The sequence below is a fragment of the Hoeflea phototrophica DFL-43 genome (assembly GCF_000154705.2).
Classification (GTDB): domain Bacteria; phylum Pseudomonadota; class Alphaproteobacteria; order Rhizobiales; family Rhizobiaceae; genus Hoeflea; species Hoeflea phototrophica.
Genome location: NZ_CM002917.1, coordinates 1,207,362 through 1,265,032, shown reverse-complemented (window position 1 = coordinate 1,265,032; position 57,671 = coordinate 1,207,362). Strand labels below are relative to the sequence as shown.

Annotated in this window: 49 protein-coding genes and 1 pseudogene (2 of these 50 cut by a window edge); 28 read left to right on the top strand and 22 right to left on the bottom strand. The window is 61.1% G+C overall.

The window, feature by feature from the left end; genetic code table 11:
- Window positions 1-3,098: the 5' end (the start) of a cadherin domain-containing protein gene (locus HPDFL43_RS05880; protein ID WP_040449093.1), read on the bottom strand. The gene continues 7,243 nt to the left of window position 1, outside the view; the window shows 3,098 of its 10,341 coding nt (coding positions 1-3,098); its start codon is at window positions 3,096-3,098; the stop codon falls past the left edge of the window.
- Between the two features lie 773 nt (window positions 3,099-3,871).
- A complete protein-coding gene (locus HPDFL43_RS05875) occupies window positions 3,872-4,906 on the bottom strand; it encodes a TolC family protein (RefSeq protein ID WP_040449092.1) in 1,035 nt (344 codons plus the stop codon).
- Between the two features lie 974 nt (window positions 4,907-5,880).
- Between HPDFL43_RS05875 and HPDFL43_RS05870 the strand changes: the two genes are divergently transcribed.
- The 7 genes from HPDFL43_RS05870 to pncA are packed head-to-tail and all read left to right on the top strand — an operon-like array spanning window position 5,881 to window position 13,675.
- Complete coding sequence (locus tag HPDFL43_RS05870) at window positions 5,881-6,720, top strand: FAD binding domain-containing protein (RefSeq protein ID WP_007196360.1); 840 nt, start codon at window positions 5,881-5,883, stop codon at window positions 6,718-6,720.
- Between the two features lie 4 nt (window positions 6,721-6,724).
- The gene (locus tag HPDFL43_RS05865) at window positions 6,725-9,463 is read left to right on the top strand and encodes a molybdopterin-dependent oxidoreductase (RefSeq protein WP_007196359.1); all 2,739 of its coding nucleotides are present in this window, start codon (window positions 6,725-6,727) and stop codon (window positions 9,461-9,463) included.
- Complete coding sequence (locus tag HPDFL43_RS05860) at window positions 9,460-10,950, top strand: hypothetical protein (RefSeq protein ID WP_007196358.1); 1,491 nt, start codon at window positions 9,460-9,462, stop codon at window positions 10,948-10,950. Before HPDFL43_RS05865 ends, HPDFL43_RS05860 begins: the two co-directional genes overlap by 4 nt.
- A 6-nt stretch (window positions 10,951-10,956) precedes the next feature.
- Window positions 10,957-11,820: a UPF0280 family protein gene (locus HPDFL43_RS05855; RefSeq protein WP_040449744.1), complete on the top strand. Its 864-nt coding sequence runs from the start codon at window positions 10,957-10,959 to the stop codon at window positions 11,818-11,820.
- Entirely contained in the window at window positions 11,813-12,394 is a 582-nt protein-coding gene (locus HPDFL43_RS05850) for an amino acid synthesis family protein (protein WP_007196356.1), read from the top strand. Before HPDFL43_RS05855 ends, HPDFL43_RS05850 begins: the two co-directional genes overlap by 8 nt.
- Window positions 12,391-12,975, top strand: a complete 585-nt coding sequence (locus HPDFL43_RS05845) for an amino acid synthesis family protein (protein ID WP_007196355.1) — start codon at window positions 12,391-12,393, stop codon at window positions 12,973-12,975. The genes HPDFL43_RS05850 and HPDFL43_RS05845 overlap by 4 nt, the downstream gene beginning before the upstream one ends.
- 52 nt (window positions 12,976-13,027) lie before the next feature.
- The gene (gene pncA, locus HPDFL43_RS05840) at window positions 13,028-13,675 is read left to right on the top strand and encodes a bifunctional nicotinamidase/pyrazinamidase (protein ID WP_007196354.1); all 648 of its coding nucleotides are present in this window, start codon (window positions 13,028-13,030) and stop codon (window positions 13,673-13,675) included.
- A 121-nt stretch (window positions 13,676-13,796) separates the two neighbouring features.
- Here the strand turns inward: pncA and HPDFL43_RS21285 are convergent, their stop codons facing one another.
- Complete coding sequence (locus HPDFL43_RS21285; RefSeq protein WP_007196353.1) at window positions 13,797-14,588, bottom strand: copper chaperone PCu(A)C domain-containing protein; 792 nt, start codon at window positions 14,586-14,588, stop codon at window positions 13,797-13,799.
- A gap of 65 nt (window positions 14,589-14,653) precedes the next feature.
- Here HPDFL43_RS21285 and HPDFL43_RS05830 point away from each other — a divergent pair, with 65 nt between their 5' ends.
- From HPDFL43_RS05830 to HPDFL43_RS05800, 7 genes are all read left to right on the top strand, one after another.
- On the top strand, window positions 14,654-16,081 hold the full coding sequence (locus tag HPDFL43_RS05830) for a hypothetical protein (RefSeq protein ID WP_007196352.1): 1,428 nt from the start codon (window positions 14,654-14,656) through the stop codon (window positions 16,079-16,081).
- A 70-nt stretch (window positions 16,082-16,151) separates the two neighbouring features.
- The gene (locus HPDFL43_RS05825; protein ID WP_007196351.1) at window positions 16,152-17,456 is read left to right on the top strand and encodes an ABC transporter substrate-binding protein; all 1,305 of its coding nucleotides are present in this window, start codon (window positions 16,152-16,154) and stop codon (window positions 17,454-17,456) included.
- Window positions 17,457-17,520: 64 nt separating this feature from the next.
- Window positions 17,521-18,438 carry a branched-chain amino acid ABC transporter permease gene (locus HPDFL43_RS05820; protein ID WP_007196350.1) on the top strand — a complete coding sequence of 306 codons (918 nt, stop codon included), beginning with the start codon at window positions 17,521-17,523 and terminating at the stop codon, window positions 18,436-18,438.
- Between the two features lie 4 nt (window positions 18,439-18,442).
- Window positions 18,443-19,387 carry a branched-chain amino acid ABC transporter permease gene (locus tag HPDFL43_RS05815; RefSeq protein ID WP_007196349.1) on the top strand — a complete coding sequence of 315 codons (945 nt, stop codon included), beginning with the start codon at window positions 18,443-18,445 and terminating at the stop codon, window positions 19,385-19,387.
- Window positions 19,375-20,109 (top strand): ABC transporter ATP-binding protein, encoded by a 735-nt coding sequence (locus tag HPDFL43_RS05810; RefSeq protein ID WP_007196348.1) that lies wholly within the window; start codon window positions 19,375-19,377, stop codon window positions 20,107-20,109. The genes HPDFL43_RS05815 and HPDFL43_RS05810 overlap by 13 nt, the downstream gene beginning before the upstream one ends.
- A complete protein-coding gene (locus HPDFL43_RS05805) occupies window positions 20,096-20,791 on the top strand; it encodes an ABC transporter ATP-binding protein (RefSeq protein WP_007196347.1) in 696 nt (231 codons plus the stop codon). The genes HPDFL43_RS05810 and HPDFL43_RS05805 overlap by 14 nt, the downstream gene beginning before the upstream one ends.
- A gap of 239 nt (window positions 20,792-21,030) precedes the next feature.
- Window positions 21,031-21,849, top strand: coding sequence for a ferredoxin--NADP reductase (locus HPDFL43_RS05800; protein WP_007196346.1), 819 nt, complete (start codon window positions 21,031-21,033; stop codon window positions 21,847-21,849).
- Between the two features lie 99 nt (window positions 21,850-21,948).
- Here HPDFL43_RS05800 and HPDFL43_RS21885 read toward each other — a convergent pair whose 3' ends face one another.
- Window positions 21,949-22,395 (bottom strand): MarR family winged helix-turn-helix transcriptional regulator, encoded by a 447-nt coding sequence (locus tag HPDFL43_RS21885; protein ID WP_040449736.1) that lies wholly within the window; start codon window positions 22,393-22,395, stop codon window positions 21,949-21,951.
- 196 nt (window positions 22,396-22,591) lie between these two features.
- Between HPDFL43_RS21885 and HPDFL43_RS05790 the strand changes: the two genes are divergently transcribed.
- Window positions 22,592-23,773, top strand: coding sequence for an amidohydrolase family protein (locus tag HPDFL43_RS05790; protein WP_007196344.1), 1,182 nt, complete (start codon window positions 22,592-22,594; stop codon window positions 23,771-23,773).
- A 181-nt stretch (window positions 23,774-23,954) separates the two neighbouring features.
- On the opposite strand, the gene HPDFL43_RS05785 is transcribed toward HPDFL43_RS05790, so the two are convergent.
- Window positions 23,955-24,677: a GntR family transcriptional regulator gene (locus tag HPDFL43_RS05785; protein ID WP_007196343.1), complete on the bottom strand. Its 723-nt coding sequence runs from the start codon at window positions 24,675-24,677 to the stop codon at window positions 23,955-23,957.
- A gap of 171 nt (window positions 24,678-24,848) precedes the next feature.
- On the opposite strand from HPDFL43_RS05785, the gene dctP reads away from it, so the two are divergent.
- The 5 genes from dctP to HPDFL43_RS05760 all read left to right on the top strand — a co-directional run bounded on the left by dctP (window position 24,849) and on the right by HPDFL43_RS05760 (window position 29,688).
- Window positions 24,849-25,865 carry a TRAP transporter substrate-binding protein DctP gene (dctP, locus tag HPDFL43_RS05780; RefSeq protein ID WP_007196342.1) on the top strand — a complete coding sequence of 339 codons (1,017 nt, stop codon included), beginning with the start codon at window positions 24,849-24,851 and terminating at the stop codon, window positions 25,863-25,865.
- Window positions 25,866-25,950: 85 nt separating this feature from the next.
- Window positions 25,951-26,514: a TRAP transporter small permease gene (locus tag HPDFL43_RS05775; RefSeq protein ID WP_007196341.1), complete on the top strand. Its 564-nt coding sequence runs from the start codon at window positions 25,951-25,953 to the stop codon at window positions 26,512-26,514.
- Window positions 26,511-27,806, top strand: a complete 1,296-nt coding sequence (locus tag HPDFL43_RS05770) for a TRAP transporter large permease (RefSeq protein ID WP_040449091.1) — start codon at window positions 26,511-26,513, stop codon at window positions 27,804-27,806. The genes HPDFL43_RS05775 and HPDFL43_RS05770 overlap by 4 nt, the downstream gene beginning before the upstream one ends.
- 36 nt (window positions 27,807-27,842) lie before the next feature.
- Complete coding sequence (locus HPDFL43_RS05765) at window positions 27,843-28,772, top strand: dihydrodipicolinate synthase family protein (RefSeq protein WP_040449090.1); 930 nt, start codon at window positions 27,843-27,845, stop codon at window positions 28,770-28,772.
- 76 nt (window positions 28,773-28,848) lie between these two features.
- Window positions 28,849-29,688: a shikimate dehydrogenase family protein gene (locus tag HPDFL43_RS05760; RefSeq protein WP_040449089.1), complete on the top strand. Its 840-nt coding sequence runs from the start codon at window positions 28,849-28,851 to the stop codon at window positions 29,686-29,688.
- Window positions 29,689-29,762: 74 nt separating this feature from the next.
- Here HPDFL43_RS05760 and HPDFL43_RS05755 read toward each other — a convergent pair whose 3' ends face one another.
- Window positions 29,763-30,656 carry a LysR family transcriptional regulator gene (locus HPDFL43_RS05755; RefSeq protein WP_007196337.1) on the bottom strand — a complete coding sequence of 298 codons (894 nt, stop codon included), beginning with the start codon at window positions 30,654-30,656 and terminating at the stop codon, window positions 29,763-29,765.
- Window positions 30,657-30,850: 194 nt separating this feature from the next.
- Here HPDFL43_RS05755 and cuyA point away from each other — a divergent pair, with 194 nt between their 5' ends.
- From cuyA to HPDFL43_RS05730, 5 genes are all read left to right on the top strand, one after another.
- On the top strand, window positions 30,851-31,864 hold the full coding sequence (cuyA, locus tag HPDFL43_RS05750; RefSeq protein WP_210165646.1) for a D-cysteate sulfo-lyase: 1,014 nt from the start codon (window positions 30,851-30,853) through the stop codon (window positions 31,862-31,864).
- A 30-nt stretch (window positions 31,865-31,894) separates the two neighbouring features.
- On the top strand, window positions 31,895-32,854 hold the full coding sequence (locus tag HPDFL43_RS05745) for an ABC transporter substrate-binding protein (RefSeq protein ID WP_007196335.1): 960 nt from the start codon (window positions 31,895-31,897) through the stop codon (window positions 32,852-32,854).
- 90 nt (window positions 32,855-32,944) lie between these two features.
- Window positions 32,945-34,000: a quaternary amine ABC transporter ATP-binding protein gene (locus tag HPDFL43_RS05740; protein ID WP_007196334.1), complete on the top strand. Its 1,056-nt coding sequence runs from the start codon at window positions 32,945-32,947 to the stop codon at window positions 33,998-34,000.
- A complete protein-coding gene (locus HPDFL43_RS05735) occupies window positions 33,997-35,538 on the top strand; it encodes an ABC transporter permease (protein ID WP_007196333.1) in 1,542 nt (513 codons plus the stop codon). Before HPDFL43_RS05740 ends, HPDFL43_RS05735 begins: the two co-directional genes overlap by 4 nt.
- A complete protein-coding gene (locus HPDFL43_RS05730; RefSeq protein WP_007196332.1) occupies window positions 35,535-36,257 on the top strand; it encodes an alpha/beta fold hydrolase in 723 nt (240 codons plus the stop codon). Before HPDFL43_RS05735 ends, HPDFL43_RS05730 begins: the two co-directional genes overlap by 4 nt.
- Window positions 36,258-36,337: 80 nt before the next feature.
- Here the strand turns inward: HPDFL43_RS05730 and HPDFL43_RS05725 are convergent.
- Window positions 36,338-37,204: pseudogene (locus tag HPDFL43_RS05725) on the bottom strand (aldehyde dehydrogenase family protein); the annotation flags it as partial.
- A 303-nt stretch (window positions 37,205-37,507) separates the two neighbouring features.
- Between HPDFL43_RS05725 and HPDFL43_RS05720 the strand changes: the two are divergent.
- The gene (locus tag HPDFL43_RS05720) at window positions 37,508-38,986 is read left to right on the top strand and encodes an NAD-dependent succinate-semialdehyde dehydrogenase (protein WP_040449088.1); all 1,479 of its coding nucleotides are present in this window, start codon (window positions 37,508-37,510) and stop codon (window positions 38,984-38,986) included.
- Between the two features lie 124 nt (window positions 38,987-39,110).
- Here HPDFL43_RS05720 and HPDFL43_RS05715 read toward each other — a convergent pair whose 3' ends face one another.
- From HPDFL43_RS05715 to hutI, 7 genes are all read right to left on the bottom strand, one after another.
- Window positions 39,111-40,661, bottom strand: a complete 1,551-nt coding sequence (locus HPDFL43_RS05715) for a TRAP transporter large permease (RefSeq protein WP_007196328.1) — start codon at window positions 40,659-40,661, stop codon at window positions 39,111-39,113.
- Complete coding sequence (locus HPDFL43_RS05710) at window positions 40,658-41,170, bottom strand: TRAP transporter small permease subunit (protein WP_007196327.1); 513 nt, start codon at window positions 41,168-41,170, stop codon at window positions 40,658-40,660. Before HPDFL43_RS05710 ends, HPDFL43_RS05715 begins: the two co-directional genes overlap by 4 nt.
- A 67-nt stretch (window positions 41,171-41,237) precedes the next feature.
- On the bottom strand, window positions 41,238-42,323 hold the full coding sequence (locus HPDFL43_RS05705; RefSeq protein ID WP_007196326.1) for a TRAP transporter substrate-binding protein: 1,086 nt from the start codon (window positions 42,321-42,323) through the stop codon (window positions 41,238-41,240).
- Between the two features lie 37 nt (window positions 42,324-42,360).
- Window positions 42,361-44,043 carry a urocanate hydratase gene (hutU, locus tag HPDFL43_RS05700; RefSeq protein ID WP_007196325.1) on the bottom strand — a complete coding sequence of 561 codons (1,683 nt, stop codon included), beginning with the start codon at window positions 44,041-44,043 and terminating at the stop codon, window positions 42,361-42,363.
- Complete coding sequence (gene hutG / locus HPDFL43_RS05695) at window positions 44,040-44,840, bottom strand: N-formylglutamate deformylase (protein WP_007196324.1); 801 nt, start codon at window positions 44,838-44,840, stop codon at window positions 44,040-44,042. Before hutG ends, hutU begins: the two co-directional genes overlap by 4 nt.
- Window positions 44,837-46,378: a histidine ammonia-lyase gene (gene hutH / locus HPDFL43_RS05690; RefSeq protein WP_007196323.1), complete on the bottom strand. Its 1,542-nt coding sequence runs from the start codon at window positions 46,376-46,378 to the stop codon at window positions 44,837-44,839. The genes hutG and hutH overlap by 4 nt, the downstream gene beginning before the upstream one ends.
- Window positions 46,375-47,568 carry an imidazolonepropionase gene (hutI, locus tag HPDFL43_RS05685; protein WP_040449729.1) on the bottom strand — a complete coding sequence of 398 codons (1,194 nt, stop codon included), beginning with the start codon at window positions 47,566-47,568 and terminating at the stop codon, window positions 46,375-46,377. The genes hutH and hutI overlap by 4 nt, the downstream gene beginning before the upstream one ends.
- Window positions 47,569-47,642: 74 nt before the next feature.
- On the opposite strand from hutI, the gene HPDFL43_RS05680 reads away from it, so the two are divergent.
- A complete protein-coding gene (locus HPDFL43_RS05680; RefSeq protein ID WP_007196321.1) occupies window positions 47,643-49,007 on the top strand; it encodes a formimidoylglutamate deiminase in 1,365 nt (454 codons plus the stop codon).
- Entirely contained in the window at window positions 49,004-49,705 is a 702-nt protein-coding gene (locus tag HPDFL43_RS05675) for a histidine utilization transcriptional repressor HutC (protein WP_040449087.1), read from the top strand. Before HPDFL43_RS05680 ends, HPDFL43_RS05675 begins: the two co-directional genes overlap by 4 nt.
- A gap of 15 nt (window positions 49,706-49,720) precedes the next feature.
- On the opposite strand, the gene HPDFL43_RS05670 is transcribed toward HPDFL43_RS05675, so the two are convergent.
- The 8 genes in view from HPDFL43_RS05670 to bcoG are tightly spaced (at most 22 nt apart) and all read right to left on the bottom strand, a layout consistent with a single transcriptional unit that may run on beyond the window.
- Entirely contained in the window at window positions 49,721-50,503 is a 783-nt protein-coding gene (locus HPDFL43_RS05670) for a carnitinyl-CoA dehydratase (protein WP_007196319.1), read from the bottom strand.
- On the bottom strand, window positions 50,500-51,468 hold the full coding sequence (locus HPDFL43_RS21280) for a MaoC family dehydratase (RefSeq protein ID WP_052093161.1): 969 nt from the start codon (window positions 51,466-51,468) through the stop codon (window positions 50,500-50,502). Before HPDFL43_RS21280 ends, HPDFL43_RS05670 begins: the two co-directional genes overlap by 4 nt.
- A 5-nt stretch (window positions 51,469-51,473) precedes the next feature.
- Complete coding sequence (locus HPDFL43_RS05655; protein WP_007196317.1) at window positions 51,474-53,564, bottom strand: acetate--CoA ligase family protein; 2,091 nt, start codon at window positions 53,562-53,564, stop codon at window positions 51,474-51,476.
- A 6-nt stretch (window positions 53,565-53,570) separates the two neighbouring features.
- Window positions 53,571-54,734, bottom strand: coding sequence for an acyl-CoA dehydrogenase family protein (locus HPDFL43_RS05650; protein ID WP_007196316.1), 1,164 nt, complete (start codon window positions 54,732-54,734; stop codon window positions 53,571-53,573).
- Between the two features lie 4 nt (window positions 54,735-54,738).
- Window positions 54,739-55,500 carry an SDR family oxidoreductase gene (locus HPDFL43_RS05645; protein ID WP_007196315.1) on the bottom strand — a complete coding sequence of 254 codons (762 nt, stop codon included), beginning with the start codon at window positions 55,498-55,500 and terminating at the stop codon, window positions 54,739-54,741.
- A gap of 3 nt (window positions 55,501-55,503) precedes the next feature.
- Window positions 55,504-56,937 (bottom strand): carnitine 3-dehydrogenase, encoded by a 1,434-nt coding sequence (locus HPDFL43_RS05640; RefSeq protein ID WP_007196314.1) that lies wholly within the window; start codon window positions 56,935-56,937, stop codon window positions 55,504-55,506.
- Window positions 56,934-57,554, bottom strand: coding sequence for an HD domain-containing protein (locus HPDFL43_RS05635; protein ID WP_007196313.1), 621 nt, complete (start codon window positions 57,552-57,554; stop codon window positions 56,934-56,936). The genes HPDFL43_RS05640 and HPDFL43_RS05635 overlap by 4 nt, the downstream gene beginning before the upstream one ends.
- 22 nt (window positions 57,555-57,576) lie before the next feature.
- Window positions 57,577-57,671, bottom strand: partial view of a 3-dehydrocarnitine:acetyl-CoA trimethylamine transferase BcoG gene (gene bcoG, locus HPDFL43_RS05630; protein ID WP_007196312.1) — the 3' end only. 823 nt of this gene lie beyond the right edge of the window; 95 of the gene's 918 nt are visible here — the last part of the coding sequence; the start codon falls outside the window, past its right edge — the gene reads right to left on this strand; it ends in the stop codon at window positions 57,577-57,579.

The window sequence follows — 57,671 nt, the reverse complement described above, 5'->3', positions numbered from 1 at the left end:
GAGGTCGCGGTGACCACGATGTCGATGCTCTGCTCGGTCTCGAAGTCGAAGCTTGCGCCGGCGGCCACCCGCACGGTGCCGTCGGGATCAACGCTGAAGCGGGTGTCATCGACGCTGTAGGAGATGGCATTGGTGGTGGCGTCGGCATCGGAGGCCGAGGCAACCACGCCCACCGCAGTGCCCGCGCCCGCAGTCTCGGCCAGGGTGTTGGCGCCCGCATCCGTATCGATCACCGGGGAGACATCGAACTCGTCGACGTCGTTGAGGGCAATCGTGTAGCTCTGGGTCGAGGTCGAGCCGTCGCTCGAGGTTGCGGTGACCTCGATGGTGTGGCTTGCAGCACTCTCCCGGTCGAGCGCACCGGCAACGGTGACCACACCGGTCGTGGCATCGATGGCAAACAGCCCGCCGGCATCATTGGAGAGGCTGTAGCTGACGCTGTCGGTGCCGTCGCTGTCGCTGGCAAACGCGGTGATGCCCACATTGGTGCCGACCGCCACATTCTCATTGACCGCATTGGCCGCGCCATTGCTGTCGGAGATCGCAGAGACCGCGGCCTCGTTGATGTCGGTGACCGCCAGGGTGAAGGTCTGGTTCGAACTTGAGCCGTCGGCAGAGGTCGCGGTGACCACGATGTCGATGCTCTGCTCGGTCTCGAAGTCGAAGCTTGCGCCGGCGGCCACCCGCACGGTGCCGTCGGGATCAACGCTGAAGCGGGTGTCATCGACGCTGTAGGAGATGGCATTGGTGGTGGCGTCGGCATCGGAGGCAGAGGCAACCACGCCCACCGCAGTGCCCGCGCCCGCAGTCTCGGCCAGGGTGTTGGCGCCCGCATCCGTATCGATCACCGGGGAGACATCGAACTCGTCGACGTCGTTGAGGGCAATCGTGAATCTCTGGGTCGAGGTCGAGCCGTCGCTCGAGGTTGCGGTGACCTCGATGGTGTGGCTTGCAGCACTCTCCCGGTCGAGCGCACCGGCAACGGTGACCACACCGGTCGTGGCATCGATGGCAAACAGCCCGCCCGCGTCATCGGAGAGGCTGTAGCTGACGCTGTCGGTGCCGTCGCTGTCGCTGGCAAACGCGGTGATGCCCACATTGGTGCCGACCGCCACATTCTCATTGACCGCATTGGCCGCGCCATTGCTGTCGGAGATCGCCGAGACCGCGGCCTCGTTGATGTCGGTGACCGCCAGGGTGAAGCTCTGGTTCGAACTTGAGCCGTCCGCAGAGGTCGCGGTGACCACGATGTCGATGCTCTGCTCGGTCTCGAAGTCGAAGCTGGCGCCGGCGGCCACCCGCACGGTGCCGTCGGGATCAACGCTGAAGCGGGTGTCATCGACGCTGTAGGAGATGGCATTGGTGGTGGCGTCGGCATCGGAGGCAGAGGCAACCACGCCCACCGCAGTGCCCGCGCCCGCAGTCTCGGCCAGGGTGTTGGCGCCCGCATCGGTGTCGATCACCGGGGAGACATCGAACTCGTCGACGTCGTTGAGGGCAATCGTGTAGCTCTGGGTCGAGGTCGAGCCGTCGCTCGAGGTTGCGGTGACCTCGATGGTGTGGCTTGCAGCACTCTCCCGGTCGAGCGCACCGGCAACGGTGACCACACCGGTCGTGGCATCGATGGCAAACAGCCCGCCGGCATCATTGGAGAGGCTGTAGCTGACGCTGTCGGTGCCGTCGCTGTCGCTGGCAAACGCGGTGATGCCGACATTGGTGCCGATGGCGGCATTCTCATTGACCGCATTGGCCGCGCCATTGCTGTCGGAGATCGCAGAGACCGCGGCCTCGTTGATGTCGGTGACCGCCAGGGTGAAGCTCTGGTTCGAACTTGAGCCGTCCGCAGAGGTCGCGGTGACCACGATGTCGATGCTCTGCTCGGTCTCGAAGTCGAAGCTTGCGCCGGCGGCCACCCGCACGGTGCCGTCGGGATCAACGCTGAAGCGGGTGTCATCGACGCTGTAGGAGATGGCATTGGTGGTGGCGTCGGCATCGGAGGCAGAGGCAACCACGCCCACCGCAGTGCCCGCGCCCGCAGTCTCGGCCAGGGTGTTGGCGCCCGCATCGGTGTCGATCACCGGGGAGACATCGAACTCGTCGACGTCGTTGAGGGCAATCGTGTAGCTCTGTGTCGAGGTCGAGCCGTCGCTCGAGGTTGCGGTGACCTCGATGGTGTGGCTTGCAGCACTCTCCCGGTCGAGCGCACCGGCAACGGTGACCACACCGGTCGTGGCATCGATGGCAAACAGCCCGCCGGCATCATTGGAGAGGCTGTAGCTGACGCTGTCGGTGCCGTCGCTGTCGCTGGCAAACGCGGTGATGCCCACATTGGTGCCGACCGCCACATTCTCATTGACCGCATTGGCCGCGCCATTGCTGTCGGAGATCGCCGAGACCGCGGCCTCGTTGATGTCGGTGACCGCCAGGGTGAAGCTCTGGTTCGAACTTGAGCCGTCCGCAGAGGTCGCGGTGACCACGATGTCGATGCTCTGCTCGGTCTCGAAGTCGAAGCTTGCGCCGGCGGCCACCCGCACGGTGCCGTCGGGATCAACGCTGAAGCGGGTGTCATCGACGCTGTAGGAGATGGCATTGGTGGTGGCGTCGGCATCGGAGGCAGAGGCAACCACGCCCACCGCAGTGCCCGCGCCCGCAGTCTCGGCCAGGGTGTTGGCGCCCGCATCGGTGTCGATCACCGGGGAGACATCGAACTCGTCGACGTCGTTGAGGGCAATCGTGAAGCTCTGGGTCGAGGTCGAGCCGTCGCTCGAGGTTGCGGTGACCTCGATGGTGTGGCTTGCAGCACTCTCCCGGTCGAGCGCACCGGCAACGGTGACCACACCGGTCGTGGCATCGATGGCAAACAGCCCGCCGGCATCATTGGAGAGGCTGTAGCTGACGCTGTCGGTGCCGTCGCTGTCGCTGGCAAACGCGGTGATGCCCACATTGGTGCCGACCGCCACATTCTCATTGACCGCATTGGCCGCGCCATTGCTGTCGGAGATCGCCGAGACCGCGGCCTCGTTGATGTCGGTGACCTCAGGCTCAGGTGTCTGAACCGAACGAGGGTCTTCATCAGATTCGATGGTGGTCTCGGGCACAGGCAAGCTTCTTACGCCAGGCCCCGCATTCAGGGGCGATGCGGCTTCAGCGTCAGGTCGTACGGACGCGTCAATTGACAACGTAGACTTCTGGCTGCGGGATGGAGAAGAGGAGTTCGCGTCTGAATTGGTGGCGTCAGACGGCTGGGCCGAATATCTGGCCGCAAACAGTTCAGTGCTTGCGGGGGGCGTTCCCAGGTCAGCGTTGAGATCAAGGTTTTGCGGCACGTCGCCTGCTGCCGCAAGTATCGGAGTACTGCCTGCCTCGTTCTTTTGTTCGAGCCGTTCCTCGGCATTTGCTGAAATATCACTATGAGGAATTTCGAGCGCAGAACTTTTGTCAAAAGCGAAGAACAGCGATAATCCACTCGCTGCTGCGGCTACTCCACTTGCATTCGCATTGGAGCCGTCGGGATTGGGGTTGTTTGCAACTCGCGATGTTTGCCCAGAATTCTGGCTTTGCGCGCTTGTTTCACGTGCGGCTGCAGCCTGAGAAACATTTGGTTTTGGGGGCTTATTCATCACATATGACCTCGAGATCTTATGTGAGAATAGTCGCAAACACTTACATGAATGTTGTCGCGTATGCTTTACAAAAGGTTTAAAAACTTGTCAGCGGTATGCCTCGACCAGCGCGCCAAGAGATGCCAGCAGCTCATGGCTTCGCGTAGTCACCTGTGACTGCGCATCAACAACAGCAATCCTTGCATTTGTCAGCCGTTCATACGCGTCAAGAACCTGATCCAAGGACCGTGCTCCGATACGTTCACCGGTTAGCGTGCCTGATAGTGCATTGGCGTATTTTTTGACTCCGACATTTGCCAGCGCCTGCTGTTCCCTCGCGGGCATGACTCCTTGCCATTGTCCGACCACCTTGAACATGTGTCAAGTTTGCGGGCGCTGACCGTGTAGGTTTGCTCCCTGAGCTTGGATTTCTCGAGTGTCACTTCCGCAAGCCGCCGACCGCCGTCGAACAGAGGTATTCTCAGATCGAGCCGCACATTGGATTCGTTGCTGCGCGTGGAGCTGGTAGAAGCGTACCGATCGCTCGAGAGTGGAGCGTTGAAGGAAAGAGATACATCGGGAAAGAGTGTCTTGGTCGCCTTCGCTACGTTCTGGCTAGCGGACTGCTGCTCCCACTCTGCCTCGCGCAAAGCGGGGTTACGGTGCAAGGCGATGGCCACAGCCTCGTCTTCATTCCCGGGAATGAACCGTGCCAGATCGACGAGCTTGACCTCAGAAATGTCTTGCTCTCCGGCAAGCGAACGAAGCTTGGCTTCATTGGAGGTGATCTCCGAACCAAGTCGGACGATTTCACTTTCGACAAGCTTGATGCGCGCGCGAATGCTTTCCAGTTCTGATGCAGCCAATTCGCCCGCGGTGAAGCGTTTCTTCTGGCGACTTAAAAATGTCTTCAGTTCAGCCTTGAGCTCATTCCGGATGGCCGCGTGTTTGGTGGCCCGCTCGATTGCAACCTGGGCAAGCGCCAGTTCCAGAATGATCTGATCGACCGAGCCGCGCAATGCTTCCTTCTTCGCCAGGGTTGAAAAGCGGGCTGCCCGCGTGCCGCTTATCCCAGCAAAGGCTTTCGAAAGTGACAGGGACGCAGAGAGGTCGACATTTTGTTCGCTTGTTTCCGAAGTCGTGACGGTTGCGTCGTTTATATAGTCGGTTCGCGAGGCGGTAAGGTCGACTGCGGGAAAGAGGTCGGCGCGCGCAATCGTTTCCCGGGCACGAGCTTGCTCCACCCGTTCGTGGGCAACCAGCACATTGGGATTGCTTGCCACGAATTGTGGCGCGTCACCCAAACCGTCCGCCTCGGTCGACGGCCTGCTGGCACATGAAGACAACAAGCTAGCGCCAACCAGTCCGGCGACTAAAGATGCCCTCCGGAGAGTTTGCGACATAGCCCTGCACTCACACTTCCAACGACCACAACGGACGGAACACGATGGTAAAAGACATAGTCTGTTAACCTTAATGCACTGTTAATTAGGCAGAAAAACTGCACTTTTCCCATCCTGAGCGCCCCAAAAGGAAGTCCAAGTTGAGCCATCCCCCGAAACTTGGACAATGACATAGGCTGCGATTTGAAGTCTTCTGGTCTTCGGCAGGAAGGAGATCAGAGACGTCAAAACGCAAGCAGCACGCACTTGAGTTCAAGGCGAAGACCGCTATGGAGGCCCTGAAGGGTGAGGAAACTGATGCCGATCTACCCGAAGCCCAACACGAGCAGTCTGGCGAAAGGGCACACAACCTTTCCCGACCTGCTGAAAGGACTGCGTGGGGACCGTGCGAACTGTCCGGCATCAAAAGGGCCGTCACGTGGCGGACATGGCCTCAAGCCGTACAGTCAGTCACAAAATGCGCGGTAGCTATATTGGAGGTGTCCGACTGGACGCCACAACGCATCCGGGCCTTGGCCGCGCGTCTCGGGCCGAACGCACCTTCGCCTGATTGGCAAGGTCACGCAGGCTGGCCAAGGACTGGGAGAAATCCATCCAGAGTTCAACAGCATGACCCCTCATCGCCCATGTCCGCATTCTCATGCGGCGGCCGGCAAGGCATTGCAATCATGTTCTGATCGGTGCTCCATTTTTTCCTCCCCACTGCAGAACGGCGAACATCAGGGCAACAAGGATTGCCGCTGAATGCGACACACTGAGCGGTTCTTGGTATGCGGTCCCCTGTCACTGGATCGACCAAGGAAAGAATTGACACCCGGGACAAAACGGGATTATCGTTTGCATGCTAATGATAAGCAGCGCCGGAGTCTTCGAGATTGCCTTATTTTGCGCCTGAGACCACAACCGAGGCCCTGACATTCCTGCGTGCCAGCCAAGCCCGCATCGTGGCGGGCTGTACCGACTACTATCCGGGGCTTGCCACCGGCCAGATTGACGAGAATGTGCTCGATATCACCCGTCTTGCCGGGTGCCGCGGTGTGTCCGAGAGTTCGAACGGCTGGCGCATCGGCGCGGCGACCACCTGGACACAGATTGTCAAGACGGAGCTGCCGCCGGCCTTTGACGCGCTGAAGATCGCGGCGCGGCAGGTCGGCTCGATCCAGATCCAGAATCGCGGCACGATCGCCGGCAACATCTGCAACGCATCGCCTGCCGCTGACGGCGTGCCGCCGCTGCTGGTGCTCGATGCCGCCGTTGAGATTCTCTCTCATGATGGCGTTCGCACCGTTCCGCTCAAGGATTTCATCACCGGGGTTCGCAAGGTTGACCTGGCAGAGGGCGAATTTGTCTCCGCAATCCTGGTGCCGCCAGTCTCCCGGCGCGCCACAAGCGCTTTTCTCAAGCTCGGCAGCCGCACCCACATGGTGATCTCGATCGCGATGGTGGCATCAATCGTCGAAATTGACGCCGGGCGTATCGTCACCGCGCGGCTTGCTGTGGGCAGTTGCTCGCCGGTTGCCCAGCGTTTGACTGCGCTTGAGGACCAGCTTGCGGGCCTTTCGGCTGACGAGGTGCGGCAGACCGATTTTGCCGCCGATGGTGCGCTCGCGCCGCTCACCCCGATTTCGGATGTGCGTGGATCGCAGGAATACCGCATCGATGTGGCGGCCGAATTGTGCCGCCGCGTTGTGCTTTGCGCATTTGGAGAGGATTGAAATCATGCACGGAACGGTTTCAGGCTCCAAGCTCGCCTTCACCCTCAATGGTCAGGACGTTGTGCTCCAAACCGCACAAGGCCTGCGGCTGTCGCAGGTCCTGCGCGAGCAGCTTGGTGCGCGCGACATCAAGATCGGCTGCAACGCAGGTGATTGCGGCGCCTGCTCGGTGCTTCTCAATGGCGAGAATGTCTGCGCCTGTCTGGTTTCTGCCGAACAGGCAGACGGGCAGCGGGTGGAAACCGTGGCAGGCCTGGTGGAAACCGATGCCGATGCCCGGCGGCTTGCCGAGAGTTTCCAGAATCATGGCGCCGCACAGTGCGGCATCTGCACCCCGGGCATGATCGTCGCCGCGGTCGCTCTGCTGCGCGATATTCCCCAACCGGATGAAATCCAAATCCAGGAAGCGCTCGGCGGCGTGCTGTGCCGCTGCACCGGATACCGCAAGATCATCGACGCCGTGGCCGATGTTCCCGCAACGCTGAAGGGCGACGGGAATGTGGGAAGTTCGATTCGCAAACTCGACGGCTGGGCCAAGGTATCGGGACGCGAGGCCTTCGGCGACGATGTGGCCCCGCAGGGCACGCTGGAGATCGCCGTCATCCGCTCGCCGTTTGCGCGCGCGGCCTTCCGTTTTGACAACCTCGATGCCTGGCTTGCAGACCAGATTGGGATCGCAACCATCCTGACTGCGGCCGATGTTCCGGGAAAGAACTGTTTTGGCGTCATTCCCGCCTTTGCCGACCAGCCGGTCTTTGCAGAAACCGAGGCCCGCTTTCGCGGCGAGGCCGTGGCAGCAGTGGTTGGAACGCCGGAAGCGATCCGGGCCTTCAAACCGGAGAACTTTCCGGTCATCTGGACCGAACTCGAAAGCGTTGCTTCCGTGTCCGAGGCCCGCACCGCGGGAGCGCCGGAGCTGCATCCCGGCCGCGCCGGAAACCTGATGTGCGCAGGCCTGGTGAAAACGGGCGATGCCGCGGCGGCGCTGGCAGCTGCCGATGTCCATGTCGAAGGCAGTTTCCGCACCGGCTTCGTCGAACATGCTTACATCGAGCCCGAAGCGGGCTTTGCACAACTTGTCGATGGCAGGGTTGAAATCCATGCCTGCACCCAGGCGCCGGTCATGGACCGGGAGGCTATGGAGATCATCCTGGGGATGGACAGCAGCCGTATCCGGATCGTCCCAACCGGTGTCGGCGGCGGCTTTGGTGCCAAGCTCGACATCTCGGTGCAACCCTATCTGGCACTGGGTGCGCTCAAGACCGGCAAGCCAGTCCGCCTGACCTACAGCCGCAGCGAATCCATGCAGTCCTCCACCAAGCGTCATCCCGCGGAAATCACGCTGCGGATCGGCGCGAAATCCGATGGCCGGATCAGCGGGTTTGATTTCTTTGGCGCGTTCAACACCGGGGCCTATGCATCCTGGGGGCCGACGGTTGCCAACCGGGTTCCGGTTCATGCTTCCGGACCCTACCGGATCGAGGATTACCGCGCGGAATCCAACGGGGTGCACACCCATTGCCCGCCTTCGGGCGCCTTTCGCGGCTTCGGCGTGCCGCAATCCGCGATCGCCCAGGAAGCGCTGTTTGACGAGCTTGCCGCCAAGCTCGGGATCGACCCGCTTGAGTTCCGGATCCTCAATGCGCTTGAAGACAACATGCCGACCGTCTGCGGCCAGGTGTTCAAGCAGGGCGTCGGCATAAAGGCCTGCCTCGAGGCGCTCCGCCCGGCATGGCTGAAGGCGCGCGCCGAGGTTGAGGCATTCAATGCAGCGGCCACCGGCAGCATGCGCCGCGGCGTCGGGATCGCCGCCGGCTGGTATGGCTGCGGCAACACATCTCTGCCCAACCCCTCAACCATACGGGCCGGCGTCAAGGCTGATGGACGTGTTGTGCTGCACCAGGGCGCGATGGATATCGGACAGGGGGCCAATACGGTCATCTGCCAGATCTTCTCAAGCGCGCTCGGCCTGCCGGTCACCGCGATCGAGATCATCGGTGCCGACACCGACATCACGCCGGATGCCGGCAAGACGTCGGCGTCGCGGCAGACCTTCGTCTCCGGCAATGCAGCCAAGCTCTGCGGCGAGGCCTTGCGCGCGCTCATCCTCCGTCAAGCAAATGCTTCCCCGGAGTCCAGCCTGAAGCTGGACGCGGGTGCGGTGGTCGTCCACGACGGCGACCGCACCCATCGCATTGATCTCGGCAAATTGCCCGCCGGCGATCTCGGATATGTCTTCGATGTCGCGGAAACCTACGACCCGCCAACCAAGCCGCTCGACGAGAACGGACAGGGCGTGCCCTATGCACAGTTCGGCTATGCCGCACAGCTCGCCATCGTCGAGGTCGACACCGCATTGGGCACGGTCAAACCACTGAGTTTTGTCGCGGCCCATGATGTTGGCCGCGCCATCAATCCACTGCTTGTCGAAGGACAGGTGCATGGCGGGATTGCCCAAGGTCTCGGCATGGCGCTGATGGAGGAGTACCTGCCTGGCCGCAGCGAGAACCTGCATGACTACCTGATCCCGACAATCGGCGATGTGCCGCCAATCGAAACCCTGATCATCGAGGTGCCCGACGCCCATGGTCCATATGGAGCAAAGGGGCTTGGAGAACATGTTCTCATCCCAACCGCTCCAGCGCTTCTCAATGCCATTCGAGATGCGACCGGTGTCAGCATGCGCGAAGTCCCGGTGACGCCTTCGCGGCTGCGGGCGGCGATCAGGAAAGCCGCATCATGAGTGAGTCAACCGCTCTTCAACCTCAAAAGATCCGCTGCGACGCCTGTCCGGTGCTGTGTTACATCGCCGAAGGCCGTTCCGGCGCGTGTGATCGCTATGCCAATCATGACGGTGAGCTGATCCGGCTCGATCCGCTGACAATCATCGAGAATGCAGCTGAACGTGGCGCCAAGGCGGTTCCGTTTCTCAAGGACGGCAATGGTCAGGACTGGGACGGCGATCTGGTGTCGTCCAGCCGCCCCTTTGTCACCGCGGTCGGCGCCGGCACCACCTATCCCGATTACAAGCCCGCGCCCTTCATCGTCAGCCAGGCGGTCGCCGGGACCGATATGGTGACGGTCGTGACCGAGGGCATTTTCAGCTATTGCGGCGTCAAGGTGAAGATAGACACCGACCGCTTCCTCGGCCATGAGCGGGCCATCGTTCGCCATCAGGGTGAAGCGGTTGGCCATGTCATGACGTCCGAATACGGCTCGCGGATGCTGTCGCTCGGCGGCGTGGAACATCTGACGGGCGGCAGCAAGAAGGAAGGGCGGATCACCTGCGACGTCCTGCTCAAGCTTTGCAATTGCGAGGCGGTTGAACTGGCGATCGATGATGGGACAACTGTCGTCGTCCAAGCCGGCAAGCCGCCGATCGTTGACGGGGTCACTGAAGAACGCATGCGCGTGGGATGCGGATCGGCCACCATCGGCATGTTCGCCTCGCAATGGGTGGGCAAAGTCGACGAGGTCATCGTGGTCGATGATCACATCACCGGTGTTCTCTCCGAGCACCAGGCGGGCAAGCTTCTTGATATTGCGCCAACCGGAATCCGCATCAATGGCCGTCGCTCCACGCCGGGCCGCTATTTCCAGGTCGCAGATCCCGGAACCGGCTGGGGCGGTACCAATGTCGAAGACCCTCTGTCGATCCTGAAGCCCTCAGACGACAAGATTGCCTGGCCCGGCCTGCGATTGCTGATGGTGTCGACCACCGGCGAGCAATATGGCTATTTCGAACTGGATGATCAGCTCGTCCCGCAGCCCAGACCCCTGCCCGACAATTTGCAGATCTCCGTCGACCGGATTGCCGAAAACTGTGAGCCGGCACTCTGTTCGGTGCTGTTCATGGGCGGCGCAGGTGGATCGCTTCGTTCCGGGGTAACGGAAAACCCGGTCAAGCTCACGAACTCGGTCAAGGAGTCGCTGACCCATGTTTCATGCGGCGGCGCCAATGCCTATGTCTGGCCCGGTGGCGGGATCACGGTGATGGCCAATGTGCTGGACATGCCGTCGAATGCATTCGGCTATGTGCCGACGCCTGCGCTGGTCGCACCGATAGAGTTCACCATGCGGCTTGCCGATTATCTTGCCCTGGGTGGACATGCCGCAAGCGTGCGGCCAGTCGATGCGGTGATGACGCAAGAGGTCCGGCGGGTCGATCAAATCGATCCTGATTCCGATCCTATGGCGCGCCGGAACTTCCGCTGGACCTCGGGAGGCTGAATGCAAATGCAGGGGCCGGTGGCAGCATATCTTGACGACAGACTGCACCTGCAGCACGGGCCGATCGATCTGATCATTGGTGTTGATGGCGATGCACCGGATTGTCGTTCGACGGCCTTCGAGGCCGCTGCATTGCGGTTTGGGTCCGTTCTTGAAGAGCTCGTGAGCGAACTGCCACTATTGCGCCGAGCCCTATCTGCGACCCTCCCGCAGGAAGCCATCGCCCGGCGCATGCATGCTGCCGCGCGCGCCTTCGCCCAAGAAGACTTTGCCACGCCGATGATTGCGGTTGCGGGCTCTGTCGCTGACGAGATCCTGACGGCGATGCGCGATGCGGTGCCCTTGCGCCGGGCCTATGTCAACAATGGCGGCGATATCGCCGTGCATCTGGCCCCGGATGAGAGCTTTCGTGTTGCCATGGCGGGTGCCGATGGCGCGTCTTTGGGTGATCTGCAGTTTGATGGAACCAGCGCGATTGGCGGCATAGCCACCAGCGGTGTGCGGGGCCGCAGTTTCTCACTCGGCATCGCCGACAGTGTGTCCGTCGTGGCCCGGGATGCCGCGAGTGCCGATGCGGCAGCCACACTGATCGCAAACGCTGTGGATCTGCCTGGAAATTCATCCATTCGCCGGCAGCCGGCCGACCAGCTTCAGCCCGACAGTGATCTGGGCGAGAGGCTGGTTGTCACCCACGTGCCGCAGCTCTCCCTGCCCGATAAGCGCCGCGCGCTTGATGCGGGGCTGGCTCGGGCCGAGACTATGAGACAGGCCGGGCGGATTCTCGGCGCGGCATTGTTTTTGCAAGGACAATCGGCAACCACTGGCGCTGCCTTTGCCGAACACAGAATACTGGAGGACGTTCATGACTGAGTTGAAGATACGCAAGCGGGCCCTTGTGGTGGAGGAAATTTTCCATGAAGGCGGGCCGGCCCCTGACACGCCGTTGCTGCGCGGTGCCGCCATTGCCGTAATCACCAATCCCTTTGCCGGACGCTATGAGCCGGACATCCAGTGGTTCATGGACGATCTCCGGCCGCTCGGTCTCGACATGGCGAAAAAACTTGCCGAGGCACTTGGCGGTGCCGAGCGGGTTGAAGGCTATGGCAAGGCCTCGCTGGTTGGTTCGGCTGGAGAGCTTGAGCATGGCGCGCTCTGGCACGCACCAGGCGGATATGCCATGCGCGAGGTGCTGTCGGGCACCAAGGCCATCGTGCCGTCATCCAAGAAGATCGGTGGCATGGGCGCACGCCTCGATGTGCCGGTCACCCATGTCAACGCATCCTATGTGCGCAGCCACTTCGACTCGATGGAAATCGGGCTCAATGATGCCCCCCGAAGTGACGAGATGCTGGTGGCTCTGGTCATGACAACCGGGCCACGCATCCACTCGCGTTCCGGTGGACTGGATGCCTCTGCAATCAAGGGAGAGGACGGTCTGCGATGAGTGCCAGGATCAGAAAGATCGCCACCTTTGTTGAGGAAACTCATACGGAAATAGGCCGTGAGATCTCCCCACCAACGCGCAAGGCCGTGGCCGTTGCTGTCATCGAGAACCCCTTCGCGGGCCAGTATGTCGAGGATCTCACACCATTGATGGAGATCGGCGCCGAATTGGGCGGCATGCTGGGCGCGCGCGCCGTGGCAGCACTCGGGATCAAGCCGGAAGAGGCTGAAAGCTATGGCAAGGCGGCCATGGTGGGAGAGGATGGCGAACTCGAGCATGCCGCCGCGCTGCTGCACCCGAGCATGGGCGCGCCGCTGCGAAAGGCGGTGGAGAAAGGTGCCGCTCTTGTGCCCTCTTCCAAGAAGCGTGGCGGACCCGGGCAGGATCTGGACGTTCCACTTGGACACAAGGATGCAGCCTATGTGCGCTCGCATTTCGATGGCGTCGAAGTGCGCCTGAACGACGCCCCGCGCGCGCGGGAAATCATGGTTGCGGTCGCAGTCACGGACAGTGGCCGTCCACTGCCAAGGGTCGGCGGGCTGAAAGCCTCGGAGGCCGAAGGGAAGGACGGACTGCGCTGACAAGCGACATCAATACGGAGACCGCGATCAACGCGGCCCGCAAAAAAGGGGAATGAATGCAATGCAGGACACCATTGAAATCGGGGCATCGGACGCGCTCCTGATCATTGATGTACAGAATGACTTCTGTCCCGGCGGCAGCCTGGCTGTCGCCGGGGCGGACGGGATCATTCCGGCGATCAACCGGCTTCAGAAGCGGTTCTCCACCGTGGTTCTGACCCAAGACTGGCATCCGGCCGGGCACAAGTCTTTCGCGTCATCACATGCGGGCAAAGCGCCGTTTGACACAGTCGAACTGGCCTATGGGACGCAGGTCCTGTGGCCGGATCACTGCATTGCCGGGTCGCAGGGAGCGGCGTTTCATCCGGAGCTCGACACCAGCCAAGCCAGCATGATCATCCGCAAGGGCACGAATCTGGAGATCGATTCCTATTCCGCGTTCTTTGAGAATGACCGCAAAACCTCCACTGGCCTGACCGGGTATTTCCGTCAATTGGGCATCAAACGGCTGTTTCTGACTGGCATCGTTGAAGAGTTCTGTGTTGGCTTTTCCGGGCTCGACGCCCGTTCGGAAGGGTTTGATGTCGTGCTTTTGCCGGATGCGGTCGCGCGGTTCGGCGGTGAAGGTCATGATGATATGATTGCAGCTCTGACGGCGTCAGGTGCTCATCAGGCCGCAGCCGGCGAAATTGCTGCCTGACATGGCTGCCCGATCTGCGCGCGACACTCAAATGCTGCTGTCATCTGCGCCGTTGACGATGGGCATGGTGGGTTTTCGGGCGCCGGACGGAGCCTCCTTGCCGCCACCGGGGCCCTGCGCCCTAATCTATGGTGATGTTTGCGCTGGCCGCCACGGGACCGTTTTCATCCTCATAAGCCTGATGGGTGTTTGTGTTGAGCGACACTGTGAGGGTGTAGCTCCCAGGCGGCAATGCACCGATTTCCGTATGGGTCGAATAGACCCGCTGCAGCTTGAGCCCGTTGAGATAAAGATGCCCATGACCATGGCCCGGCACATGAACCGGGTTCGGGCTGTCCGGGTCAAAGGTGAGATTGCTGATATCGAGGTCCACCACGATGCCAGCATCAGCGACGGTCGCCGACAGTCCAAGCGCGGGCGGCATGTTGCCAGCCCCCTGCAGAGGCTCCATTGGCATATCCCCCATGGCCATCATGGCGTGCCCGGCATGCGGGTCGACAGGTTTTCCCACGCGCGCCATGGCCGTGGTGTCACCGGCTGGATCCAGTTTCAGAGAGATCGGGATAAGGCGCCCCTCGACCAATTCGCCCTCAATGCCCGACAACTCGATATAGACCCCGTCCGCCGAAAGGCTTGGCTTGCCGCCGGCGGGGAGCCCCAACGGCTCTGCCATCGCCATCCCGGCAAACCGCGCCTCGGCAGCCTCGGGGGAGCTGACCGACACAAGCCGGTTTGGCTGCGTTCCGTTTTCAATTGTCAGATACACATGCGCCGCACCGGGCTGATTGGGAAGCGGACTGGCTGTCACGCTGCTCAGGGTGACCGGTTCGGGCTGCTCGCCAAACCATCCGCCCGTCAGGGCTATGGTGACGCCTGCAATGACAATGACCAAGAGTATCGCAAGTTTGCGCATGGGATTTCCTTTTTCAGCAAATTCAATAGTACACTAACAAGATATCATCCCTTGGAAAGTGCAAAATGTTGAACCGGCGCGCATCTGGACTGATCACCGGTATGTTGCCAGTTTTGCTCGCGGTGCTGTTTCCAGCCCCGGCCATGGCGCATGTGTCGGAACAGGGCCTGGTGCTGCTGCTGCCGACCGGGCACTACATCACGTCCGGTGTGCTTTCGGTTGTGGCCTCCATCATCCTGATCTCCCTGACCCCGAAACATATTGTGCAGGGACTGTTCAAGCCGGGCACGCGGCATCTGCCGCAAGTGCCCGCAAATGTTTGCGATGCCGTGAGCCTGTTGTCCTTTCTGGCGCTGGCCATCATCATTTATGTCGGGGTTACGGGACCACGGGATCCGTTGACCAATCTGTTGCCGCTCACGATCTGGATCGGGTTCTGGGTCATGCTGGTTTCGCTGGCTGGGTTGCTGGGGAATTTTTGGCGTTGCCTCAATCCCTGGTCCGGACTCTACAGGCTGCTGATCGGACCTGAACAGCAGGGGCTTCTGCCCCTTCCCGAACGCTTGGGGGCAGTCCCCGGACTTTTGCTTTTCATCGCCTTTTCAGCATTCTACATCGTCGATCCGGCGCCGCAAGATCCAGACCGGCTGGCCGGATTCGTTATCACCTATTGGGCGCTGACCTTTGCATGCATGGTGATTTTCGGCGGGCCGGTATGGCTCGCCCGCGGCGAGGCATTTTCCATCCTGTTTGATCTGATCTCGCGGGTGTCTCCCTTCGGCAATGGACCACGCGCAGTTCCAGGATTCCCCGGCTGGGCGCTGGTTCCATCCACGCCCCTGCCCTTGAGCCTGGCGACGTTTTCTCTCGTTGTGCTCGCCATGGGCAGCTTCGACGGGCTCAAGGAGACCTTCTGGTGGCTTGCGAGGATTGGTGTCAATCCGCTCGAATTTCCAGGACGCTCGGCTGTGATCGGAACATCGTTGCTCGGCCTTGTACTGGCCATCATTGCGCTGTTCACGGTTCTGCTCCTGGCCGTCTGGGCTGGCCAGAAAATGGCGAACCTGAGCACGCAGCAGACGGAACAGCTAAGCCTGGAGCTGCTCTTCCGCAGCTTCGCGCCGACTGTCCTGCCGATCGCTCTGGGCTATCACATCTCTCATTTCATGATCTCCTTCCTGGTCGACGGCCAGTATCTGCTGGCGGTTCTGGGCGATCCGCTGGCAACTGGCGCCAACCTGTTCGGACTGGCCGATATCAGGGTGACAACGGGCTTCTTGAACACACCCGACAGTGTGAAAGTCATATGGCTTACCCAGGCCACAATTGTCGTCATCGGGCACATTCTGTCGGTGCTGATGTCCCATGCCGTGGCGATGAAGCTCTTTGCAACTGCGCGCCGCGCCGCCCTTAGCCAGATTCCGATCGGGGTCTTCATGGTGCTCTATACGCTTTTCGGACTCTGGCTTCTTGCCGCGCCGAGGGGGGCGTAAAAACGCTGGACATATCATTAGTAAGCTAACAATATAAACTGTACGTCAAAAACCAGAAGGGAGAGTTTGCATGACTGAGAAAGATCAATCCGCGACGACTTTCACCCGTCGCAAGGCGCTTGGCGCCCTGGGCGCAGCGGCAGGTGTTGCCGGCGCTGGAATGCTGATGCCCGGCATTGCCAGGATGGCTCATGCGCAAAGCAGCGGCCCCATCAAACTCGGCTTTCAGGTGCACCGTACCGGCATCGGATCTGCCTATGGCCGCTGGTATGAGCGGGTCGCCACCGCCGCCATATCCCGCATCAACGACATGGGCGGCATCAACGGTCGCGAAGTCGAAATGATCGCCGAAGACGACGGAACCGATCCCCGCCGCGGCGCCGAAGTTCTTGAGCGTTTCGCATCACTCCACAATTGCGATGCCGTGTTCGGCCCTCTCTTCAGCCATGTCGTCATCGGCTCCGCGCCGCGCGCGGGCGAGTTGAAGATGCCCTATTTCGTGGTCTCGGAAGGCCACCATGTCGCCAGCGGCGCTCTCAATCGCTACACCCTGCAGCCCGGTATCACCGATGTGAAGAGCCAGGTGATTTCGATGGCCCCGTTCGTGTCCGAGAACCTGGGCAAGAAGGTCACCATGATCTACCCGGATTTTGCCTTCGGTCATGATCACCGTGACTTCTTCACCGCCGCCATTGCCGCACAGGGCGGCGAAGTGATCCAGCAGATCGCGGTTCCGCCAACAGAAACATCCTTCACCCGCTATTTCCCAAGCATTCCCCGCGACACCGATGTGGTTTACCACGTCATGGTGGGCCCAGCCGTTCTGACCTTTGTGCGTGAAATGGGCGAATTCTTCGGCGGCCGCGGCCCGCAGCTGTTCGGATTCATCGACAGCCTTGAGGCAGTTGACATCACCAGCCCGGGCCTCGAATTCCTCGAGGGATCCTATTTCTGGGAAGGCATGTGCCGCTACGCTCAGCCGGACCAGACCTCCCATGAGGCAGCCTATCGTGCCGCCGTCGGCGTCGATGCCAACGGGGCTTCGTTGGACGACGCCCGCGATGTCTCGACCTATGCCCATATGTTTGGCGTCTGGGAAACCCTGGCGGTCATCAAGGCGGGTATGGAGGCCTCGGGATATCAGGGATCGAACGACCGTTCCGGTCTGATCGAAGCCGTCGAGGCCATGACCGACATGCCGCTGTCGGATGACCATCCGCAGGGTGACAAGGTGTTCAACGGAAAGACCCACCAGGTCTTCGGCAAGCAGAACATCTCGCGTGTCGAAAGCGGCAAGCTGGTGCGGGTCCACCAGACCTCGATTGAGGACACGCTCTATGCCGATGAGGTCGATTACACGACCCAGTCCTTCTGAGCACCGGCTGAAAACCTGAAACGGACACTCTGATGAGTGCGTTCCATCGAGCGAGGTAAAGCGCATGGAATTTGGACCCCACTTGCTCCTCGCAACACTCGAAGGGGCGGTCACGGCTGCAATTCTGGCTTTGACCGCCATCGGCCTCAGCATCGTGTTTGGTGTCATGCGCGTCGTGAATGTCGCGCATGGCGAGTTCTTCATGCTCGGCGCGGTGTTTGCCTGGTCCATTGCCTCGTTCTTTGGAAGCCATCCGGCCGTTGGATTTGTGGCGGCAATTCTGCTGGCGCCCCTGATCGTGGGGGCGCTGGCCGCCGGGGCCGACCGGTTGATCCTGCAACGGATCGATTACAATCCCGAACGAACCATCGTCGCCACCATCGGTCTTCTCTACATCATCCAGCAGGCCACACTGATGACCTTCGGCCCGGACGCGCGGCCTGTGGAGCCTCCGTTCAACAGTGTGATCGCCCTGCCCTGGCTGGAACACACAGAGGCCGGCTGGCAGGTGTACTGGCCCTGGGGGCTCAGTGTGACCAGCTACAAGCTTTTCATCATTTTCGCCGCAGTGGCCGTCTTGTCAGGGATCTGGCTGTTGATGACACGCACGCGCTTCGGCCTGATCATGCGCGCAACACAGCAGGACCGCGAGATGGCGCAAGCCTTTGGCGTGCCGGTGGACCGTGTCTTTGCCTATGTTTTCGGCCTGGGTGCCGGTCTTGCGGCCGTTGGCGCGGTGCTGGTCGTGCCGGTGCAGCAGGCGCATTACCTGATGGGGCATGATCCGCTCTTGCTGTCCTTCGTCGTGGTAATCATCGGCGGGTTGGGCAGCCTGCCGGGCACCGTGATCGCTGCCGTGCTGATCGGCCTGACCGACGGCATCATCTCGGTCTTCTTCTCGCCAACACTGGCCAAGATCATCGCCACACTGGCCGTCGGCATGGTGCTGGTGTTCCGGCCCCGCGGACTGATGGGGAAGTGACATCATGACCGATATTCAGAAATCCTACGTCCTGCATATTGCGATCATTGCGGCACTTGCAGCGTCCTTTTTTGTGCTTCCAGATTACCATGTGGGCGTCCTGGCACGCGTCATGGTTCTGGCCGTCTACGCTATCGGCTACAACATGCTGTTTGGCTACACCGGGCTGTTGAGCCTCGGCCATGCGCTGTTCTTCTCCGCCGGCATGTACGGTTTTGCGCTTGCGGTAAATCATGGCGGGCTGCCCACCGGGCTGGCGCTGCTGCTCGGAGCCTTGGCGGCCTTTCTCACCTCGCTGATCATCGGCTTCCTGGCGCTGCGCACCAAGGAAGTGGCGTTCATGATTGTCACGCTGATGTTTGCTCAGGCGGGCTATCTCACCGTGCTCTACTTCGGAGCAGTCACACGCGGAGATGAAGGCTTTGTGCTGAGCACGGCGCAACGCACCCTCGCAGGCATCGACCTGTCCGGAGAGGCAACCCGGTTCTGGGCCGCATTGATCCTGTTTTCCCTGTGCCTGCTGGGAACGGCCGCGCTGGTGAAATCCCGCCTCGGCCGCGCCATGATCGCGGTGCGCGAGAATGAAGAGCGCGCCCGGATGCTCGGCTACGACACCCATCGCCTCAAACTGATTGCAATCCTGGTGTCCGGCACCCTGTCGGGCATCGGTGGTGCAGCCTATGCGCTGCTGTTTGGTTATGTCGGGGCAACCTTTGCAACGGTGCAATATTCCATCTTCCCGCTCTTGTGGGTGCTGCTTGGCGGTGCGGGCACAACCATCGGCCCGCTGATCGGAGTGCTGTTCATGTTCTATCTGATCGACCTCTCAAGCTCGGTGACCGACGCCTACATGTTGATTGCCGGTCTGGCGCTTGTGCTCCTGTGCCTGTTTGCGCCGCAAGGCCTGGTCGGGGAAATCCGAAGGAGGGGGCTGAAATGGCTGCCGTAACCATCCTCGAAACCAAGGGACTCACCAAGGTCTTCGGTGGCATACATGCCAATACCGATATCGATTTCCAGCTTCCCGAAGGCCAGGTCATGGCTCTTATCGGCCCCAACGGAGCCGGCAAGTCCACATTCGTCGGCATGCTGTGCGGACGCATTCCGGCAACTGCCGGTCAGGTCATCTTCAAGGGAGAGGACATCAGCGCCTTGCCGGCCCACAAGCGCATTGCCATGGGCATCGCCTACACCTTTCAGATCACCTCAGTTTTTGCCAACCTTCCAGCCCGCGAAAACGTGGCGCTGGCAGCACGGCGCAAGCACAGGCTCGACGAGGCCGGTATTCTTGCAAAGGTCGATGCGGTGCTTGCCCGAATCGGCCTCGCCGACCGGGCCGATCAGATTGCCGGTGATCTCAGCTACGGCCACCAGCGGCTTCTGGAAATCGCCATGGGCCTGGTTCAGGAGCCGGAACTGTTCATCCTCGATGAACCGACACAGGGACTGGCGGATTCGGAAATCACCGAGTTCGTCGATCTGATCAACGGCTTGAAGGGGAGCACCACGATTCTTCTCATTGAGCACAACATGGACGTGGTCATGCGAACGGCACAAGCCATCACCGTGTTGAACTTCGGCGAGATTCTGGCCAGCGGCTCTCCGAGCGAGATCAAAGCCAATGCCGAGGTTCAGGCCGCGTATCTGGGGACCGTTCATGCTGAAGATTGAAGACATCCATGTGAGCTATGGAAAGGTGAAGGTTCTTTTCGGCGTCGATCTCGAGGCCAAGCCTGGCGAGATCCTCTGCCTGCTCGGCCGCAATGGTGCGGGCAAGACCACGGCCATGAAGGCGATCATGGGGCTGCTGCCCTTGTCTCAGGGGAAGATTTTGCTCGATGGACGCGAGATCAGCACGCTGCCGGCTCATGAAGTCCCCAAACAGCGTATCGGCTACGTGCCTCAGGGGCGCCGCCTGTTTGCTGAGCTTTCCGTCGCCGAAAACATCGAAATGGGATTGATGGCTTGCGGCTCAGGCGCCGAGACGCGCGAATGGGTGCTGGAGCTCTTTCCAAGGCTGCGCGAACGGTTGGCACAGCAGGCCAGCACTTTGTCGGGTGGCGAACAGCAGATGCTCGCCACCGCGCGCGCGCTGTGCCTCAAACCCAAGGTGCTGTTGCTTGATGAGCCGACAGAGGGGCTGCAGCCTTCCATGATCGAATTGATCCGCAACGTGATTGTTCAGATGAAACGCGAGGGCCTTGCCGTCGTGCTGGTCGAACAGCGTGTGGATGCGGTGCTTTCAGTCGCCGATCAGGTGGCCTTCATCGAGCATGGACGCAGCGTGGAAACGCTTGCGGCGGATGAGCTCAAGGAAGATCCCGACAAGATCCACAAATATCTCGGCGTGTGATGCGCTGGCCCAACGGCACGGCTCTGGACGGGCAATCACCATGCAAGGTGATTTTTCGGCTGACACCTTCAAAGACTGTTGCCAATCCGACTGTTTGATGGTTTGGACGTGCCGCACAAATTAGCCTTGACCAGAGATTGGTTGGTAATTATCGTTAGTATACAAATGATATTTCTATTGGCTGCCGATGCCAGAGGTGTTGGTCCCCAAGAAACGAAAAGAATTCAGGCATCACGATCATGAACCAAATTGTCCGTCCCACCTCCAATGCAGGCAGCTACGAGATTCCCGCTGGCGTGTTTGCCGAAACCGTCACCTCTGTCCAGCATTACACCGACAGGCTGTTCAAGATCCGCATTACCCGGCCGGCCAGTTTCAGGTTCCGCTCCGGCGAGTTTGTGATGATTGGTCTGCCAAATGCGGAGAAGCCGGTGTTTCGGGCCTACTCCATTGCCAGCCCGTCCTGGGATGAGGAAATCGAGTTCTATTCGATCAAGGTCCCGGGTGGTCCGTTGACCGAACACCTGCAAAAAATCGTGCCCGGTGACACGCTGCTGATGCGCAAGAAGCCGACCGGCACTCTGGTGCTGGATGCGCTGGTGCCCGGCAAACGTTTGTACATGTTTTCCACCGGGACAGGGATCGCGCCCTTTGCGTCGCTTGTCCGTGACCCCGAGACCTATGACAAGTTCGAGGAAGTGATCCTGACCCACACCTGCCGCGATGCGGACGAGCTGCAATACGGCATGGATCTGGTTCGCGAATGCCGCGAAGATCCGTTGGTGGGGGAATTCGCAGGCGACCGCCTGAAGCATTACGCCACCTGCACCCGCGAGACCTATCCCTTCATGGGCCGGATAACCGACCTGATGGCGTCCGGAAAGCTGTTTACGGATCTGGGTCTGCCACCGCTCTCGCCGGAAACCGACCGCGGCATGATCTGCGGCTCGATGGAGATGCTGAAGGACACACGGGCGGCGCTGGAAGGGTTCGGCCTTGAGGAAGGTGCCAACAACCGCCCCTCAACCTTTGTCGTCGAACGGGCTTTTGTCGGCTGACCCCGTAACCAGGGATCACCAGCCGCCCGGCTGGGATCATGATGAAACCGGCAAGAACGGTGCTTGGCTGCGGCGGCCTTGAGAACAGCTGTGAAGGCTTCAGGCGACGCTGATTTTGGCGAGCAGCTGCAAAAGCGTCTTGCGCTCCGCAGGGGTCAGCGGTGCAAGCGTCGCCTCGGAAATGGCATGGCCTGTCTTCAGAAGCGCCGGCAGTGAAGGTGCAAAATCCGGCGACAGCGAAAGTGTGCTGCGCCGCTTGTCGTCAGGATCAGCGGCAGCCGTTACGAAGCCCTTGGCGCGCAAACGGTCCACGACTCCCTTGATTGTCGCCACATCCATGGCCGTGCGCCGGCCGAGTTCATTTTGTGAGCAGTCGCCGAATTCCGCCAGCCGCGCCAGCGTCGCAAATTGTGTCGGGGTGAGATCATCAGGCGCCATGTCCTGAAAGATCGCCGTATGGCGTTGTCCTGCCAGGCGCAACAGAAACCCGATCTGCTCATCAAGCCGATAGGGTTTGTCCAGTGATGCATCAAGTGCTTCTGCCAAGATCGCCTCCCGTTCATAATGCAGGGCATTGCATAGCCCGTCCCATGCGCTTCGGGGCCGGTCTGCAGATTTGCCGGGGCGCAAGGCAGGGAATCATCTGAATAGATATGGGCTTCTAAACCGACGCCTACCCCAAGCACAAGGCTTGCAAGCCCTGTTAATATCGTTAGCATGCTAACGCAAATAGGAGGTGGCGATGTCTGACCCGAAACAAAAACTGGTTATCAGGAACATTGGCCTGCTGCTCACCGGAAAGATCGAGGCGCCAATTGCTGATGGCGATTGCGTGGTTGCGATTGACGGGCGTGTGGCAGCGTTTGGCTATGAAAAGGATCTCGACACCGAAGATGCCACAACCCTGGTCGATGCCAAGGGGGTGACCCTGGCGCCGGGATTGATCGACAGCCATGTCCATCCTGTGGTGGGTGACTATACCCCACGGCAGCAGCAACTGCACTGGATCGATTCGACATTGCATGGCGGCGTCACCACCATGATATCTGCCGGCGAGGTGCATATGCCTGGCCGCCCCAAGGACATTGTCGGCCTCAAGGCCATGGCGATTGCCGCACAGCGCTGGTACGAGAATTTCCGCCCCTCCGGCGTCAAGGTTCTCGCCGGTGCACCGGTGATCGAGCACGGCATGGAAGAACATGATTTCAAGGAGCTGGCCGATGCCGGGGTGAAATTCCTCGGCGAGGTCGGACTGGGCACGGTCAAGGACGGCAAGACCGCCCACCAGATGGTCAACTGGGCCCGCAAATACGGCATCCAGTCGACGATCCACACCGGCGGCCCCTCGATACCGGGCTCGGGCCTGATCGATGCGGACATGGTGCTGGAAACCGGGACCGATGTGGTAGGTCACATCAACGGGGGGCACTCGGCTCTGCCGGACGATCAGATCGTCTGCCTGTGCGAGAACTGCAGCAAGGGCCTCGAGATCGTCCACAATGGCAATGAGCGCGCCGCTCTGCTGACGCTCAACACCGCGCGTGAACTCGGCAAGCTAGACCAGCTTATTCTGGGCACCGACGGCCCGGCGGGGTCCGGAGTGCAGCCGCTTGGTATCCTCAGGATGGTGGCCATGCTCTCGAGCCTCGGCAATGTCGATGCAGCGACCGCCTTCTGCTTCGCCAATGGCAACACGTCCCGGCAGCGTGAGCTGGATGTGGGGCTGCTTGAGGTTGGCTACTCCGCAGATTTCGTGCTGATGGATCAGGCTCAGCATGCGCCGGGCAAGACCATGCTGGAATCGGTCCAGCTGGGCAATCTGCCCGGTGTCGGCATGACCATTATCGACGGCAAAATCTGCTCGCTGAGGAGCCGCAACACGCCGCCCGCCACGCGATTGCCCGAAGTGGTCAGCGGGCCCTGACTGGCCGAAAATGAACCGCGCTGGCCAGAGGTACCTGTGATCGCCGATGACGTTGCGGGCCAGGTTGAGCCCAACGCCGTGAACATCGCGCCGATTTCCACGGGGCACCACACTGGAATCCGTTTGTCCGCACGTGCGGCGAAGCATTGTTGAAAGTTGCTGGACCGCTCCCGAAGGGAAATTACCCCTTCAAAACACCGCCCAAAGCGAGGGTGAGCGACTGGTCAATATGGTGCGACAGCGCCTTGGTGGCAGCCTCGGTGTGGCCTTCCCGCAAGGGTTCCAGGAACTCGAGGTGCTCCTTGATGACCCGGGTCGCGTTCTCCCGCGTGACACGGACCCGTGATTGGGCCGACATGCGAATCTTGATGGCGGTCACACGGTAAACATTGGAAATCAGGCTGTTGCCCATCGCATTGACCATGCTTGCGTGCATGTCCCAATCATAGAGCTGGAAGTCGCGCAGAAAGTCCGTCAGGTCGGAATTGCCATCGCTGACAAGCCTGTCACGCGCATCCAGATGCCACTGGATCCAGTCCTCAATGATCGCGCGATCGAGCTGGCCAAGCAGGTCCGGCACTGTGGCGAGCTCGATGATGCGGCGCATCTGATAGGCTTCGCGAATGAAGACCACATCAAGGCTTGGAACCATCAACCCCCTCTGCGGCAGGGTTTGCAGAAGGCCTTCGGCTTCAAACCTGGGAATGGCTTCGCGTACCGCACTCAATGTGACCTCTGTCATGTCCACCAGCTCTCTTTGGGAGATGACTTGACCGGGGCGGACCTTCCCCCAATTCAACAGATCCTCGATGCGCTGGTAGGCCACCTGCTTGAGCGAGTTTTCGCCGCTGCTTGGGGCGGATGTCCTCTGCGCTCGTTGACGGCTTTTGATGTGATCGGACATGTTCGCTTCCGCTGCGCTGTTGCTAACACGACACTAACATGTTAGTGCGATGACAGTAAGCACAAAGTGATGATCCTGACCGTGCCGGAACCCGGATGGAGGAACATGGCACGGTCGATGAAATGCATTGGTTTGCTGCTACTATCACCTAGTTTGGGAGGAAGAAACGACATGACGAAACAATTCACGCGCCGGATCATGCTGGCATCGACGGGCATGCTGGCATTGCTTGCCGCATCCATGCCGCTCAATTCCGCAACGGCTCAGGACAAGCCGGTTATCCGCATGTCCACCCCTGCTTCCGACACCGATCAGCGTTCGGTGGCGCTTGCGACGGTGTTTGGTCCGGCGATCAGCGAGTTCGCCACATACCAACCCCACTACAATGCATCCCTGGTTCCGCAGGGATCGGAGCTTGAATCCATTGCCACCGGCGATCTCGAAATGTCGATCACTTCGGCACAGGAACTTGCCAATTTTCTGCCTGAATTCTCCATCTTTGCCACAGGCTACGTTCACCAGAGCGCGGAGCATCAGGTCAAGGTGTTCAATGACCCCTTGATGGATCCGTTCAAGCAAAAGGTGGAAGATGAGCTGGGCATTAAGCTGCTCGCCGTCATGTATCTGGGCAAACGCCATGTGAACCTGCGCTTTCCGCAGGCTGAGAAGAATGTGATGAAGCCGGCTGACCTGGCGGGCGTCAATCTGCGCATGCCGGGAAGCGATGCCTGGCAGTTTCTCGGACGCGCGCTCGGCGCCAACCCAACGCCGATGGCCTTCACCGAGATCTACACCGCACTGCAGACCGGCTCGGTCGACGGACAGGACAATCCACTGCCAACAGTCGTGGACGCAAAATTCTACGAAGTGACCAAGCAGATCAGCCTCACCGCACATCTGGTGGATCTCAACTACATCGCCTTTTCGAAGTCGGTATGGGACGGATTGGATGCCGAACAGCAGGCAGTTGTTCAGAAGGCCGCAGAAGAGGCAGCCGAATCCGGTCGCCAGGCACAGCTGAAGAAAGAGGAAGACCTGGTCTCGTTCCTGAAGGAACAGGGTCTCGATGTCTATGAGCCGGATCTGACGGCGTTCCGGACTCACGTGCAGGCGCAGTATGTCGGCTCCGATTTCACAAAGTCCTGGCCCGAGGGCGTTCTCGATAAGATCAACGCTCTGGGCAACTAAGCCGTCATGACAATGTGGCCGGGGCACGCTCCGGCCACCACCCAGCAGAGACCACATCCCAGTGTGGCTTGTCCGAGGTCAAGACTTGTCCCGCATTCTCAAGATACTGCGCACCTCGTCCGAGGCATTTGCCGCGGCATTGATGGCGGCCATGTTCGCGACCTTCATCCTGCAGGTTGCCATACGCTACACGGCCCGCATGCCCTGGGTGTCGGAGCACTTGCCCTGGCTGGAGCCATCCAATTTCGGATGGACCCTTGAATTCTGCCTCGCGACCTGGGTCTGGCTGATTTTCTGGGGCAACGCCTTTGTGGTGCAGAACCGTGACCATGTGACATTCGATGTTCTCTATGTCGCCGCCCCACCACACATCAGACGTGTGTTCGCCATCATCACGGGCCTGGCCATCGCCGTTGCCGTCTTTGTCTCGATTTTTCCGACTTGGGACCGTTTCGTGATCTTGCGGCTGAAACGAACAGCCACCCTTGGTGAACTGTTTGGCGATTGGGTCCGGATGCGGGACATCTACATCATCTACATCATTTTCCTCGTCTCCATCAGCGCCCGCTATTTCTGGCAGGTCTGGCGCGCTTACCGTTACGGAGTCGAGGAACCGGACCTTGTCGATACCCCGCGGTCAAAATCATGAGTTTCGAGTTCCTTTTATGCCTGACCATCCTGATGGGGCTTGCCGCGATCGGGACGCCGATTGCCTATGCGATCCTTGTCGCCTCCTTTGCCTATCTGGCAGCCTCCGGGCAAAGCATCGGGATCAGCGGCAAGATCCTCATGGACGGGCTTTATCAGAGCTTCATCCTGCTCGCCGTGCCGCTTTTCATCGTGGCCGCCAACATCATGAATGCCGGCACTGTGTCAGACCGTCTGCTGCAGTTCTGCATCGCCCTTGTCGGCCGCTTTCGCGGAGGGCTGGGCCACGTCAACATACTGTCTTCGCTGGTGTTCTCGGGCATGTCCGGCTCGGCCATCGCAGATGCGGCAGGCATCGGCAAACTGATCATCGAGATGATGGTGAAATCCGGCCACTACACCCGTGGCTATGCGGCTGCGATCACCGCAGCATCGGCCACGATCGGACCGATCATTCCACCCTCGATCCCGATGGTGCTCTACGCATTGGTGTCCAACACCTCGATCGGATTTCTGTTCCTGGCGGGGATCGTGCCGGGGCTGCTGATGGGTGGCGTGTTGATGGTCATGAACGCCTGGGTCTCGCACAAGCGGGGATTTGCAAAGAATGAGCCGGTCCCGTTGCGCGAGTTCCCGCGGCTGACCCTGAACGCCGGCCCCGCACTTCTGATGCCCGCCATTCTGCTCTATGGAATTTATGGCGGTGTTACGACCCCGACCGAGGCGGCAGCCGTCGCGGCTCTCTACGCGCTCATCCTGGCTGCGGTCTTTTACCGGTCCCTCTCGCTCGCCCATTTCTACGACATCCTCGTCGCCAGCGCCCGATCCTCAGCAGCCGTCGGCCTGATCATCGGTGGAGCGCTGATCCTGAACTATATAGTAGCCTCGGAGAACATCCCCGATGTCGTGGCACAAGCACTGGTTGGCATCGATATGCATCCGCTGGTGTTTCTGCTCAGTGTCAATGTGCTGCTGCTGGTTCTGGGCTGTTTCCTCGATGCTTCGACCATCATCCTGGTGATCCTGCCGCTTTTCATTCCGGCATGCCGGGAACTGGGGATCGACCTTGTGCATTTCGGGGTCGTCGCGATCGTCAACTGCATGATCGGATTGATCACGCCGCCCTACGGAATCCTGCTGTTCGTCATCAATGCTGTCACGCGTATTCCGCTGACCGAAATCATCCGCGAGATTTGGCTTTTCCTGGGTGTCCTGATTGCTGCCCTTCTGGCCCTGGTTCTGTTTCCCGACCTGACTCTGATGCTCCCGCGTGCCTTCGGGTACGGCAGTTGACCCCCTTTGTTTCCCTTCTCTTTGAGGACCAGTTTCATGCCCCATGCGATGCAAGGTGTTTTCCCGGTTATGATCACACCGTTTCGGCCGGACAACACGGTTGACTGGGAAGGCTACGCGCGTCTGATCGAATGGTATCTCGACAACGGCTCCCATGGTCTGTTTGCGGTATGCCAGTCATCCGAAATGCAGTTTCTCTCCCTAGAGGAACGCCGCGAACTGGCGCGCTTTACTGTTGAGCAGGTCGCCGGCCGGGTGCCGGTCGTTGCTTCCGGCCACATCTCGGATTCGATTTCAGATCAGAAGGAAGAGCTGCTGACGATTGCCGGTACGGGCGTCGATGCCGTGGTTCTGGTAACGAACCGCCTGGCCGCCGCGAATGAGGACAGTTCCGCATTCCAAAGCCGGATGGATGCGCTCCTCGAAGCGCTGCCCGCAGACCTGATGCTCGGACTCTATGAATGCCCGGCCCCCTATCGCCGTCTGTTGACCGATGAGGAGGTGAGCTGGTGTGCGCATAGCGGCCGTTTCGCCTTCCTCAAGGATGTGACGTGCAACCTTGAACATCTCAAGCGGCGCCTCGCCCTGGTCGCCGGCACTCCCCTGGCGATCAACAATGCCAATGCGGCCATTGCCTGGCCTGCCATCCAGGCCGGCGGCCACGGGTTTTCGGGGGTCATGAACAACTTTCACCCCGACCTCTACCGGTGGCTGATCGATCACGGACAGGCTCATCCCGAGTTCGCCGCTGAACTCGATACGTTCCTGGTGCTTGCCGCAATGTCCGAGAGTCTCGGTTATCCGAAACTTGCCAAACACTTTCACCGCCGCATCGGAACCTTTGCCAGTGTCCACAGCCGCAGCGTGAACTATGATATTGATGAACGGCATTGGGCGGCGGACGTTGTGCTGGATCAGATCCTCGAGGGTGCAGATCGTTTGCGCAACCGTATCAGAAGCCTGTAACTGCTGGTTACGTGCGTTGGATGGTTCTGCCTGATGTCCGGGCAGGCCGATCCGCGGATCTCTGAAAGAAGGACGCATGGCAAGCAACACGATCCGCCTTGGCCTGATTGGGGACAACATCGCCCAATCACAGGCACCGCGCCTGCACAGGCTGGCTGGCCTGCAAAACGATCGAGCTGTCACCTATGACCGTCTTGTGCCTCATGAACAGGGCAAAGCCTTTGATCCTCTCTTCAATGAAGTTGCAAATGCAGGGTATCGCGGCGTCAACGTCACCTATCCCTACAAGGAGCGCGCCAGCACCAAGGTGATCATCGAAGATGAGCTGGTACGGGCTATGGGAGCGGTCAACACTGTCGTTTTCGATGAAGGCGGCCCCCACGGCTTCAACACCGATTATTCGGGGTTCATCCGGGCCTATCGCCGGATACGGGGCGCTGCCAAGCCTGAAACCGTGTTGTTGATCGGCGCCGGTGGAGCCGGCAAGGCAGTCGCCTTCGGGCTGATTGCGCTTGGGGTGCGGCAATTGCGCATCGCAGATCTCGACACGCCCAAGGCAGAGGCCCTGGCGGCAGCTCTGCGCCTTGCCAGCCCGCAGCTGCATGTCGATGTCGGCAGTGACGCAGGAGGCCTTTCACAGGGCGTAAACGGGATCATCAACTGCACCCCGATCGGCATGGATGGCTATCCTGGCACGCCACTTGACCAGCGGTTCATCGCAGGCGCCAGCTGGGCTTTTGATGCCGTCTATACCCCACTCAACACATTGTTTCTTAGGGACGCTCGCAAACACGGCCTTCAGACAATCTCAGGCTACGAGCTGTTTATCGGACAGGGCCTGGACGCCTGGCGGATCTTTACCGAATTGCCACTTGATGAGGAGCGGTTGCGTGCCGACCTGCTTCAGAGTGACTAGCGACAAGTGTTCTATCGCAAACCAGAGGTTTCTCGATGCCAGCCTCCAGTTTCAATGCGCATCATTTGGCCCAGCTACGACGTTTTGGAAGTCCAGACATCGAGCAGGGAAACCGCCATTTGGTTGGCGGTGTCGGCATAGATCGCCACATCCAGCGGTTCCTTGCCGAACCGGTTGGCAAGCGAGATCATCTGCCCGCTTTCGATCTCGCGATAGGCCATGCTGAACGGCAGCCAGCCGACCCCGATCCCCTTGAGAACCAGTTCCTTGATGCCGCTGGAGAACGCTGTTTCACACACCGGGTTTACGCTGTGGCCCTGCGTGGAAAACGGGCGTTGGGCCTTGTTCAAGACCTCACCGAAATAGCTGTTGTCAGGATACACAATGGCCGGAGTGTCAGCGGCGATATCCTTGTTTTCCTTGACAGTGTAGCGCAGTGCACCACCCACGACGGGGATCAGGTAATCAATCCCCCACAGGGCGCGCCGCACGCTCGGAGCGAAGGGCAAGGGCCCTGCGGCCTCTGACTCGTAGCAGAGCAAAAGGCTGGTTTCACCGCGCAGAAACATCGTGACGCAATCGCGCAAATTGCCGGCCCGCAACCGGATCTTGAGCGCCGGCCAGTGGTGTTTGGCCCTGAGCGCCATGTCCGGGAAGGTCGACACAATCGGTGCATGTTGAGCGGCGATGGATATGGTGGAGCTGGCCGGGTCGAAATGGACGATCCTGGTGCGCAGATCACGGATGCGATTGACCAGGGCGCGGATCTCCGCCTCGTTGGTCACCAGCGCTGAACTGATCTCGACACGGTTGGTGCCGCGTTCGAGAACAGTGACCCCAAGCCAGTCCTCAAAGCTGCGAATACGCCTTGAGAAGGCTGGTTGCGTGATGTTCCGCCGCGCGGCTGCCCGGGTCAGGTTGCCCTCTTCCAACAGCACCAGAACGTCGTCGAGCCACTGCATGTCCATGATACATATCCTTTGCCCAAAGCATATGTATGGGCAGCCCAACAAAAAAGCATTATTTTTTTGATTAACCATTGGTGATGGTTTGTCTCGACATATGGAGAGGAACCTCAGGCGTGACTGAAGCAAAGCAGATGATTGAACCCGGGACACGGGTCTCGCCGGAAATGACGATGAGCCTGTGCAAGGATTTGTCGATCTCATTGGCCCGGTTTCCAAGGGTACAGCTTGGTCATTTTCCAACCCCCTTGGAGCCCATGGACCGGTTGAGCGAAATGCTGGGAGGACCGCGGCTTTGGGTGAAGCGTGATGACTGCACCGGGCTTTCGTCCGGCGGCAACAAGACCCGCAAGCTGGAATATCTGATGGCGGATGCGCTGGACCAAGGCGCCGATACGATCATCACCCAGGGCGCCACGCAGTCCAACCACGCCCGCCAGACCGCCGCGGCGGCGGCAAAACTGGGTATGGCCTGCCACATCCTGCTGGAGGACCGGACCGGTTCCAGTGAGTCCAACTACACCTTGAATGGCAACGTCTTGCTGGACCGGCTGCATGGCGCATCGGTTTCCAAGCGCCCGGGCGGCGCGGATATGAATGCCGAGATGGAGGCTCTGGCCGAAAAGCTGCTGGCGCAAGGCATGAATCCCTACATCATACCCGGCGGCGGATCCAATCCCATCGGAGCTTTGGGCTACGTCAATTGTGCACGAGAGCTGGCTGAACAGGCCGCAAGCACCGGCTTGCATATTGATGCGCTGGTGCACGCAACGGGCAGTTCGGGCACACAGGCCGGGCTCGTCGCCGGACTGGCCGCGATCCAGAGTGACATGCATCTGCTTGGAATTGGCGTTCGCGCGCCACAGCCAAAACAGGAGCAGATGGTTTTTGATCTGGCCCAGCGGACCGCGGATCACATGGGCACCGGCCTCACAATCCAGCGCGGCGATGTCCGCGCCAATTGTGACTATGTCGGGCCGGGTTACGGCCTGCCAACGGACGGCATGATCAAGGCGCTGAAACTGCTGGCCGAGACCGAAGGGCTTCTGTTTGACCCGGTCTATTCGGGCAAGGGCCTTGATGGGCTGATCGATCAGATCCGCAAGGGATATTTCGACGGCATGAACAATGTTGTGTTTCTGCACACCGGCGGAAGTGCGGCGCTGTTTGGCTATCCCGATATTTTCGGGCTGCCGGGCTATTCAGACTAACAAACCACCCCCAACAAGGAGACTGCCAAAATGTCACTAAAAGCCACCTTGCTGACCGCAACGCTGCTCAGCGTAATCAGCGCTCCAGCTCTCGCCGAAAGCGTCAAGATCGGCGTCCCCTCATGGACCGGAGCGCAAGCCATTGCCCATATCCTGGGAACCGTAGTCGAAAACCGCATTGGCGGTGAAGTCGAGTATGTTCCAGGCAACAACGCGACCATCTTTCAGGCGATGGACCAGGGCAAAGGCGATATCGATGTCCATCCGGACGTCTGGCTGCCAAACCAGGAAAGCTTCACCAAGCAATATGTGGATGAAGCCGGAACGGTGACGCTGTCGTCCAACCCTTACCAGGGCAATCAGGGTTTCTGCGTCTCCAAGGATTTTGCTGCAGCCAACAACATCACCGATATCGCGGATCTGGGACGCCCGGATGTTGCAGCCCTGATGGACAGCGACGGCAACGGCAAGGGCGAGATGTGGATTGGCGCTCCCGGCTGGGCCTCTGCCAATGTCAACGAAGTCAAGGTCCGCGACTACGGCCTGCTCGACTTCGTCGAGCCGATCCGCGCCGAGGAAAGCGTCAAGACCGCGCGCATCAAGGATTCAATCGCCAAGGGCGAAGGCTATGCGTTCTATTGCTACGAGCCCCATGCGGTCTGGTACATGTTCGATGTGGTGATGCTCAGCGAGCCGACCTATGACCCGGCAAAATATGTGATGATCCAGCCGTCCGATGATGCCGATTGGTACGAAAAGTCCACTGTTGCCACCAAGGATGATCTGAAGAAAGTCCAGATCGCCTGGTCGAACTCGCTGCCAGAGCGCTCGCCTGCAATCGCGGAGTTCTTCCAGCGATTTTCCCTCTCCGCCGATGATGTGAGCAACTTCGCTTATGAGATCAGCGGCAAGGGCCGCGATCCTGCGGAAGTCGCAAAGGAATGGATGGAAGCAAATCCTGATCGCGTGGATGCATGGCTGGGCCTCTAGCATCGCGCTAGAGTGAACACATCGATGGTCCCGGCCCGGGTCGGGACCATCTCTTGCGGTCGGACCACCAGGTAACGGAACAGCCTTGCCATGAGCGATGAAACCGTCATTGAGATTTCCAATGTGTGGAAGATTTTCGGCGCCAATCACAAGGAGGCACTGCGCGCGATCCGTGAGGAGGGATTGGACAAGGCGCAGGTTCTGGCCAAGTATAACGCGGCCGTGGGGGTGGCCGATGTCAGCTTGTCGGTGAACCGGGGCGAGATCTTTTGCATCATGGGGCTTTCCGGCAGCGGCAAGTCAACGCTGGTGCGCCACTTCAACCGCCTGCTGGAACCCACGGATGGCAAGATCCTGATTGAAGGCACGGATGTGATGGGCCTTGGCCCGAAGGACCTGCAAACATTCCGCAACCGCAAAATCGGCATGGTGTTTCAGAATTTTGCGCTGATGCCACACCGCTCCGTGCTGGACAATGTGGCAATGCCGCTGGAAATCCGGCAGGTCAGCAAGAACGACCGAATGCGCCAGGCCGCGGCAATCCTGGACATCGTCGAGCTCAGGCCATGGGGCGCGAAATTCGCTCATGAACTCTCAGGCGGCATGCAGCAGCGCGTCGGTTTGGCCCGTGCCCTGGCCGCCAACCCGGATGTGCTGTTGATGGACGAGCCGTTCAGCGCGCTCGATCCGCTGATCCGGCGTCAGTTGCAGGATGAATTCATCCGGCTGTCGAAGATCCTCAAGAAGACCACCGTGTTCATCACGCACGATCTCGACGAGGCTGTGCGCATAGGCGACCGTATCGCCATCATGCGCGACGGGCGGTTGGTGCAGACCGGCACTGCCGAAGAGATCGTGATGAACCCCGCTGATGATTATGTTGCAGATTTCGTTGCCGGCATATCCAGGCTCAAGGTCGTCCATGCCCATGCGGTGATGCAGCCGCTCGACGCCTATATCAGCGCCAATGGACCGCCCGGCTCCGACGCCCCGCGTGTGCAGGAGGATGAGACACTGAGCACGCTGATCAATCTGGCGATCGACCATGAAAACGCGATTCTGGTGACCAGCCAAGGGCGCGACATCGGGGTCATTTCCCGCAGCGATATTCTGCGCACTGTTGTTGAAGGGACCGAAATGTCATGAGCGACACCTTGCAAAATCCTCTGGAAGCCACTGACACCGAAGCCGCCCTTGCCTATGCCGAGGAGCGGCGTGACAACATCCGCCGTTTTGTCCGCACCAGTCCCGATTACTACATCGCCCAGTTCGACAAGATCGGGGAGAGCGCAAAGTTCACGCCGACATTCAACCTGATGGCAGGCCTGTTCGGCCCGGTCTGGTTTGGCGCGCGCGGACTGTGGTCCTGGGCGCTGCCGTTCCTGATCATCGAAACGCTGGCTCTGGTGCAGATGGCACGGGGCATGTTTGGCGATCTGGCGGCAGATGCCTTCGCCCGGATCACCTCGATCGAGGGAACACTTGATCTGCGCCGCCAGCAACTGGCAGCCGCGATTGAAAGCGGATCGGACAAGGTCGATGTCTATCGGCGCACCGTTGAATCCCTGGAGGCCGCCATCGGCGGCATCAGGGACGAGGCCGCGGCGCTGTCCGAGCAAGGCGTCACCATTGCGCTGGGTGGGCTTGTGCTCCTGATCGCGGCCAAGGCCGTGCAGGCAACAGTCGCCAACTGGGCGCTCGAGGCCCGGTTTTCCGAGTGGTTATCCAACCCCGACATCCGGTCCGGACTGCCTTTGAGCAATATCGTCTCGAGCGCGGTTTTCATGGCGCTGATCGCGATTGCCGCCATGGTGCATTACAGCTTCCCGGAGCGGTTCAGCCTCCTCACTGAATTCCCGACCGATCCTGACTACCGGCTGTTCAGTATCGAGTGGGTCGAAGCCTTTTTCGCATTCTGCGTGGCCAATGGAGAGGTGCTGTTCGATTTCATCACCTACTGCATCCGCATGGTCCTCGATGCGCTGGAGCTGGTGTTTGTCAGCACGCCCTGGATCGTCATCGCCTCTCTGATTGTTCTGCTGACGTGGCTGACGGCGGGAATACGCACGGCGATCTGGTCGGCGGCGTTCCTGTCCTACATGGGCCTCTTGGGATTCTGGGACAAGGCGATGACGACGCTGGCGCTGCTGGGCACCGCGGCCTGTCTGTCGATCCTGATCGGCATTCCGCTGGGCATGTTCTGCGCGCGGCGTCCCAGGTTCTATTCCTTCATCCAGCCAATCATGGATTTCATGCAGACCATGCCCGCCTTTGTGTTCATGATCCCGGTGATCGCCTTCTTTGGCACCGGCAAACCGGCAGCTGTGGTGACAACCATGATCTTTGGCGGCACCCCGGTTGTGCGTCTGACCGTCCTCGGCCTGCGCGGCGTGCCCGACAGCGTGCGCGAGGCGGCAATCTCGTTCGGCGCGAACAAATGGTATCTGCTGACCCGGGTTGATCTGCCGCTGGCCAGTCCGTCGATCCGGGCCGGGATCAACCAGACGATCATGCTGTCGCTGGCGATGGTTGTTGTGGCATCCCTGATCGGGGCCAAGGGGCTGGGAGAGGATGTGCTCGAAGCGCTGCAGTATGCCAATGTGGGCCAGGGCATTCTGGCTGGCTTCGCAATCCTGTTCTGCGCCATGATCCTTGACCGGATCGTGCAGGGTCAGCGCAAGTGACACCGCTGGTTCTGGTCCATGGATTCATGGGAGGAAGCGCGCAGTGGGAGGCTCAGATCCAGGCCTTCTCCGGCACGTACGACGTCATCGCCGTTGATCTGCCCGGGTTTGGCGCAAACAATCATCTGCCTGCGCTTCATTCAATCAGCGCCTTTGCCGAATGGGTCATTGCCGAACTCAGGCGAAAGGGTGTTGAGCGATACCATCTTCTGGGTCACTCGATGGGCGGCATGATCGTGCAGGAGATGGCCCGTACGGATCAGAGTCACGTAGAACGGCTTGTGCTCTATGGCACCGGCGCGACCGGTGTCTTGCCGGGTCGCTTCGAAACAATCGAAGAGAGCAAAGCCCGCGCCAAAGCCGACGGTGCGAAGGCAACGGCGCGGCGCATTTCGGCCACCTGGTTTCTGGCTCGGGACCGCGCGCCTGCCTTTGAAGCCTGCGCGGCGATTGCCGAACAAGCATCGCCTGAAGCAATCCAGGCAGGCCTGGATGCGATGCAGGGCTGGCACGGGGCCGATCGCCTTAAACAGATCGCAGCGGAAACCCTGGTGATCTGGGGCGATGGCGACCGAAGCTATCCCTGGCAGCAAATCGAGCTGCTCTGGAATGCCATCCCCCAGGCAAGACTTGCTGTTGTGCCGGGTTGTGCCCATGCCGTTCATCTTGAAAATCCGGATGTTTTCAATCTGCTGGTTGGCGGTTTTCTCTCCAGGTAATCCCGCTGCCTTTCCTGCTCAGACAGCGGTTTCCCGGGGGATGACATCCCCGGAAAATGCACCTGTGAGGGTTCAGCGGCTCAGATCGGATAGTGCGGGATTCCATCCTGGATGGTGACCCATCTGAGTTCGGTAAACTCGGCGATACCCCAGTTGCCCCCAAACCGGCCATATCCTGATGACTTGACGCCGCCGAACGGCATTTGCGCTTCATCGTGAACGGTCGGGCCGTTGATGTGGCAGATGCCGCTTTCAATGCGCTTGGCGACAGCCATGGCTTTCATCACATCCCTGGAGAACACGGCCGAAGACAGGCCCAGATCGCTGTCGTTGGCGATCCGCACCGCTTCATCGACCGATCCGGCGCGGATGATGCTGACCACAGGGCCAAAACTCTCTTCGGTGTAAAGCCGCATGTCAGGTGTGACATGGTCCAGCGCCGCCGCGTTGAGAATGGTGCCCTCGCCGCCGCCGGCAATCAGCTTTGCGCCCTTGGACACGCCATCCTCGATAAGATCGCGGATGCGGTCGGCTGCGGAGAGATCGACAAGTGAACCCAGCGGTGACGATCCCTCGCGCGGGTCGCTCGCGGTCAGTTGCTCCACTTTCTTGGCAAAGGCTTCGACGAACTTGTCGCCGATCGAACCGACGGCAATGATTCGCTCGGTCGACATGCAGATCTGGCCCTGGTTCATGTAGGAGCCGAAACCAGCCGCCGCCACCGCCGCGTCAATGTCCGCATCCTCGAGCAGGATCATCGGCGCCTTGCCGCCAAGCTCCAGCAGCGCTGGCTTGAGATAACGGCCCGCCAGTTCCCCGATGACCTTGCCGACGCGCCTCGAGCCGGTGAAGTTGACACATCGAACGGCAGGATTTGCGATCATCGCTTCAACCAGCGCCGGCGCATCTTCGGGCGCATTGGAGATTGCGTTGAGCACGCCGTCGGGGCAAAGCCCGGGCCGGTATCGCCATGTGCTGCGTCACAGGCGGGATCAGGGCGATCTGACCTATGCGGCCTGGCCGTGAAACTGTGCGGCCCGAAGCGCACCTGCGCCCAATATCACCCGCACGGGCTGGCGCACTGGGTTCGCCCGTTTGAAGAACGCCTTATCGGTTGACTTGAGGCCTCCTGGTGCCTCAGATCCATTTCCTGTCTCCCAAAGCCTTCCAAAATGGCGTACTCGGGGGCAAGAGACATGTGCAACATGTCTGTTCTGACCAAATTGTTGAGAAACCGGAGCCTTCACGCAATGAGCAACACCCCACTGGCAGCAAAGCTGAAAAACCCCGACCTTCTGGTGACCGAGGCGCTGGTTGGCGAAACCTGGGTGTCAGCGGCACAAGCCGGCAAGAGCTTCGATGTGCTCAACCCGTCGACCGGCGAAGTTATCGCCTCCCTGCCCGACCTTGGCGTCGAGGAAACCCGGACTGCGATCGATGCCGCCTATATCGCGCAGAAGGACTGGGCGAAGAAGACCGGCAAGGAACGCTCTGCAATCATGCGCAAGTTCCATGACCTGATGGTCGCCAATGTTGATGATCTGGGCGCCATTCTGACCGCCGAAATGGGCAAGCCGCTGGCCGAGGGCAAGGGCGAGATCCTGTATGGCGCGGGCTTCATCGAGTGGTTCGCGGAAGAGGCCAAGCGGGTCTATGGCGACACCATTCCCGGCCATCAGGCTGACAAGCGCATCGTGGTGATCAAGCAGCCGGTCGGCGTTGTTGCCTCGATCACACCGTGGAACTTCCCCAATGCGATGATCGCGCGCAAGCTCGGCCCTGCCCTGGCTGTCGGCTGCGCCTTCGTTGCCAAGCCCGCGGCCGAAACCCCGCTGTCGGCACTGGTCATGGCAAAGCTTGCCGAAGAGGCCGGCGTGCCCAAGGGCCTGTTCAGCGTCATCACCTCGAAATCCAGCGCCGCAATCGGCCAGGAATTCTGCTCCAACGACAAGGTGCGCAAGCTCACCTTCACCGGCTCGACCGAAGTCGGCCGCATCCTGATGCGGCAGTCGGCCGACCAGATCAAGAAAACCTCGATGGAGCTTGGCGGCAACGCGCCGTTCATCGTGTTTGACGATGCCGATCTCGACGCCGCGGTCGAGGGCGCGATGATCTCCAAATACCGCAACAACGGTCAGACCTGCGTGTGCGCCAACCGGATCTATGTGCAAGCTGGAGTTTATGATGCCTTCGCCGAAAAGCTCGCCATTGCTGTGGGCAAAATGAAGATCGGCGACGGTTTTGAAGAAGGCGTGACCACCGGTCCGCTGATCAGCGACGCGGCCGTCGACAAGGTGATCGAGCATATCGAGGACGCCAAAACGAAGGGCGCCAAGGTGCTCACCGGCGGCACCCGCCACGATCTCGGCGGCACCTTTTTCCAGCCGACCATCCTGACCGGTGTCACCCGCGACATGCAGGTGGCCCATGACGAGACCTTTGGCCCGGTGGCGCCGCTGTTCAAGTTCGACACGGTGGAAGACGTCATCGAACAGGCCAATGACACGATCTTCGGCCTCGCCTCCTATTTCTACGCCAACGACCTCACCCGCGTCTGGCGCGTGGCCGAGGCGCTCGAATACGGCATGGTCGGCGTCAACACCGGCCTGATCTCCACCGAAGTCGCCCCCTTCGGCGGCGTCAAGCAATCCGGCCAGGGCCGCGAGGGCTCGAAATATGGCTGCGACGATTATCTCGAGATCAAATACATCTGCATGGGCGGAATTTGATCTGAAGAGCGCGATGTCTTTCTCCCCCTTGGTGGGGGAGAAAGCAAAATCTACGACTTAGCCGAAGGCTAACCGTTGGATTTTGCAAGAGAGGTGGACGTTTTCAGCCTTGTGCACGCCCCCCCTAAAACAGCAGTCTTGGCAGCCAGGTGGAGATTGCCGGCCAGAACCAGACCACGGTCATGCCGAGGATCTGCAGGCCGATGAAGGGGATCACGCCGGCGTAGATCTGGCCGGTGGAGATTTCCTTGGGTGCCGCGCCGCGCAGGTAGAACAGCGAGAAGCCGAAGGGCGGGGTCAGGAAGCTGGTCTGCAGGTTGATCGCGAGCAGCACGCCGAGCCAGATCGGGTCGTGGCCCATCAGGATCAGCGGCGGGGCGATCAGCGGCAGCACGATCACCGAGATCTCGACGAAATCGAGGAAGAAGCCGAGCACGAAGACCAGCGCCATGCAGAACAACAGCGCGCCGGTGGCGCCGCCGGGCATTTCGCTGAGGATTTCCGCCACCCGCTCCTCGCCGCCAAGCCCGATGAAGACCAGCGAGAAAATGCCTGCGGCCAGAATGGTGGCGAAGATCATTGCGGTCATGGTCAGCGTTGAATTGACCGCCGCATGGATCACTTTCTCGCGGAAAGCGGCCCTGAGAGCATAGAAGATGGCAACCGCGCCGATGATGGTGAGCACCACATAGATGCCGCCGGCTGCCTGCGAGAACAGACTGAGGTCGCTGCGCTGCAGCCGCACCGGAAACAGGCCTGCAAGCACGCCCAGCAGCACCAGCGCACCGGCGCCCACGAGAATGATCTTCGGGTTCAAGCCAATGCGCCGTCCGGCCATCAGCAGCGCGCCGATGGCGCCGACGGAGGCTGCTTCGGTGGGCGTGGCGACGCCGCCGAGGATGGCGCCCAGAACGGCGATGATCAGCAGCACCGGCGGCACGATGGCTGCGAGCACTTCGCTGCGACCGGGTTTGGGCAGGTCAAGGGCTGCGGGCGGCATGTCCTGCGGCCGGACCACGCCACGCAGCAGGATGTAGATCAGATAGAGCAACACCAGCATGAAGCCGGGCAGGATGGCGGCGGCGAAGAACTGGCCGACCGAGAGCGCTTCGACCGCGAATTTGCCCTGCTCGTATTGCGCCTGCTGATAGGCGTTCGACATTACGTCGGCGAGAATGATCAGCAGCGTCGAGGGCGGAATGATCTGGCCCAGCGTTCCCGCGGTGCAGACGATGCCGGAGGCCACGCGCGGGTCATAACCGGCGCGCAGCATGGTGGGCAGCGCGATCATGCCCATGGCAACCACGGTTGCGCCGACAATGCCGGTGGAGGCGGCAAGCAGCGCGCCGACCAGCACCACCGAGATCCCCAAACCGCCGCGCAGCTGGCCGAACAGGCGGCCCATGGTGTCCAGCAGTTCCTCGGCGATGCGGCTTTTTTCCAGCACCGCGCCCATCAGCACGAAGAGCGGGATCGCGATCAGCACCTGGTTGGACAGAAGGCCAAAGACGCGCTGTCCGGTGGCACCCATCAGCGAGATGTCCATCACACCAAGCGCCCAGCCGAGATAGGCGAAGATGATCGCCACACCGGCGATCGAGAACGAGACCGGGAAGCCCAGCAGAATGGCGCCGATCAGCGCCACGAACATGAACAGATCGAGATAGGCACTCATGCCGCGGCCTTTTCAGAGGAGGTGACCGGTAGCATCAGCCTGATCAGCAGCGACAGCGATTGCAGCAGCACAAGCACGCAGAAGGCAGGGATCAGCGATTTCATCAGGAACACCGCCTCGATGCCGCCGACGGAAATCGGGCCTTCGAGGATCTTCCAGGAATTGCGCACCGAGGGCCAGGACCAGTAAGCCAGCGCCAGCATTGAGGGAATGAGCAAAATGAGATGGCCGAAAACATCGATGCGACGGCGGGTGGCGTCACTTGCCTTGGCGTAGAAGACGTCAACACGGACATGCTTGTCAACCAGCAGCGTGTAGCCCGCGCCAAGCATGAACAGCGCCGCATGCATGTAGAGCACGCTCTCCTGGGCGGCGATGGAATTGACGCCGAAGACATAACGTCCGACGACAATGGCGAATTGGACCAGCACCATCACAAGCGCAAGCCAACGCACGATGCTGGCGGTGACGCGGGCGATGCCATCGAGAAAATCGGCCAGTCGCTGCATGGGATCCCCTTCGCCCGAAACGGGACGCCGGCGCGAAACCTTCAAGGCTCGCGCCGGCGGTTGATGATCAGTAGCCCATGATCGCTGCGCGGGCGTTCATCTGGCCATTGTCGGCATAGGTCATGTAACCACCGACCAGATCGCGATAGGCGATGAAGCTCTCGGTGATGCGCTTGACCAATTCATCATCGTTCTGGCGAAGTTCGTCAATGACCTCCGCGCCCGCTGCACCCATGGCGGTGATGACATCATCGGGCAGCTTGCGGACCATGACGCCATGCTCGGACACAAGCGTCTTGAGCGCCTGAGCGTGCTTGGTGGTGTATTCGGTCCAGACCGGGTTGTAGAGGCTTTCGCAGGCCAGCGTGACGACCTGCTGCAGGTCTTCCGGCAGCTCTGCAAAGGCTGCTGCGTTGACGCCGCATTCCTCAGCCGATGAAGGCTCACCGACGCCGGGCCAGTAGTAGTTCTTGGCAACCTGGTAGAAGCCGAGTGCGGAATCGGTCCAGGGGCCGATGAACTCACCGGCATCGAGCGCGCCGGTCTGCAGCGCCTGGAACATTGGCGGTCCGCCCATGGCTTCAGCAGCCATGCCCATCTTGGTGGCCATCTCGGAGGCGAGACCGGTGGTGCGGAACTTGAGACCCTTCAAATCCTCGACCGAGTTGATCTCGGTGCGGAACCAGCCGGCCCACTGCGGTCCGGAGTTGCCGCACAGGAACGGCTTGATGCCGAAGCGGCCGTACATCTCGTCATAGAGGGCCTGGCCGCCGCCATGCTGCATCCAGCCGAACTGCTCGTCGGCGCGCAGGCCGAAGGGCTGGGAGCCGAACAGCAGGATGCCCTTGGACTTCGAACCCCAATAGGCGGGAACGGCATGGTAGAGCTCGGCGGTGCCTTCGGAGACAGCGTCAAAGACGCCGCGGCCCGGCACGATTTCACCAGCGGCGAAGAGCTTGACCTCGATGCGGCCGCCCGAAAGCGTGGTGATCCGGTCAGCCAAAAGCTGGGCGGCAACGCCCGGGCCCGGCAGGTTCTTCGGCCAGGCAGTGACCATCTTCCATTCGCGCTTGTCCTGCGCAATGGCTGGCGTGGCGAGTGTCGCGGCGGCCGCACCGGCAACGCCGGCTTTCAGAAATTTACGTCTTTGCATGTCAGTTCCTCTCTGTTTTGAGTTTGGCTTGTCGTTTTCACCCCAGTATGCCGGGCAGATTGAGCCCGTTTTCGCGCGCGCAATCGAGCGCGATTTCGTAGCCGGCATCGGCATGACGCCAGACGCCGGAAGCCGGATCGTTCCACAGCACCCGCTCAAGCCGTCTGGCCGACGCCTCGGTGCCGTCGGCGACGACGACCATGCCCGAATGCTGCGAGAAGCCCATGCCGACGCCGCCGCCATGGTGCAGGCTGACCCATGTTGCGCCCGACGCGGTGTTGACCAGCGCGTTCAGGAGCGGCCAGTCGCTGACGGCGTCAGACCCATCCTTCATGGCTTCGGTCTCGCGGTTGGGCGAGGCGACGGAGCCCGAATCAAGGTGGTCGCGGCCAATGACGATCGGCGCTCTCAGTTCGCCTGAGGCCACCATCTCGTTGAAGGCCAGACCGGCGCGGTGGCGGTCGCCAAGGCCAATCCAGCAAATGCGCGCCGGCAGGCCCTGGAAGGCGATGCGTTCGCGGGCCATGTCGAGCCAGTTGTGCAGATGCGTGTTCTCGGGGAACAGCTCCTTCATCTTGGCGTCGGTCTTGTAGATGTCTTCGGGATCGCCCGAGAGCGCGCACCAGCGGAACGGACCGATGCCGCGGCAAAACAGCGGGCGGATATAGGCGGGCACAAAGCCGGGGAACGCGAAGGCATTCTCGAGACCCTCGTCCTGCGCCACCTGGCGGATGTTGTTGCCGTAATCGAGTGTCGGTACCCCGGCGTTCCAGAAATCCACCATTGCGGCGACATGGGCTTTCATCGAGGCGCGGGCTGCGGTCTCGACGGCTTTCGGATCGCTCTCCTGCTTCTCGCGCCATTCCGCCACGCTCCAGCCCTGCGGCAGGTAGCCGTGCAGCGGGTCATGCGCGGAGGTCTGGTCGGTAACGATGTCGGGGCGTGGACCGCCAGCTTTCATGCGCGCGGCAAGCTCGATGAAGACATCGGCCGCATTGCCCAGAAGGCCGACGGACTTGGCTTCACCGGCCTTCGTCCACTCGTCGATCATGGCCAGCGCTTCATCAAGCGAATGGGCCTTGGCGTCGACATAGCGGGTGCGCAGGCGGAAATCGATGCGGGTCTCGTCGCATTCAACGGCCAGGCAGCAGGCCCCGGCCATGACGGCGGCGAGCGGCTGCGCGCCGCCCATGCCACCGAGACCGCCGGTCAGGATCCATTTGCCCTTGAGGTCGCCGCCATAGTGCTGGCGGCCGGCTTCCACGAAGGTCTCGTAGGTGCCCTGAACGATGCCTTGCGTACCGATATAGATCCAGGACCCCGCGGTCATCTGGCCGTACATGGCCAACCCGCGCTTGTCGAGATCGTTGAAATGATCCCAGTTGGCCCAATGGGGAACCAGGTTCGAGTTCGCGATCAGCACCCGGGGCGCATCGACATGGGTGCGCACAACGGCGACCGGCTTGCCCGACTGCACCACAAGCGTCTCGTCCTCGTTGAGGTCCTTGAGGCTCGCGACAATCTGGTCAAAATCCTTCCAGGTGCGCGCGGCGCGGCCGATGCCGCCATAGACCACCAGCTCATGCGGATTCTCCGCCACATCGGGATGCAGATTGTTCATCAGCATGCGCATCGGGGCTTCGGTGAGCCAGCTCTTGGCGGTGATCTCGGTGCCGGTGGGCGGATAGACATCGCGCTGGTTGTGTCTCGGATTGGTCATGATCGGCCTCCCAATGATGCTGCAAGGTCAGCAACTGAATTCAGAATTGTCTTGAGGTGCACGCGCAGCCGCTCCGCCTTGGCCCCGTCATAGGAGAAGGGAGGCTCCTCGTTGGCAAGATGCGTACTCTGCGCAAGTTCCATCTGGATGGCGTGCATGTTCTCGCCCGGCCGGCCGTAATGGCGCGTGGTCCAGCCACCCTTGAAGCGGCCGTTGACCACGCTTGAATAGCCTTCCGCACCAGCGCAGATTCCGGCCACCACCGCCTCGATGATCGGTGTGCAAGTCTCGCCATTGTTGGTGCCGATGTTGAAATCCGGCAAAGTGCCATCGAACAGGAAAGGAACGCGCGAGCGGATCGAGTGGCAATCATAGAGCACCGCCACACCGTGGATCCCTTTGACACGCTCAAGCTCGGCTTCGAGTGCTGCATGATAGGGCGTGTGCCAGGCCAGGCGGCGCGCTTCGATCTCATCGGCATCAGGCTCTTCAATCCAGAGCGGTTCACCGTCGAAATTGGTCATCGGCACCAGCCCGGTGGTGTTCTGGCCGGGATAGAGGCTCGCACCTGAGGGATCGCGGTTGGCGTCGATAACATAACGGTGAAAAGTGGCTTGCACGGTGGTGACATCGTCCAGCAGCCCGTCATAGAGCCGGTCGACATGCCAGTCGGTGTCGCCAAGCGTCTGGCCGAGCGGTGTCAGCCGGGCAAAGATCTCGGAGGGCACATGGGTGCCGCTGTGCGGCAATCCGAGCACTAGTGGTGAGTTCCCGCGTCTGATCTCGACAGGGATCATGCCGCCACCCCTTCGAGCAGGTTCGCCACTTTGCATTGCGCCTGCACCCTACCCTCGGCGACGATTGCGGCGGCACTGGCAATGTCGCCCGCCATAAAGCGGTCGTCGGTCAATGTGGCGATTTCCGAGCGGATCAGATCGATTGCGGATTGAAGTACCGGGCTCGTCGCCAGCGGTGCGCGGAATTCAACGCCCTGGGCCGCGCAGAGCAGTTCGACGCCGATGATCACGTTGAGATTGTCATTCATCCGCTTGAGACGCCGCGCGCCGTGCGCTGCCATGGAGACATGGTCTTCCTGGTTGGCTGATGTCGGGGTGGAATCGGTCGAGCAGGGATTGGCCAGATGCTTGTTCTCGCTCATCAGCGCTGCGGTGGTGACTTCGGCGATCATCAGGCCGGAATTCAACCCCGGTTCCGGCGTCAGGAACGGCGGCAGATCGAAGGACAGTGTGGGGTCGACCATCAAGGCCACACGGCGCTGGGCGATGGCCCCGATTTCGGCGATGGCAATTGCGACCTGGTCAGCCGCGAAGGCCACCGGCTCAGCGTGAAAATTGCCACCCGAGACGATCTTGCCCTCGGCGACCAGCACCAGCGGGTTGTCGGAAACCGCATTGGCCTCGATCTCCAGTGTCTGGCCGGCAAACCGGAGAAGATCGAGTGCCGCGCCGGCCACCTGGGGCTGGCAGCGGATGCAGTAGGGATCCTGAACGCGGGTGTCGCCGTCGCGATGGCTCTCGCGAATTTCCGAGCCCGCCATCACCGCGCGCATGGCGGTGGCGACATTGATCTGGCCGCGATGGCCGCGGAAGGCGTGAATTCCGGCTTCAAGCGGAGCAGTCGATCCCATGATCGCGTCGGTCGAGAGGCAGGACGAGACCACACTGGCCTCAAGGTTGCGGATCGCGCCGAAGTAACCCACCAGCGCACAGGCGGTTGAAAACTGCGTGCCGTTGATCAGGCCGAGTCCTTCCTTGGGCGCAAGCACGGCGGGCTTGATGCCAGCCCTTGAGAGCGCTTCACCGGCAGGCATGCGCGCGCCGCCATAGACTGACTCGCCCTCACCTATCATCGCTGCCGCCATATGGGCGAGCGGGGCAAGATCGCCCGACGCACCGACCGAGCCCTGGCTCGGGATCACCGGCGTGACGCCTTTGGCGAGCATTTCCTGTATTACGGAAAGTGTTTTCCAGGTGATACCCGACGCGCCGCGCCCGGCGGACAGCAACTTGAGCACCATCATCAGCCGTGTGGTGGCGACATCCAGCGGCTCGCCGACGCCGCAGCAATGCGACAGGATCAGGTTGCGCTGCAGCTGCGCCGTGTCGCCGGGCTTGATGCGCACGCTGGCCAGCTTGCCGAAACCGGTGTTGACGCCATAGACCGCCTCATCGCCTTCCGCCGCCTTGCGAACCAGCGCCGCGGCTGCTTCGATCCCCGGCATGGCGCTATGATCAAGAACCACGGCAACGCCGGTGCGCCAGATCTGTTCGAGCTGACCAAGCGTCGCCTGACCGGGGAGAAGCGTAAGCGTCACAAGGCGCCTCCAAAAATCCGCTTGAAGAGCGGGTTGAAACCAATGCGGTAGGAAAGTTCTGCGGGATGTTCGACATCCCAGATCGCGAGGTCGGCGCGCAGGCCGGGCGCGATCATGCCCGTGTCATCAAGACCGAGTGCGCGGGCGGCGTTGCGGGTCACACCGGCGAGCGCCTCTTCAGGTGTCATCCGGAACAGGGTGCATGCCATGTTCATCGCCAGCAGCAGCGAGGCCATCGGCGAAGAGCCCGGATTGCAATCGGTGGCAACCGCCATCGCAACACCATGCCTGCGAAATGCATCGATCGGCGGCGCTACGGTTTCGCGCAAAGTGTAGAAAGCGCCGGGCAGAATGACTGCAACAGTGCCGGATGCGGCCATGGCCTTGGCGTCATCTTCATCGGCGTATTCAAGATGATCCGCCGACAGGGCACCATAGCTTGCCGCGAGCCGGGTGCCGCCGAGATTGGAGAGCTGCTCGGCATGGAGCTTGAGCGGAATGCCAAGCGCCTTGGCGCGGTCGAACACGCGGGCAATCTGTTCGGGGGAAAAGGCGATGCCCTCGCAGAACCCGTCGACCGCATCCACCAGCCCCTCGGCATGCGCGGCCTCAAGACCGGGGATGCAGACGTCTTCTATATAGGCGTCGGCGCGGCCCTTGTATTCCGCAGACACCGCATGTGCTGCCAGATAGCTGGTCTTGATCCGAACGTTTCGGTTTGCCGCAACGTCGCGCGCCGCACGCAGCATTTTCAGTTCGGTTTCGATGTCGAGCCCGTATCCGGACTTGATCTCGATGGTGGAGATGCCCTCGGCGATCAGCGCATCGACGCGCTTGAGCGCACCGGCAAGCAGGTCAGCCCGGGATGTGGTCCGCGTGGCCGACACGGTGGAGACAATCCCTCCGCCGGCGCGCGCCACCTCTTCATAGGACGCGCCCTCAAGCCGCATCTCGAATTCGCGCGCCCGGTTGCCGCCGTGCACGACGTGAGTATGACAATCAATCAGCGCCGGGGTGACCAGGCGGCCTTCAAGATCCAATGATTCCAGATCACGCAAACTGGCGGGCAGATCCTGCTCGAATCCGGCCCAGGCAATTCGCCCGTCCTCAACCGCAACCGCCGCCTTTTCCACCAACCCATAGGTTGACTTGCCATCCATTGCGGCCAGGGTTGCGTTGGTCAGGAGCATGATTTTGCCGTTGTTATGTCCGTGTATTTTGACTATAAGTATATACATAAAAACCTGTCAAGAGGCGTGAGACGATGGCGGTCATTTGGGCTGAAAAGGCGTTACTGGAGAGCGGATGGGCCGAGAATGTGCGGGTCGACATCACTGCGGCGGGCACCATCGGATCAGTCCAAACCGGGCAACCAGAAGAAGGTCACAGGGTCGGAATCCTGCTGCCCTCGCCCGCCAATTGCCACAGCCATGCATTTCAACGCGCCATGGCAGGCTTGACCGAAAAGCGCGGACCCAATCCATCCGATTCCTTCTGGACCTGGCGGCAGTTGATGTTCCGCTTTCTCGACCGGCTGACGCCGGATCATGTCCAGGCGATCGCGGCTTTCGTGCAGATGGAAATGCTCGAGGCCGGGTATTCCGCCAATGTTGAGTTCCACTATTTGCACCATCAGCCCGGCGGCGTGCCCTATGCCAATATCGCCGAGATGGCCGAACGGATCGCGGCTGCCAGTGCACTGACCGGCATCGGGCTGACCTTGCTTCCCGTGCATTATCAATATGGCGGCTGCGACCGGCGCGCGCTTGGACCCGGTCAGATCCGATTCGGCAACACGCTCGATGCCTATGCGGAGCTGCATGCGAAATCAGCAGAGGTGATGGCACGGCTTACCGGTGACAGCCGCATCGGCGTTGCGCCACACAGCCTGCGTGCCGTTGCTGCCGAGGACCTTCATCATCATGCGGTGCTGGCGGGAACCAATCCGCTGCACATGCATCTGGCAGAGCAGATCGCCGAGGTTGAGGAAATTGCCGCAGCCCACGGCAAGCGCCCGGTGGAACTGGTGCTCGACACGATGGATCTTGATGCGCGGCACTGCTTCATCCATTGCACCCAGATGCTGCCGCATGAAACCGAGGGTCTGGCCAGGAGCGGTGCTGTGGCGGGGCTGTGCCCGATTACCGAGTCCAGCCTCGGCGACGGCATTTTCGATGGCGTGCGCTGGTTCGATGCGGGTGGGCCGATTGCGGTGGGATCAGATTCCAACATCCGCATTTCGCTGTCAGAAGAACTCCGCACGCTGGATCATTCGCAGCGGTTGCGCGATCATTCCCGCGCGGCGCTGGCGAGCGTGGACAAATCCACAGGACGACGGCTGTTCGATGCGATCAATGCCGGCGGCGCTTCGGTATCGGCGCGCGACAATGGTTCTATCGCCACCGGCAAGCTGGCCGATCTGATGGCGCTGAATGCAGATGCTGTGGATCTGATCGGCAGAAGCGGCGACACCATTCTCGATTGTTATATATTCGCCGGCGACGACCGCATGGTAGGAGATGTCTGGTCGGCGGGGCGTCACATGGTGACGGGCGGCAAACATGTGAAGCGGGAGGCCATCGTCTCGGCCTATGCGTGGACGATGAAGGAGCTTGGAGAGGCCATTTGAGCGGGGGAGAATTCAACAGCTGGCAATCGGTGCAGGCGGAGGTGCTGCGCCGGATCAATGCGCGCGAATGGAAGCCGGGAGATTTCATTCCGAACGAGGCGGAACTGGCGATCGAATTCGGTTGCGCCCGGGCCACGGTCAACCGGGCGCTGCGCGCACTTGCCGAATCCGGGTTGCTGGATCGCCGCCGCAAGGCAGGCACGCGGGTGGCGCTCAACCCGGTGCGCAAGGCAACTCTGGACATTCCGGTGATCCGCCACGAGATCGAAGGCAAGGGTCAGACCTACCGCCACACGGTCCTCACCCAGGAACGCGCGGTACCGCCCTCGGGTATCCGGGCGCGGATGCAGGTCGAACAGGGCATCACGCTGATCCACCTGGTGACGCTGCATCTGGCTGACGGCAAGCCTTATGTGTTTGGTGATCGCTGGATCAATCCGGAAGCCGTGCCCGGCATCGAAGCTGCCGATCTCACAGTGAAGAGCGCCAATGAATGGCTGGTGGCCAATGTGCCCTTCGAGGGCGGGGATTTTTCCTTTTCGGCGATGACCGCAGGGCCGCGCGAGGCAGAAATCCTCGGCTGCAAGGAAGGCGAAGGCCTGTTCGTCATTGATCGCAGCACCTGGAACGAGGGGCTGGTGATCACCTCGGTGCGGCTGACCTTTGCACCGGGCTACCAGATGCACACCAAGATTTAAGCCGCATCGCCCGCTCTATTTGCCCTTCCAGACCGGGTCGCGTTTTTCAGAAAAGGCGCGGAAACCTTCGAGATTGTCCTCGGAGCCATAGAGCGTGTCAACGGTCCTGAGCTGGCGTTTGGTGACCTTGTTCATGGTGTCCTGGAATTTCTCGCCCTCGGCTTCGCGCACCACTTCCTTGATCGCGGCGAAGACCAGCGGCGGACCGGAGGCCAGTAGTTCCGCCATTTTCCAGGCTTCCACCATCAACCGGTCGGCGGAATGGATGTGGTTGACGAAGCCCCAGCGGTGCGCCTCCTCAGCGTCAAGCCAGCGGCCGGTGAACAGCATCTCCATGGCTATGTGGTAGGGAATGCGCTTGGGCAGCTTGATCGAGGCGGCGTCGGCCACCGTGCCGGAGCGGATTTCCGGCAAGGCAAAGGTGGCGTGTTCTGCCGCCAGAATGATGTCACAGGAAAGCGCGATTTCGAGCCCTCCGCCAAAGCAGATGCCGTTGACTGCGCAAATCACCGGCTTGTTCATATGCGGCAGTTCCTGCAACCCGCCGAAACCGCCAACGCCGTAATCGCCATCGACCGCGTCGCCATCATTGGCGGCCTTGAGATCCCAGCCGGGGCAGAAGAATTTCTCACCGGCACCGGTGAGAATGGCCACGCGCAGATCCGGGTTGTCGCGGAAGTCGCGGAACACCTCGCCGAGGATCCGGCTGGTCGCCAGATCGACAGCATTGGCCTTGGGCCGGTCGAGCGTGACTTCCAGCACGTGGCCGACGATTCTGGTTGTGACAGGTCCGGTCATGGATGGGTTCCTTGGTTTGCTTTTAAGTCAAATTCCATCCAGGCCTCGCTGACAAGCCGGCCATTTTCAACCCGGCAGGTCAAGTGCACCTGTGCTGTGCCCGCGCCCGGATCCAGACCAGATATCCGGCCATCATAGACCAGCCTGTCGCCGGGCCAGCAGATATTGCGAAACCGCACCTTGAAGCCGCGGACAGCCTCCGGCGCCAGCCAGTAGGCTGCATAGGCCGCCATCAGGCTGGCCTGGTGGGTTCCGAGTGCAAAGGGCCCGGGATATCCGTTCTGCCTGGCCCAGGCCGCATCATGATGGAGCGGATCATCTTCGCCGACAACACCCTGAAACCTGACGATATCCTGCATCAACAACGGCCCGGCGCTCACCGGGCCGGGCCCCGTGTCGAGACGAAGCTCGGACAAGGCCTGGCGCTCGATGCCGCTGAAGGGACTGCTGCGCTCAAGCATATCATAGGCGGGCTCATAGGGCGGCAATTCCGCCGCCCATCCGTCGCCGTCGCCCGGCGCATGTTGCGTTGTCACGCTGGTCGAGCGCTGTTCGGCGCGAAGCGTTCCGTCCGCCGTTTTATACTCGGTCAACATGGTGAGGAATGTCATGCTGCCGCCCTGAACCCCGGTTTTTGTCCAGCTCTTTTCAAGGCTTGGCCTGGCTGTCAAACGATCTCCCGCGCGCAGGCCCGGTCCAAAAAAGGCAAAGCTTTCCTCAGCATGCAGCGATACCGTAAAATCATGGTCGATCTCGCCAAACACCGTGCCGCGCGGACGCTCAAGCGTGTATCCCCATGTATAGGGTGCGCAGACCAGGAAGGTGGCGGGAACAACGGGGAATTGACCCGACACGAAATCCGGCAAGGGTGCGGCCATGGCGCGGGCGAATTCACGGATTTTGCCCCGCTCGATATCGACCTCATAGTCCGGACCCGCAAGTCCGATATAGTGTGACAGATCCATCCCCGTCATCCTGCCACCTTCCCGCCGAGCACGATCAGCGCATCGGCTGCAATGGCCTGGCCATCTGTTGTGATGAGCAGCGGATTGACATCCAGGGTCACCAGCTCTGCCGCATTGGACAAGGCGTAGTTGGCAACGGCATGGGCCGCAGCCAGGACGGCCTCATGATTGCGATATCCGAGCCGGTGCAAGGCGCGATCAAGCTCCGGCCCGTCGATTGGCAGCAATACCGTTTCGAACACGGCAAGGTCTTCGGCGTGAACGCCGCCCTTGCCGATCATCAAGGCCAGACCCATCGACGGATGGCGCTTGATGCCAAGGATCAGTTCCGCCTCTGCGCCGGCAATCATGGATTCGACCAGTACATGGGTGACCGCATGGCCGCCTTCCGCCCGGGAGACGGTTTCGGTCATCGAAACAACGGCTGCGGTGACCATGGCGCTGTCGCCGAGATTGAGGTGCACGCCGCCGATGCGGGCTTTGTGGGCGATGGTGTCGCTGTGCACTTTCACCGTAACCGGAAAGCCGAGACTGGACGCCGCGTTCGCCGCATCTTCGATCGGGACGACAATATGGTGCGGGGTGGTGAGGCCAAAGGCTTTCAAGGCCGCCTTGGAAACGGCCTCATTGTGCATCATCGCTCCTTGCGGCTCCCCACCGGCGATCAATGGCTCGGGCCGGTTCTGCTTGAGGATCCTGGCCCTGTTGGCGGCAATCCTGGCGCTGACAGCCAGCGCCTCCATCGTGTCGGAATATCCCAGCAGGGCGGCGACGCCGTTGGTCTGCATGTGCTTTCTGAAATCCGTGGCAAGCCCTTCCGGCAGGATCCCGGCAACCGAGACCGGGATGCCGAGGCGGTTGCGGACCTCGATCAGGGCTTCCATGGAATCGCACCAAACCCGGTCGAGATTGCCGGCGCCGGGACGCGGGACATCAATGAAAAAGACGATCTGGTCGGACACGTCTTCGGCGAAGGCGGCAATCGCATCGGCAACGCCCTTGGTGTCGCGCATCGAGATGCTGCCATCGCTGGCGCTGAAGGGTATGTTGAGATCGAGCGGATTGCTGAGCGTGACCGTTTCAGGCAGCAGATCGCGTATGAACGCGCCATTGGCTTGAGTGGGCATGGGCAGTTTCAGCCCGAGACTGCCGCACCGGGTGGCGGCAAGGCCGTTCAGGCCGCCGGAGTAGGACACGATGGAGAGCCGGTTGCCCTTTGGCAGGCCGCCAACGGTGAGCAGCTTCAAGGTTTCGACCAGCGCCTTGGGCGAGGAAACCTCGACGATGCCGAACCGGGTGCAAAAGGATTCCCAGAGATCGCGCTCGACCACCATGGATGCCGTATGGCTGAGGGAGATCTTCGAGCCGTCAGCACCGTCGCCGCCCTTGAGCGCGATCACCGGTACCCCCTTGATCAACGCCGCGCGACATGCCTGGCCGAAGGCTTCGCCGTCGTTGATGCCCTCGACATACAATCCGATGGCGCGGATGCGATCATCTTCGAGAAGCGCATGAATGAGTTCGGGCGTCCCGGTGACGGCCTGATTGCCCAGGCTGATGGCAAAGCCGAGAGGAAATGCCTGCTCGACATTGGTGATGCCGATCAGCAGCGCGCCGCTTTGCGAAATGATCGCTGCCGCAGGCCCGTGCTGGCGTTCGATGTGGTTGTCATCGCCCCAGACCGCAGCCCCTGAGAACTGATTGATCAGCCCCATGCAATTGGGTCCCAGCAAGGCCATTTCGCCCGCGGCGGCGACAAGCCGTTGCTGAAGATCGCGTCCGGCATCGGTGCCCAGTTCGAGAAAACCCGACGACATCACCACCGCGCCGCCTGCTCCGGCCTGCCTGAGCTCACCAACCGCCTTGATCGAGCGCTCCGGCGACAGGCCGACGACGGCGGCGTCAGGCGGCGACGGCAAATCGGCAATCGCTGCATAGCAGGCGATCCCCTCGATCTCGTCGCGAACCGGATTGACGACCCAGATCTCGCCGTCATAGCCGGCGCGCCGGGCAGCGCGTATGGGGCCGGCAATTTGCGAGCCGCCAATATAGACCACCGATTTCGGGCGCAGTAATCGCGTCAGTGTGCCGCTCATGTGGTTTCAGGCTCCAAACGGGCGCAGCAGCGCCCTGGAGATGATATGGCGCTGAATCTCGGATGTGCCTTCCCAGATGCGTTCGATGCGGGCATCGCGCCAGATGCGTTCGAGCGGCAGCTCGTCCATCAGCCCCATGCCGCCATGGATCTGGATCGCCTCGTCGGCGACCATGGCGAGCATTTCGGTGGCCTTGAGCTTGGCCATGGCCATGTCGGCATCGGACACAGTGCCCTGATCGAACTTCCAGCCGGCCTCCATGATCATCAGTTCGGCCGCCTTCATCTCCATCGCCATGTCGGCGAGCTTGAAGGAGACGCCCTGGAACTTGCCGATCGGCTGGCCGAACTGCTCGCGGGTCGCCGCCCATTCAACCGAGTGCCGGAAGGCGCGGTCGGCACGGCCGAGGCAGGTGGCGCCGACCTGCAGCCTGGTGGCGCCGAGCCAGGTGTTGGCGACCTCGAAGCCCTTGTGGACTTCGCCGAGTACGTTTTCTGCCGGGATCCGGCAATTGTCGAATTCAAGGACGGCATTGGTGTAGCCCCGGTGCGAGACATTGCGATAGCCGTCGCGGACGACGTAACCGGGCGTGCCCTTGTCGACGAAGAAGGCGGTGATCAGTTTCTTTTTGCCACGCGGCGTGTCTTCTTCACCCGTAGCCATGAAGGCAATGGTGAAGTCGGCGATGTCGGCGTGAGAAATGAAATGCTTGGTGCCGTTCAAGACCCAGTCTGACCCGTCCTGCTTCGCGCTGGCCTTCATGCCGCGCAGGTCGGAGCCCGCGCCGGGCTCGGTCATGGCCAGGCAATCCCATTTCTCGCCGGCCACGCAGGGCTCGAGATAGCGGGCGCGCTGCTCGGGCGTGCCGGCGCAGAGAATGTTGGAGGGGCGCGCGACGCAGGTCCAGTGCAGCGCGTAATTGGCGCGGCCCAGTTCCTTCTCGTAGAGCAGCCATGTCGGCGTATCGAGACCGGCGCCGCCGAATTCTTCCGGGATGTTGGCCGCATAAAGCCCGGCGGCAATCGCCTTACCCTGGATTTCGCGCACCAGATCCATGTCGAGATGGCCGGTTCGCTCGACTTGTGCCTCGTGCGGGTAGAGCTCGTTCTCGACGAAGGACCTCGTCGTCTCGACGATCATGTCCTGTTCCTGGGTCAGTCCGAAATCCATTATCTCACACCTTCGGGTCGGGGTTTTCGGTATGGCCATCGACGGCGATCACCTGGCCGGAGACCAGCCGCGCGCCCTCGGAAGCCAGGAACACCGCCATGTTGGCCACGTCCTGCGCGGTGACGAAGGAGCGCATCGACACACCCGCCTCATAGCCTGCGCGGATGATTTCCGGCGTTGTGCCCTTGGCCTTGGCCTCGCGGGCAATCACGCCATCAATCCGTGGGCCTTCGACGCAGCCTGGGGCGATCGCATTGGCGCGGATGCCATAGGGGCCAAGCTCCATGGCCAGCGTCTTCATCAGGCCGATCTCCGCCCATTTCGCCGCCGCATAGGGTGCGCGGTTGGGGAAGCCATTGAGACCGGCATTGGAAGACGTGATGACGATCACCCCGGATTTCTGCGCCTTCATCATCGGCGCTGCGTATTTGGCGGCCAGAAACGCACCTTCGAGATTGACGGCGAGGCAGCGGCGAAAATCCTCCGGCTCGATATCCTCGACCAGTGCGGTGGGACCGGCAATGCCCGCATTGGCGCAGAGCACATCAAGGCTGCCCCATTCGCCGGCAATGCGCGCAAACACTTCACGCATATGCTCGGGAGAGCTGGCGTCGCCCGCCATTTTCAGCCAGCTGTCCGGGCATTCGGCGAGCACATCTTGGTTGACGTCGGTGATGAAGACCCGCGCGCCTTCGGCTGCAAAGGTCTCGGCCATCGCCTTGCCAATGCCCGATCCTCCGCCGGTAATGAGAACACGCTTGCTCATCGCCTAGTCCCGCATGCTGGCTGGTTTGGGCAGCTTCGACTGGGCTTCCCCGAGCGCCGTGATCTTCGCCAGAACCTCGCCTTCGGGCTCGCAGGTGCGGCGGGTTTCGAGTGACACATGCAGAAGCAGCTGATTGCAGGTTGCCAGCAGCTCGTCATCCCCGGTGCGGATCATCTCGTGATAAAGCCTGAGCTTCTTGCCGCGGGCTTCGAGCACTTGGGTGCGGACATGGATGACGTCGCCCAGATGAGTTTCGCTGAGATAGCCGATTTCATTGGAGACGGTGAAATAGGACAGACCCCCGGCGATGTAATCGGGATCGGCACCGACCATCTGCATGACCACGTCGCCCGCGTCAGAAAACACCTGACCGTAGCGGCTTTCATTCATGTGGCCATTGTAATCCATCCAGTCGATCGGGATGACGCGGCTCAGCGTGGTGAATGGCTGATCGATGGTGGTTGGCAGCGGCGGCTTGATACGGGCGTCCTGCGCGTTGAGCAACTCGCCCGCGCCCCAGTTGCGGCCTTTCAGCGCTCGCATCATCGCGACCAGATTGTCATCGCGGATGCGTTCGAGTTCGCGGATCGAGTGCATGCCGGACTGGGCGTCGGACTGACCGGCGATCATGTCGGTCAACTCGTCGGTGAGCTCCGGCACATCCATCAGCTTGGTCCAGGGCCAGGAGAGGCAGGGGCCGAACTGGGCGATGAAATGGCGCATGCCTGCCTCGCCACCGGCGATCCGGTAGGTCTCGAACAGGCCCATCTGGGCCCAGCGCATGCCGAAGCCGAAACGGATGACATCGTCGATTTCCTGGGTGGTGGCGATGCCGTCCTTGATCAGCCACAGCGCCTCGCGCCAGACCGCTTCCAAGAACCGGTCGGCAATGTGGGCGTCGATTTCCTTGCGCACGATCAGCGGTTTCATGCCGATGCCATCGAGCACATCACGGGCGCGAAGAAGCGTTGCCTCGACGCCGACGAGTTCGATGACCGGCAGCAGGTAGACCGGGTTGAACGGATGGGCGACGAAGATCTGTTCGGGCCGCGCCGCGCCCTGCTGCAGTTCGGACGGCTTGAAGCCGGAGGTGGAGGAGCCGATCAGCGCGTCAGCGCGGCAATGGCTCTGGATGTCAGCAAAAACCTTGTGCTTGATATCGAGGCGCTCGGGCGCGCTTTCCTGGATCCAGTCAGCGTCAGCCACCGCTTCTGCCAGCGACGCGGCAAAGCTGAGCCTGCCCTCTTTCGGAACGCTGACATCCGACAGCGCAGGCAATGAGCGCCGCGCATTGGCGAGCACTTCACCGACCTTGCGTTCGGCCTCCGGATCAGGATCCGAAACAACCACATCCCAGCCATTCAAGAGAAACCGGGCAGCCCAGCCACCGCCGATAACACCGCCGCCGATGATGGCAGCTGTCTTGATTTCACTCATGCGTTTCGCCCTTCGGCAACAGTTGGATCAACAAGCGCAACCCGCTCGCCAGCGCGGATCACGGCGGGGTCATAGGCCTTGCGGGCGAAGACCTCCTCAACCAGCGGCCGGAAGAAGTCGATGCTTTCATGCGGGTAGTCGGGATCGAAGCTCGCCTGGTCCCAGCGCTCGCAGAATGTCGCGCAATCCTCGTAATAGGCATGACCCTTGTAGGCATCGCGGGCATGCGGGTCGCCGCCGACAAGGTGGGCGTAATAGAGCTTCTGGAAATCGCCATGTTTTTCGACCACCCAGGCGCATTGCTCGCGCACGAAGGGTTTGAGGATCGCGGCCGCATATTCATCGTGATTGTAGGGCGCGTAGATGTCGCCGATGTCATGCAGCAGCGCCGAGACCAACCAGTCGGTATCGGCGCCATCGCGCCAGGCGCGAGTGGCCGACTGCAGCGAATGGCCAAGCCGGGTGACCTGGTAGCCCGACAGGCTTTCATCGAGATCCACCATCGCATCCAACAGCCGCGCCGCGGTCTTCGACGCGTACTCGATCTCGTGGCGGGTGAGGAACTCATAGTCCTCCCGGTCGCCATCCTTCATTGCCGTGAACTTGACCTTGTCCATGATCCCCTCCCCGGGAGCGTTGTCAGGCGGATGCAGGCGCGCGCTTTGTGAGATTAAGGCGCTCGCGAACTTCGGCGGGGCCGATCACACGCGCACCCATGTTCTCGACAATCGTCA

Excerpts from the sequence above, each read along its gene's own strand:
- HPDFL43_RS05865 (WP_007196359.1), top strand. The coding sequence starts at position 6,725 with ATGCACGGAACGGTTTCAGGCTCCAAGCTCGCCTTCACCCTCAATGGT.
- HPDFL43_RS05860 (WP_007196358.1), top strand. The coding sequence starts at position 9,460 with ATGAGTGAGTCAACCGCTCTTCAACCTCAAAAGATCCGCTGCGACGCC.
- HPDFL43_RS05855 (WP_040449744.1), top strand. The coding sequence starts at position 10,957 with ATGCAGGGGCCGGTGGCAGCATATCTTGACGACAGACTGCACCTGCAG.
- HPDFL43_RS05850 (WP_007196356.1), top strand. The coding sequence starts at position 11,813 with ATGACTGAGTTGAAGATACGCAAGCGGGCCCTTGTGGTGGAGGAAATT.
- HPDFL43_RS05845 (WP_007196355.1), top strand. The coding sequence starts at position 12,391 with ATGAGTGCCAGGATCAGAAAGATCGCCACCTTTGTTGAGGAAACTCAT.
- pncA (WP_007196354.1), top strand. The coding sequence starts at position 13,028 with ATGAATGCAATGCAGGACACCATTGAAATCGGGGCATCGGACGCGCTC.
- HPDFL43_RS21285 (WP_007196353.1), bottom strand. The coding sequence starts at position 14,588 with ATGCGCAAACTTGCGATACTCTTGGTCATTGTCATTGCAGGCGTCACC.
- HPDFL43_RS05830 (WP_007196352.1), top strand. The coding sequence starts at position 14,654 with ATGTTGAACCGGCGCGCATCTGGACTGATCACCGGTATGTTGCCAGTT.
- HPDFL43_RS05825 (WP_007196351.1), top strand. The coding sequence starts at position 16,152 with ATGACTGAGAAAGATCAATCCGCGACGACTTTCACCCGTCGCAAGGCG.
- HPDFL43_RS05820 (WP_007196350.1), top strand. The coding sequence starts at position 17,521 with ATGGAATTTGGACCCCACTTGCTCCTCGCAACACTCGAAGGGGCGGTC.
- HPDFL43_RS05815 (WP_007196349.1), top strand. The coding sequence starts at position 18,443 with ATGACCGATATTCAGAAATCCTACGTCCTGCATATTGCGATCATTGCG.
- HPDFL43_RS05810 (WP_007196348.1), top strand. The coding sequence starts at position 19,375 with ATGGCTGCCGTAACCATCCTCGAAACCAAGGGACTCACCAAGGTCTTC.
- HPDFL43_RS05805 (WP_007196347.1), top strand. The coding sequence starts at position 20,096 with ATGCTGAAGATTGAAGACATCCATGTGAGCTATGGAAAGGTGAAGGTT.
- HPDFL43_RS05800 (WP_007196346.1), top strand. The coding sequence starts at position 21,031 with ATGAACCAAATTGTCCGTCCCACCTCCAATGCAGGCAGCTACGAGATT.
- HPDFL43_RS05790 (WP_007196344.1), top strand. The coding sequence starts at position 22,592 with ATGTCTGACCCGAAACAAAAACTGGTTATCAGGAACATTGGCCTGCTG.
- HPDFL43_RS05785 (WP_007196343.1), bottom strand. The coding sequence starts at position 24,677 with ATGTCCGATCACATCAAAAGCCGTCAACGAGCGCAGAGGACATCCGCC.
- dctP (WP_007196342.1), top strand. The coding sequence starts at position 24,849 with ATGACGAAACAATTCACGCGCCGGATCATGCTGGCATCGACGGGCATG.
- HPDFL43_RS05770 (WP_040449091.1), top strand. The coding sequence starts at position 26,511 with ATGAGTTTCGAGTTCCTTTTATGCCTGACCATCCTGATGGGGCTTGCC.
- HPDFL43_RS05765 (WP_040449090.1), top strand. The coding sequence starts at position 27,843 with ATGCCCCATGCGATGCAAGGTGTTTTCCCGGTTATGATCACACCGTTT.
- HPDFL43_RS05760 (WP_040449089.1), top strand. The coding sequence starts at position 28,849 with ATGGCAAGCAACACGATCCGCCTTGGCCTGATTGGGGACAACATCGCC.
- HPDFL43_RS05755 (WP_007196337.1), bottom strand. The coding sequence starts at position 30,656 with ATGGACATGCAGTGGCTCGACGACGTTCTGGTGCTGTTGGAAGAGGGC.
- HPDFL43_RS05745 (WP_007196335.1), top strand. The coding sequence starts at position 31,895 with ATGTCACTAAAAGCCACCTTGCTGACCGCAACGCTGCTCAGCGTAATC.
- HPDFL43_RS05740 (WP_007196334.1), top strand. The coding sequence starts at position 32,945 with ATGAGCGATGAAACCGTCATTGAGATTTCCAATGTGTGGAAGATTTTC.
- HPDFL43_RS05735 (WP_007196333.1), top strand. The coding sequence starts at position 33,997 with ATGAGCGACACCTTGCAAAATCCTCTGGAAGCCACTGACACCGAAGCC.
- HPDFL43_RS05720 (WP_040449088.1), top strand. The coding sequence starts at position 37,508 with ATGAGCAACACCCCACTGGCAGCAAAGCTGAAAAACCCCGACCTTCTG.
- HPDFL43_RS05715 (WP_007196328.1), bottom strand. The coding sequence starts at position 40,661 with ATGAGTGCCTATCTCGATCTGTTCATGTTCGTGGCGCTGATCGGCGCC.
- HPDFL43_RS05710 (WP_007196327.1), bottom strand. The coding sequence starts at position 41,170 with ATGCAGCGACTGGCCGATTTTCTCGATGGCATCGCCCGCGTCACCGCC.
- HPDFL43_RS05705 (WP_007196326.1), bottom strand. The coding sequence starts at position 42,323 with ATGCAAAGACGTAAATTTCTGAAAGCCGGCGTTGCCGGTGCGGCCGCC.
- hutU (WP_007196325.1), bottom strand. The coding sequence starts at position 44,043 with ATGACCAATCCGAGACACAACCAGCGCGATGTCTATCCGCCCACCGGC.
- hutG (WP_007196324.1), bottom strand. The coding sequence starts at position 44,840 with ATGATCCCTGTCGAGATCAGACGCGGGAACTCACCACTAGTGCTCGGA.
- hutI (WP_040449729.1), bottom strand. The coding sequence starts at position 47,568 with ATGCTCCTGACCAACGCAACCCTGGCCGCAATGGATGGCAAGTCAACC.
- HPDFL43_RS05680 (WP_007196321.1), top strand. The coding sequence starts at position 47,643 with ATGGCGGTCATTTGGGCTGAAAAGGCGTTACTGGAGAGCGGATGGGCC.
- HPDFL43_RS05670 (WP_007196319.1), bottom strand. The coding sequence starts at position 50,503 with ATGACCGGACCTGTCACAACCAGAATCGTCGGCCACGTGCTGGAAGTC.
- HPDFL43_RS21280 (WP_052093161.1), bottom strand. The coding sequence starts at position 51,468 with ATGGATCTGTCACACTATATCGGACTTGCGGGTCCGGACTATGAGGTC.
- HPDFL43_RS05655 (WP_007196317.1), bottom strand. The coding sequence starts at position 53,564 with ATGAGCGGCACACTGACGCGATTACTGCGCCCGAAATCGGTGGTCTAT.
- HPDFL43_RS05650 (WP_007196316.1), bottom strand. The coding sequence starts at position 54,734 with ATGGATTTCGGACTGACCCAGGAACAGGACATGATCGTCGAGACGACG.
- HPDFL43_RS05645 (WP_007196315.1), bottom strand. The coding sequence starts at position 55,500 with ATGAGCAAGCGTGTTCTCATTACCGGCGGAGGATCGGGCATTGGCAAG.
- HPDFL43_RS05640 (WP_007196314.1), bottom strand. The coding sequence starts at position 56,937 with ATGAGTGAAATCAAGACAGCTGCCATCATCGGCGGCGGTGTTATCGGC.
- HPDFL43_RS05635 (WP_007196313.1), bottom strand. The coding sequence starts at position 57,554 with ATGGACAAGGTCAAGTTCACGGCAATGAAGGATGGCGACCGGGAGGAC.